Origin of the sequence: Nonomuraea sp. 10N515B (genome assembly GCF_052245915.1) — a bacterium.
GTDB lineage: Bacteria > Actinomycetota > Actinomycetes > Streptosporangiales > Streptosporangiaceae > Nonomuraea.
This window is the reverse complement of sequence record NZ_JBQQBQ010000045.1, coordinates 1-54,450: the sequence shown is the minus strand read 5'-3', so window position 1 is coordinate 54,450 and position 54,450 is coordinate 1. Positions and strand designations below refer to the sequence as shown.

The 54,450-nt window shown below is 69.5% G+C and carries 57 protein-coding genes and 2 pseudogenes (1 of these 59 only partly in view); 28 read left to right on the top strand and 31 right to left on the bottom strand.

The features are described from left to right. Positions 1 to 1,124 carry the 5' portion of an ABC transporter substrate-binding protein gene (locus tag ACTWQA_RS42630; RefSeq protein ID WP_443164574.1) on the bottom strand. 175 nt of this gene lie to the left of the window's left edge, so the window shows 1,124 of its 1,299 coding nt (coding positions 1-1,124); the start codon lies at positions 1,122 to 1,124; its stop codon lies off the left edge, out of view. A gap of 37 nt (positions 1,125 to 1,161) precedes the next feature. Beyond that, positions 1,162 to 2,169, bottom strand: a complete 1,008-nt coding sequence (locus ACTWQA_RS42625; RefSeq protein WP_443164573.1) for a hydroxyacid dehydrogenase — start codon at positions 2,167 to 2,169, stop codon at positions 1,162 to 1,164. 186 nt (positions 2,170 to 2,355) lie between these two features. Between ACTWQA_RS42625 and ACTWQA_RS42620 the strand changes: the two genes are divergently transcribed. Next, positions 2,356 to 4,299, top strand: a complete 1,944-nt coding sequence (locus tag ACTWQA_RS42620) for a DUF2264 domain-containing protein (RefSeq protein WP_443164572.1) — start codon at positions 2,356 to 2,358, stop codon at positions 4,297 to 4,299. A 44-nt stretch (positions 4,300 to 4,343) separates the two neighbouring features. Here the strand turns inward: ACTWQA_RS42620 and ACTWQA_RS42615 are convergent, their stop codons facing one another. Together ACTWQA_RS42615 and ACTWQA_RS42610 are read right to left on the bottom strand one after the other, a co-directional pair. Beyond that, positions 4,344 to 5,465 carry a substrate-binding domain-containing protein gene (locus tag ACTWQA_RS42615; RefSeq protein WP_443164571.1) on the bottom strand — a complete coding sequence of 374 codons (1,122 nt, stop codon included), beginning with the start codon at positions 5,463 to 5,465 and terminating at the stop codon, positions 4,344 to 4,346. Then, positions 5,462 to 7,414: a heparinase II/III domain-containing protein gene (locus tag ACTWQA_RS42610; protein ID WP_443164570.1), complete on the bottom strand. Its 1,953-nt coding sequence runs from the start codon at positions 7,412 to 7,414 to the stop codon at positions 5,462 to 5,464. Before ACTWQA_RS42610 ends, ACTWQA_RS42615 begins: the two co-directional genes overlap by 4 nt. 211 nt (positions 7,415 to 7,625) lie before the next feature. Between ACTWQA_RS42610 and ACTWQA_RS42605 the strand changes: the two genes are divergently transcribed. From ACTWQA_RS42605 to ACTWQA_RS42590, 4 genes are read left to right on the top strand one after another with little or no spacing between them, the layout of a single operon-like run. Further along, positions 7,626 to 7,880 (top strand): dsRBD fold-containing protein, encoded by a 255-nt coding sequence (locus tag ACTWQA_RS42605; protein WP_305919124.1) that lies wholly within the window; start codon positions 7,626 to 7,628, stop codon positions 7,878 to 7,880. 44 nt (positions 7,881 to 7,924) lie between these two features. Further along, positions 7,925 to 8,419 carry a hemerythrin domain-containing protein gene (locus ACTWQA_RS42600; RefSeq protein WP_443164569.1) on the top strand — a complete coding sequence of 165 codons (495 nt, stop codon included), beginning with the start codon at positions 7,925 to 7,927 and terminating at the stop codon, positions 8,417 to 8,419. 7 nt (positions 8,420 to 8,426) lie between these two features. Then, on the top strand, positions 8,427 to 9,365 hold the full coding sequence (locus tag ACTWQA_RS42595; RefSeq protein WP_443164568.1) for a sigma-70 family RNA polymerase sigma factor: 939 nt from the start codon (positions 8,427 to 8,429) through the stop codon (positions 9,363 to 9,365). A 57-nt stretch (positions 9,366 to 9,422) separates the two neighbouring features. Beyond that, entirely contained in the window at positions 9,423 to 10,004 is a 582-nt protein-coding gene (locus tag ACTWQA_RS42590; RefSeq protein WP_443164567.1) for a dihydrofolate reductase family protein, read from the top strand. Positions 10,005 to 10,026: 22 nt separating this feature from the next. Here the strand turns inward: ACTWQA_RS42590 and ACTWQA_RS42585 are convergent, their stop codons facing one another. Then, entirely contained in the window at positions 10,027 to 10,995 is a 969-nt protein-coding gene (locus ACTWQA_RS42585; RefSeq protein WP_443164566.1) for an RNA polymerase subunit sigma-70, read from the bottom strand. Positions 10,996 to 11,240: 245 nt separating this feature from the next. On the opposite strand from ACTWQA_RS42585, the gene ACTWQA_RS42580 reads away from it, so the two are divergent. Continuing rightward, complete coding sequence (locus ACTWQA_RS42580; protein WP_443164565.1) at positions 11,241 to 12,827, top strand: right-handed parallel beta-helix repeat-containing protein; 1,587 nt, start codon at positions 11,241 to 11,243, stop codon at positions 12,825 to 12,827. Between the two features lie 68 nt (positions 12,828 to 12,895). Here ACTWQA_RS42580 and ACTWQA_RS42575 read toward each other — a convergent pair whose 3' ends face one another. The 3 genes from ACTWQA_RS42575 to ACTWQA_RS42565 all read right to left on the bottom strand — a co-directional run bounded on the left by ACTWQA_RS42575 (position 12,896) and on the right by ACTWQA_RS42565 (position 14,722). Next, positions 12,896 to 13,321 carry a dihydrofolate reductase family protein gene (locus ACTWQA_RS42575; RefSeq protein WP_443164599.1) on the bottom strand — a complete coding sequence of 142 codons (426 nt, stop codon included), beginning with the start codon at positions 13,319 to 13,321 and terminating at the stop codon, positions 12,896 to 12,898. A gap of 227 nt (positions 13,322 to 13,548) precedes the next feature. Continuing rightward, complete coding sequence (locus ACTWQA_RS42570) at positions 13,549 to 14,226, bottom strand: anti-sigma factor family protein (RefSeq protein WP_443164564.1); 678 nt, start codon at positions 14,224 to 14,226, stop codon at positions 13,549 to 13,551. Further along, positions 14,219 to 14,722 (bottom strand): RNA polymerase sigma factor, encoded by a 504-nt coding sequence (locus tag ACTWQA_RS42565; RefSeq protein ID WP_443164563.1) that lies wholly within the window; start codon positions 14,720 to 14,722, stop codon positions 14,219 to 14,221. The genes ACTWQA_RS42570 and ACTWQA_RS42565 overlap by 8 nt, the downstream gene beginning before the upstream one ends. A 113-nt stretch (positions 14,723 to 14,835) precedes the next feature. Between ACTWQA_RS42565 and ACTWQA_RS42560 the strand changes: the two genes are divergently transcribed. From ACTWQA_RS42560 to ACTWQA_RS42550, 3 genes are all read left to right on the top strand, one after another. Continuing rightward, a complete protein-coding gene (locus ACTWQA_RS42560) occupies positions 14,836 to 15,249 on the top strand; it encodes a hypothetical protein (protein WP_443164562.1) in 414 nt (137 codons plus the stop codon). Continuing rightward, entirely contained in the window at positions 15,236 to 15,994 is a 759-nt protein-coding gene (locus tag ACTWQA_RS42555; RefSeq protein ID WP_443164561.1) for a zf-HC2 domain-containing protein, read from the top strand. The genes ACTWQA_RS42560 and ACTWQA_RS42555 overlap by 14 nt, the downstream gene beginning before the upstream one ends. 148 nt (positions 15,995 to 16,142) lie before the next feature. Next, the gene (locus ACTWQA_RS42550) at positions 16,143 to 16,736 is read left to right on the top strand and encodes a DUF305 domain-containing protein (protein ID WP_443164560.1); all 594 of its coding nucleotides are present in this window, start codon (positions 16,143 to 16,145) and stop codon (positions 16,734 to 16,736) included. Here the strand turns inward: ACTWQA_RS42550 and arsM are convergent, their stop codons facing one another. Further along, positions 16,737 to 17,510, bottom strand: a complete 774-nt coding sequence (gene arsM, locus ACTWQA_RS42545) for an arsenite methyltransferase (RefSeq protein ID WP_443164559.1) — start codon at positions 17,508 to 17,510, stop codon at positions 16,737 to 16,739. A 117-nt stretch (positions 17,511 to 17,627) separates the two neighbouring features. Here arsM and ACTWQA_RS42540 point away from each other — a divergent pair, with 117 nt between their 5' ends. Beyond that, positions 17,628 to 18,050, top strand: a complete 423-nt coding sequence (locus ACTWQA_RS42540) for an ArsR/SmtB family transcription factor (RefSeq protein ID WP_443164558.1) — start codon at positions 17,628 to 17,630, stop codon at positions 18,048 to 18,050. Further along, entirely contained in the window at positions 18,047 to 18,820 is a 774-nt protein-coding gene (locus ACTWQA_RS42535) for a hypothetical protein (protein ID WP_443164557.1), read from the top strand. The genes ACTWQA_RS42540 and ACTWQA_RS42535 overlap by 4 nt, the downstream gene beginning before the upstream one ends. On the opposite strand, the gene ACTWQA_RS42530 is transcribed toward ACTWQA_RS42535, so the two are convergent. The 4 genes from ACTWQA_RS42530 to ACTWQA_RS42515 form a co-directional block, all read right to left on the bottom strand. Beyond that, the gene (locus ACTWQA_RS42530) at positions 18,781 to 19,386 is read right to left on the bottom strand and encodes a dihydrofolate reductase family protein (RefSeq protein WP_443164556.1); all 606 of its coding nucleotides are present in this window, start codon (positions 19,384 to 19,386) and stop codon (positions 18,781 to 18,783) included. The two genes, ACTWQA_RS42535 and ACTWQA_RS42530, sit on opposite strands and share 40 nt — an antisense overlap. A 136-nt stretch (positions 19,387 to 19,522) precedes the next feature. Beyond that, on the bottom strand, positions 19,523 to 21,952 hold the full coding sequence (locus tag ACTWQA_RS42525; RefSeq protein WP_443164555.1) for an ABC transporter permease: 2,430 nt from the start codon (positions 21,950 to 21,952) through the stop codon (positions 19,523 to 19,525). A gap of 8 nt (positions 21,953 to 21,960) precedes the next feature. Beyond that, positions 21,961 to 22,653: an ABC transporter ATP-binding protein gene (locus ACTWQA_RS42520; protein WP_443164554.1), complete on the bottom strand. Its 693-nt coding sequence runs from the start codon at positions 22,651 to 22,653 to the stop codon at positions 21,961 to 21,963. Between the two features lie 4 nt (positions 22,654 to 22,657). After that, complete coding sequence (locus ACTWQA_RS42515; RefSeq protein ID WP_443164553.1) at positions 22,658 to 22,816, bottom strand: hypothetical protein; 159 nt, start codon at positions 22,814 to 22,816, stop codon at positions 22,658 to 22,660. A gap of 166 nt (positions 22,817 to 22,982) precedes the next feature. On the opposite strand from ACTWQA_RS42515, the gene ACTWQA_RS42510 reads away from it, so the two are divergent. After that, complete coding sequence (locus ACTWQA_RS42510) at positions 22,983 to 24,221, top strand: sensor histidine kinase (protein ID WP_443164552.1); 1,239 nt, start codon at positions 22,983 to 22,985, stop codon at positions 24,219 to 24,221. Continuing rightward, a complete protein-coding gene (locus ACTWQA_RS42505) occupies positions 24,218 to 24,868 on the top strand; it encodes a response regulator (protein ID WP_305919105.1) in 651 nt (216 codons plus the stop codon). The genes ACTWQA_RS42510 and ACTWQA_RS42505 overlap by 4 nt, the downstream gene beginning before the upstream one ends. A gap of 66 nt (positions 24,869 to 24,934) precedes the next feature. Here the strand turns inward: ACTWQA_RS42505 and ACTWQA_RS42500 are convergent, their stop codons facing one another. Next, positions 24,935 to 25,585, bottom strand: coding sequence for a spondin domain-containing protein (locus ACTWQA_RS42500; RefSeq protein ID WP_443164551.1), 651 nt, complete (start codon positions 25,583 to 25,585; stop codon positions 24,935 to 24,937). A gap of 242 nt (positions 25,586 to 25,827) precedes the next feature. On the opposite strand from ACTWQA_RS42500, the gene ACTWQA_RS42495 reads away from it, so the two are divergent. Next, positions 25,828 to 26,055, top strand: coding sequence for a hypothetical protein (locus tag ACTWQA_RS42495; RefSeq protein WP_305919103.1), 228 nt, complete (start codon positions 25,828 to 25,830; stop codon positions 26,053 to 26,055). Positions 26,056 to 26,103: 48 nt separating this feature from the next. Here ACTWQA_RS42495 and ACTWQA_RS42490 read toward each other — a convergent pair whose 3' ends face one another. Next, a complete protein-coding gene (locus ACTWQA_RS42490) occupies positions 26,104 to 27,213 on the bottom strand; it encodes a cation diffusion facilitator family transporter (protein WP_443164550.1) in 1,110 nt (369 codons plus the stop codon). 79 nt (positions 27,214 to 27,292) lie between these two features. Between ACTWQA_RS42490 and ACTWQA_RS42485 the strand changes: the two genes are divergently transcribed. The 4 genes from ACTWQA_RS42485 to ACTWQA_RS42470 all read left to right on the top strand — a co-directional run bounded on the left by ACTWQA_RS42485 (position 27,293) and on the right by ACTWQA_RS42470 (position 30,486). Continuing rightward, positions 27,293 to 27,640 carry an ArsR/SmtB family transcription factor gene (locus ACTWQA_RS42485; protein WP_443164549.1) on the top strand — a complete coding sequence of 116 codons (348 nt, stop codon included), beginning with the start codon at positions 27,293 to 27,295 and terminating at the stop codon, positions 27,638 to 27,640. 296 nt (positions 27,641 to 27,936) lie between these two features. Continuing rightward, entirely contained in the window at positions 27,937 to 28,989 is a 1,053-nt protein-coding gene (locus ACTWQA_RS42480) for an energy-coupling factor ABC transporter permease (RefSeq protein ID WP_443164548.1), read from the top strand. 4 nt (positions 28,990 to 28,993) lie between these two features. Continuing rightward, complete coding sequence (cbiQ, locus tag ACTWQA_RS42475; RefSeq protein WP_443164547.1) at positions 28,994 to 29,752, top strand: cobalt ECF transporter T component CbiQ; 759 nt, start codon at positions 28,994 to 28,996, stop codon at positions 29,750 to 29,752. Continuing rightward, positions 29,746 to 30,486 carry an energy-coupling factor ABC transporter ATP-binding protein gene (locus ACTWQA_RS42470; RefSeq protein WP_443164546.1) on the top strand — a complete coding sequence of 247 codons (741 nt, stop codon included), beginning with the start codon at positions 29,746 to 29,748 and terminating at the stop codon, positions 30,484 to 30,486. Before cbiQ ends, ACTWQA_RS42470 begins: the two co-directional genes overlap by 7 nt. A gap of 108 nt (positions 30,487 to 30,594) precedes the next feature. Here the strand turns inward: ACTWQA_RS42470 and hisG are convergent, their stop codons facing one another. Beyond that, positions 30,595 to 31,440, bottom strand: a complete 846-nt coding sequence (hisG, locus tag ACTWQA_RS42465) for an ATP phosphoribosyltransferase (protein WP_443164545.1) — start codon at positions 31,438 to 31,440, stop codon at positions 30,595 to 30,597. A gap of 357 nt (positions 31,441 to 31,797) precedes the next feature. Here hisG and ACTWQA_RS42460 point away from each other — a divergent pair, with 357 nt between their 5' ends. Genes ACTWQA_RS42460 through ACTWQA_RS42440 form a run of 5 tightly spaced genes read left to right on the top strand, consistent with a single transcriptional unit; the run spans position 31,798 to position 35,277 of the window. Continuing rightward, positions 31,798 to 32,283 carry a Chromate resistance protein ChrB gene (locus ACTWQA_RS42460; RefSeq protein WP_443164544.1) on the top strand — a complete coding sequence of 162 codons (486 nt, stop codon included), beginning with the start codon at positions 31,798 to 31,800 and terminating at the stop codon, positions 32,281 to 32,283. Further along, on the top strand, positions 32,280 to 32,711 hold the full coding sequence (locus ACTWQA_RS42455; protein WP_443164543.1) for a chromate resistance protein ChrB domain-containing protein: 432 nt from the start codon (positions 32,280 to 32,282) through the stop codon (positions 32,709 to 32,711). Before ACTWQA_RS42460 ends, ACTWQA_RS42455 begins: the two co-directional genes overlap by 4 nt. Further along, positions 32,708 to 33,925 (top strand): MFS transporter, encoded by a 1,218-nt coding sequence (locus ACTWQA_RS42450; protein ID WP_443164542.1) that lies wholly within the window; start codon positions 32,708 to 32,710, stop codon positions 33,923 to 33,925. The genes ACTWQA_RS42455 and ACTWQA_RS42450 overlap by 4 nt, the downstream gene beginning before the upstream one ends. Continuing rightward, complete coding sequence (locus tag ACTWQA_RS42445; RefSeq protein ID WP_443164541.1) at positions 33,922 to 34,251, top strand: chromate transporter; 330 nt, start codon at positions 33,922 to 33,924, stop codon at positions 34,249 to 34,251. Before ACTWQA_RS42450 ends, ACTWQA_RS42445 begins: the two co-directional genes overlap by 4 nt. Positions 34,252 to 34,263: 12 nt before the next feature. Next, a complete protein-coding gene (locus tag ACTWQA_RS42440; protein ID WP_443164540.1) occupies positions 34,264 to 35,277 on the top strand; it encodes a chromate transporter in 1,014 nt (337 codons plus the stop codon). Positions 35,278 to 35,533: 256 nt separating this feature from the next. Here ACTWQA_RS42440 and ACTWQA_RS42435 read toward each other — a convergent pair whose 3' ends face one another. The 5 genes from ACTWQA_RS42435 to ACTWQA_RS42415 form a co-directional block, all read right to left on the bottom strand. Continuing rightward, positions 35,534 to 36,004, bottom strand: coding sequence for a hypothetical protein (locus ACTWQA_RS42435; protein ID WP_443164539.1), 471 nt, complete (start codon positions 36,002 to 36,004; stop codon positions 35,534 to 35,536). A gap of 111 nt (positions 36,005 to 36,115) precedes the next feature. Further along, the gene (locus tag ACTWQA_RS42430; protein ID WP_443164538.1) at positions 36,116 to 37,078 is read right to left on the bottom strand and encodes a DUF1259 domain-containing protein; all 963 of its coding nucleotides are present in this window, start codon (positions 37,076 to 37,078) and stop codon (positions 36,116 to 36,118) included. A 327-nt stretch (positions 37,079 to 37,405) separates the two neighbouring features. Continuing rightward, on the bottom strand, positions 37,406 to 38,317 hold the full coding sequence (locus ACTWQA_RS42425; protein ID WP_443164537.1) for a M56 family metallopeptidase: 912 nt from the start codon (positions 38,315 to 38,317) through the stop codon (positions 37,406 to 37,408). After that, positions 38,314 to 38,679 carry a BlaI/MecI/CopY family transcriptional regulator gene (locus ACTWQA_RS42420; RefSeq protein ID WP_443164536.1) on the bottom strand — a complete coding sequence of 122 codons (366 nt, stop codon included), beginning with the start codon at positions 38,677 to 38,679 and terminating at the stop codon, positions 38,314 to 38,316. The genes ACTWQA_RS42425 and ACTWQA_RS42420 overlap by 4 nt, the downstream gene beginning before the upstream one ends. Continuing rightward, positions 38,676 to 39,845, bottom strand: coding sequence for an MFS transporter (locus ACTWQA_RS42415; RefSeq protein WP_443164535.1), 1,170 nt, complete (start codon positions 39,843 to 39,845; stop codon positions 38,676 to 38,678). Before ACTWQA_RS42415 ends, ACTWQA_RS42420 begins: the two co-directional genes overlap by 4 nt. 101 nt (positions 39,846 to 39,946) lie before the next feature. Here ACTWQA_RS42415 and ccsB point away from each other — a divergent pair. After that, positions 39,947 to 40,849 (top strand): annotated as a pseudogene (ccsB, locus tag ACTWQA_RS42410) (c-type cytochrome biogenesis protein CcsB). On the opposite strand, the gene ACTWQA_RS42405 reads toward ccsB, so the two are convergent. The 4 genes and pseudogenes from ACTWQA_RS42405 to ACTWQA_RS42390 form a co-directional block, all read right to left on the bottom strand. After that, positions 40,834 to 41,163, bottom strand: a complete 330-nt coding sequence (locus ACTWQA_RS42405; RefSeq protein ID WP_443164600.1) for a hypothetical protein — start codon at positions 41,161 to 41,163, stop codon at positions 40,834 to 40,836. The pseudogene ccsB and the gene ACTWQA_RS42405 overlap by 16 nt on opposite strands. Before the next feature lie 29 nt (positions 41,164 to 41,192). After that, positions 41,193 to 41,762, bottom strand: a pseudogene (locus ACTWQA_RS42400) (MFS transporter); the annotation flags it as partial. Positions 41,763 to 41,920: 158 nt separating this feature from the next. After that, entirely contained in the window at positions 41,921 to 43,162 is a 1,242-nt protein-coding gene (locus ACTWQA_RS42395) for an MDR family MFS transporter (protein ID WP_443164534.1), read from the bottom strand. After that, positions 43,162 to 44,199 (bottom strand): PLP-dependent cysteine synthase family protein, encoded by a 1,038-nt coding sequence (locus tag ACTWQA_RS42390; RefSeq protein ID WP_443164533.1) that lies wholly within the window; start codon positions 44,197 to 44,199, stop codon positions 43,162 to 43,164. Before ACTWQA_RS42390 ends, ACTWQA_RS42395 begins: the two co-directional genes overlap by 1 nt. A gap of 52 nt (positions 44,200 to 44,251) precedes the next feature. Between ACTWQA_RS42390 and ACTWQA_RS42385 the strand changes: the two genes are divergently transcribed. The 4 genes from ACTWQA_RS42385 (at position 44,252) to ACTWQA_RS42370 (ending at position 48,543) form a co-directional block, all read left to right on the top strand. Next, positions 44,252 to 44,635, top strand: coding sequence for a hypothetical protein (locus ACTWQA_RS42385; protein ID WP_443164532.1), 384 nt, complete (start codon positions 44,252 to 44,254; stop codon positions 44,633 to 44,635). Between the two features lie 577 nt (positions 44,636 to 45,212). After that, positions 45,213 to 45,890 (top strand): ABC transporter ATP-binding protein, encoded by a 678-nt coding sequence (locus ACTWQA_RS42380; RefSeq protein ID WP_443164531.1) that lies wholly within the window; start codon positions 45,213 to 45,215, stop codon positions 45,888 to 45,890. After that, a complete protein-coding gene (locus ACTWQA_RS42375) occupies positions 45,883 to 48,192 on the top strand; it encodes an FtsX-like permease family protein (RefSeq protein WP_443164530.1) in 2,310 nt (769 codons plus the stop codon). Before ACTWQA_RS42380 ends, ACTWQA_RS42375 begins: the two co-directional genes overlap by 8 nt. 207 nt (positions 48,193 to 48,399) lie before the next feature. Then, entirely contained in the window at positions 48,400 to 48,543 is a 144-nt protein-coding gene (locus ACTWQA_RS42370; RefSeq protein WP_443164529.1) for a hypothetical protein, read from the top strand. A 173-nt stretch (positions 48,544 to 48,716) separates the two neighbouring features. Here ACTWQA_RS42370 and ACTWQA_RS42365 read toward each other — a convergent pair whose 3' ends face one another. From ACTWQA_RS42365 to ACTWQA_RS42340, 6 genes are all read right to left on the bottom strand, one after another. Continuing rightward, positions 48,717 to 49,127 carry a hypothetical protein gene (locus ACTWQA_RS42365; RefSeq protein WP_443164528.1) on the bottom strand — a complete coding sequence of 137 codons (411 nt, stop codon included), beginning with the start codon at positions 49,125 to 49,127 and terminating at the stop codon, positions 48,717 to 48,719. Then, positions 49,124 to 49,444, bottom strand: a complete 321-nt coding sequence (locus ACTWQA_RS42360) for a hypothetical protein (RefSeq protein WP_443164527.1) — start codon at positions 49,442 to 49,444, stop codon at positions 49,124 to 49,126. The genes ACTWQA_RS42365 and ACTWQA_RS42360 overlap by 4 nt, the downstream gene beginning before the upstream one ends. Before the next feature lie 309 nt (positions 49,445 to 49,753). Next, a complete protein-coding gene (locus ACTWQA_RS42355) occupies positions 49,754 to 51,616 on the bottom strand; it encodes a PA domain-containing protein (protein ID WP_443164526.1) in 1,863 nt (620 codons plus the stop codon). 152 nt (positions 51,617 to 51,768) lie between these two features. Then, the gene (locus tag ACTWQA_RS42350; protein WP_443164525.1) at positions 51,769 to 52,686 is read right to left on the bottom strand and encodes a M56 family metallopeptidase; all 918 of its coding nucleotides are present in this window, start codon (positions 52,684 to 52,686) and stop codon (positions 51,769 to 51,771) included. Then, positions 52,662 to 53,072, bottom strand: coding sequence for a BlaI/MecI/CopY family transcriptional regulator (locus tag ACTWQA_RS42345; protein ID WP_443164524.1), 411 nt, complete (start codon positions 53,070 to 53,072; stop codon positions 52,662 to 52,664). Before ACTWQA_RS42345 ends, ACTWQA_RS42350 begins: the two co-directional genes overlap by 25 nt. 196 nt (positions 53,073 to 53,268) lie before the next feature. Further along, complete coding sequence (locus ACTWQA_RS42340; RefSeq protein ID WP_305919068.1) at positions 53,269 to 54,213, bottom strand: C40 family peptidase; 945 nt, start codon at positions 54,211 to 54,213, stop codon at positions 53,269 to 53,271. Positions 54,214 to 54,450 lie beyond the last annotated feature (237 nt).

Genomic DNA, 54,450 nt, shown 5'->3' with positions numbered 1-54,450 from the left:
GACACCTCGTCGGTGGGCATGCCGTCGAGCGCGAAGTAGGCGCTGGTGATCTCGGGGCTCTGCAGCGCCGGCACCACGCCCACCTTGCTGATCGCCTCGGCGCCCGCCTTGCCCGCGGCGAACTGCACGAACTTCTTGGCCGCGTCAGCGTGCTCGGCCTTCTTGTTGACGGCGAAGGCGGTCGGCGAGCCGAAGGTCGTCACCCCCGAGCCGCCCGGGCGCTGCGGCATCGGTGCCAGCGCCCACTCGACGTCGGTCTTGCCGTTCTTCTTGGCGTCCATGAGGGCGGCGATGTACCAGGTGCCCATGGGCAGCATGGCCGTGGCCCCGGTCTCGAACAGCGTCTTGTAGTCCGACTTCTGCGCGGTCGCGGTGCCGAAGTCGAGGGTCGAGCCGGACTTCTGCACCCCGAGTGCCACGTTGTACTGGTCGGTGAAGAAGGAGTATTCGCCGCTGAGCTGGTCGCCGCCCGTCTGGGCCGCGGAGATGGCCTGCACCACCGACCGCCAGGTGTGGTGGTAGGTGCCGTAGACCTTCTTGCCGCCCTCGTCCTTGGTGAGCTGCTGCGCGAGCTTGGCGTACTCGTCCCAGGTCAGGGTCTCGGGAGCCTTGACACCGGCCTTGTCGAAGTACGTCTTGTTGTAATAGAGCAGCCAGAAGTCCTGCCGGTACGGCAGCGCGAAGTACTTCTCACCGACGTTGAACGCGTCCAGGCCCGCCAGATTCGCGGCGTCGCCCGACTTGGCCAGGTCGGTGAGCTCCTGGAGCTGCCCGCGGCTGGAGTAACGCGAGTAGTCGGTGACGTTCTTCATCGTGATCACGTCGGTCTTGTCGCCACCGGCGAGCATCGTGGTGACCTTCTCGGCGTAGTCGTCGGCGAGGATGTCCACCGGCTTGATCTTGATGCCGGGGTTCGCCGCCTCGAAGGCGTCGAAGAGCGCCTTGAACTCGGGGGTCTTGGCCATGTTCCACACCGTGACGCTCAGCGTGACGTTTCCGTCGCCGCCGCTCGCCGGCTCCGACGATCCGCCGCAGGCGGTGAGCGCAAGCGAGAGCGCGGCCGCGGCGCTCAGGGTCTTCACGAGGGGGTGGCGCACCCTTGCTGGCGTGTTCGAAGCGGTCATTGCTCCGGTCTCCTTTCTCTTGAGCCGGTCTCAGGGCTCAGGCGCTCACCATGAAGTCGTCGGGGGTCACGGCCGCGCGGGGCGGCTGACCGGACAGGTAGCGTTCGAGCTCATCGAGCGCGCTCTCACTCATCCGCCGGGTCTCCGATCCCAGAGATCCGGCGATGTGGGGGGTGATCATGACATTGGGCAGGTCGTACAGCAGTGAGGTGGCGGGCAGGGGCTCGGGGTCGGTGACGTCGAGGATCGCGTCGAGCCGGCCTTGGGCGCACTCCCGCTCCAGGGCCGCGGTGTCCAGGACGGCGCCGCGTGCGGTGTTGATGATGGTGGTCCCGTCACGCAGCAGGGCGAGTTCGGGCGCCCCGATGAGGTGCTGGGTGGACGGCAGCTCCGGGACGTGCAGCGTGAGCACGTCACAACGCGGCAGCAACTCGGGCAGCGGCAGCAGCCGGGCGCCCAGCGCGCTCACCGCGGCCGGGTCGGCATAGGGATCGGCGACGAGGACGTCCACCTCCAGACTGCGGAGCCGGTCGACGACCCGGCGCCCCACCCGGGAGAAGCCGACGACGCCGATCGTGCGCCCGCGGTTGGTCAGCTCCCCGCGTCCGGCGGAGAAGGACCAGTCCGCGCGCAGCCGGCGGGCGTCCTGGGCGAGGAACGGAGCCTTCTTCCCGGCGAAGATGACCGCCGCCAGGGTGAACTCTGCCACCGGGATCGCGTTCTCGTCGGCGGCATTGGTGACGAGGATCCCGCGCCGCCACACCTCGTCGGTGACGAACGTGCGAACCGTGCCCGCGCAGTGAAAGATCGCCCGCAGCCGTGGCGCGTCGGCCAGCCGCTCGGTTGTCAGCGGCGGACAGCCCCACGAAGTCACCAGCACCTCGACGTCGCGCAACCGGCGGCGCACGGAGGGTGCGTCGAGGTCCGCGGTCACGATCGGATCGCCCACCTCGACCAGGTCGTGCAACCGGCGAAGCTGCGGCTCGTGGAACTGCACGCTGAACTTCGCAGGGTCCATGACCAGCAGGGCAGGGGGTCGTCTCACCGGTGTCCTTCCGGGCAAGCGCTTACCAGTGCCGCTGATCATGTCTGATCATTACAATCACGTCAATACCTCGTTAATCAGAACGATCACGTTATCTGATCGATATTGATCGGTCTCGTACCAAAGAGCGGTCGGCATGGTACGAAACGGAGACGTTAACGTGTGCGATCACGGCCAGGAGGATCCATGCTCATGCTGCGGGAGTTCGACGACCTGCGGCTCTCGCCCCAGACCGGATGGACCAGGAACCACTGGGCGGCACTCGCCGACCATCTCCTCCTGTCCGCCCGGCGGTACGCCTCGGCGTCCCATGCCCGGATCTCCTTCCCCGGCCCGCCGGGTGGCTACGGGCCCGACGTCGACGCGCTGGAAGGCTTCGCGCGCACATTCCTGGCGGCCGGGTTCCGAGTCGCGGGCGAAGGCGGGCGTGATCCGCTCGGCCTGATGGAGTGGTACGCGCAGGGCCTGGCCACCGGCACGGATCCCCGCTCACCCGAGCGCTGGGTGCGTCTCGACGAGCACGGCCAGGCGAAGGTCGAGGCCGCGTCGCTCGCCCTGGTGCTCCACCTGACGAGGCCGTGGTTGTGGGACCGGCTCGACCCGATCGTGCAGGAGCAGGTCGTCGACTACCTCGCGCCCGCGATCGGCTCGGACTACCCGCCGATCAACTGGATCTGGTTCCAGATCGTGGTCGAGCAGTTCCTCGCCTCCGTCGGCGGCCCCTTCGAGCGCAAGGACATCGAGGAAGGGCTCGCGTTCACCGACGGCTTCGCCAGGGAGGACGGCTGGTACGCCGACGGTGCCGAGCGCGCCTACGACCACTACGCCGGATGGGCGCTGCAGTTCTACCCGCTGATGTGGAGCGAGATGGCGGCCGGGGACCCGGCGGCGGATTCACGGCGACCGCTCTACCTGGAGCGGCTCGAACGCTACCTGCACGACGCCGTCCACCTCGTCGGCGCGGACGGATCCCCGCTGGTCCAGGGACGCAGCCTGACCTACCGGTTCGCCGCCGCCACCCAGTTCTGGACCGGCGCCCGGGCGGGGATCGCCACGCCGGGCCCCGGGTTGCTGCGCCGCGCCGCCTCCGGCATCGCCCGCCACTTCACCGAACGCGGGGCGCCGGACGAGGACGGAGTCCTGACCCTGGGCTGGCACGGAGCCTGGCCCCCGATCGCCCAGTCCTACTCCGGGCCCGGCTCGCCGTACTGGGCTGCCAAGGGCTTCTTCGGCCTGTCCCTGCCCGCCGACCATCCGGTGTGGACGGCCGTGGAGGAGCCGCTGCCGATCGAGTCCGGCGACTACCAGCGAGTCGTCCGCGCGCCGGGCTGGTTGGTCAGCGGCACCCGGGGCGACGGGGTCGTACGGGTGATCAACCACGGCACCGACCACTCCCACCCGGGGACGCACCTGACCGACTCGCCCCTGTACGCGCGGCTGGGCTATTCGACCGCCACCTCGCCGGTGCTCGCAGGTGAGCACGCCGCCGACCCCTTCGACCAGGCGGTCGTGCTCCTGGACGAGGACGGGCGGCCGAGCCACCGCACGGGATTCGAGACACTCCTCCTCGACCGCCTCCCCTCGGGAACGGCGATCGGGGCCTCACGCTGGCAGGCCCACTGGGTCACCCCGGAGGGCGACGCTCGCGGGGACCACGGTTACGGGCGGCCAGGGACGGTACGCCTCGGGCCGTGGCTGGAGCTGCTCTCCGCCGTGCGCGGGCCCTGGGAGCTGCGCCTGGTCCGGGTGCGGGCCACCGGGGCGGAGCCCGGCCGGCTGCGCGTCGGCGGATGGCCGCTCCCCGCCGCCCACCCCGTCCAGGGCGACCTCCCCGCCGTGTCGAACGGCACCATGCACGCGCGCGTCATGGCGGGACCCGGGCTGGACCTGTGCGGCGTGCTCTCCGCCCAGGACTCCTCGCCGCTCGCACCGTGGACGCTCGTGCCCTGGTGCGCCACCACCGCGCCGGCGCGGCCGGACACCTGGTACGACGTGGCGGTGTTCCTCGGCGGTCAGGAGCCGGACCGGTCGCCGGTCCTGTCCTGGGACGGCCCGGCGCTCGCCCGCGTGACCTGGCCGGACGGGACGGACGACCTCCTGGACACGTCCGTCGCGCCCAGCGGACCGTGAACGCTACGACCCCGAGGACGAGCGCACGATCAGGCGTGGCATGCTCATGACGCCGAGGACGAGCGCACGATCAGGCGTGGCTCGATGACCATGCGGTGGGTGGGGCGCTCCGGGTCGGTCAGGCGCTCGGCGAGCAGCCCGAAGGCTGCCCGCCCGATGGCCGTCTTGGGCGGGCGGACAGCGGTCAACGGCGGGTCGCACAACTCGGCCACCTCGTCGTCGTAGGCCACGATGGCGAGATCGCCGGGCACGCGGATGCCACGCTCCTGGCACCGTTCGACCAGGTCGATCGCCTCCGGGTCCGAGTGGACGAGCAGCGCCGTCGTCCCGGAGGCGACGCATCGGTCGATCAGGCTCTCCAGCGCCCTGGGCCACTCGGGATCCGACTGGTCGACCGTGCTGATGTCCAGCGAGTCGTCCCGTGGAAGGCCGAACTCCTCGCATGCCTGCTGCCAGCCGCGCCGCACGTGCGGGCTCGTCGGGCTCTGCACGGTGGTGATCAGTCCGATCCGCCGGTGACCGAGCTCGACCAGATGCCGCACGGCCATGCCGGCCCCCAGCGCGTGATCGCTGACCACCGACTCCATCGCCTCCTGATAGGGGCCGGAGGCGGCGGTGCGCTCGATGAGCACCATGGGCATGTCGGCGTCCTGCAGCCAGCGCACCAGCTCCGCCCCTTCGTCGCCGGTCGTGGTGGGCGCGACCAGGAGGCCGTCCACGCCCACCGCCTCCACCAGCCGGGAGAGGTGGCGGCGCTCGTCGGTGGCCCGGTAGCTGGCGCCACGCAGGACGACCCGCACGCCGGCCGCCGCGGCTGCCTCCCGGACGCCGCGGATCACGTCGGGCCAGTAATAGTTCAGCGACGGCACCACCATGCCGATCGTGACCTGCGGTGCCTCCGCGTCGGATGCCGGCGACTCCTCCGTCTCGGCGACGCCGGCGAGCGTCTCGGCCACCGGCCCGTTGTGGAGCACGGCGCCGCCGCGTACCCGGCGGATGAGCCCCTGGGACGAGAGCAGCGCGATGTCGCGCCGGATCGTGATGGCCGAGACGTCCAGCTCGGTCGCCAGCTCGCTGACGCGCACCACGCCGCGCCGGCGCAGCAACTCCACCATCTGGGCGCGGCGCTCGTCCGGCAGCGCACCCGGCGAATCGGACACGGTCATTCCCCCACCCCCACGCGGACCTCGAAAGCGCCCCGCGCCGTGCCGGGCAGGTGCAGCTCCAGCCTGGTCAGCCGCTCGCCCCACACCTCGCAGAGCAGGGGGTCCTCCAGCATGCGGACGGTGAGCACGGCCGCCGCGACCTCAGGGTCCCACGCGACGCTCACCGCCCGCGCGCCGCCCGGCGGCCGGACGACGACCTGCCCGGCGGACGGCTGCTCCACCTGCCCGTTCAGCAGGAAATGCAGCACGCTCGGGTCGCCGTCCCCGGTGAAGCTCCAGGAGTCCCCGATCGTCACGCGTGACGCGCGCCGATCGAGCGACGCCGTCCGCCACCACCGCTCGAGCTCGGGTACGGGGTAGGCGGCGGCCAGGTCCAGCCGCACCTCGAACCGGCCGGGCTCGTCCACCACCTGCACGTCGCGGGCCCGGAACCCAGACCCCTGCCCCTGCGCCGCGCCCCGCACCTCGGGAACGTTGTGCCAGGTGCTCTGCATCGTCCAGATCGCATAACGGTCCGGCCCGAACGTCTGCGCCGTGTACGTCGGCCGCCCCGCGTCGACCACCACGGGAACGCCGTCCACGGCGACGACCACGGACCCGACGTCGTTGTGGTTGTGGTGCTCCCCGTTGTGCCCGCCCTTGACCGCGAGCGCGAGACCGCGCGCCGTCCCGCCCGCCGTACGCGCGAGGCCGACCTGCGTCCTCGGCAGCCAGACCCCGGCCACGAGAGGCGGCTCGCCGCGCTCGGCGTGCTGCCACGCGTCATCGGCCAGCTCGCAGAGCGCCCGCCCGAGCTCGGCGGAGGCGCGGATCCCCGGCGTGCGCTGCGACTCCGCGTGCCGGCGGGCGTCCACTTCGCCGAGCCCGCGAGCCCAGCGGTGCAGCACCTGCCACGGCTGGTCGGCCGGCGGCCGAGCCCGCGCGTCGGCGAGGTTCAGATACCACGGCCCGCCCAGATGCATGCGGTGCGGGAACCGGACCGTCTCCCGCACGACCGGGACGTCCGCCGCGTCGAGCCGCCCCGACGTGGCGTGCTCCAGGAGGTCGAGTGCCTCGAGCGCCCGGCATGCCCCGTTCCACCAGTATTCATAACCCTCATCGACGGAGCCGTCGGCCGGCAGCGCCGCGAGGTAACGATCGAGGCCCGCCACCGCCCAGGCGACCTGGCCGGCCCGCTCCCGCCCCGGCTCGGCCAGGCGCAGCGCGGCGACGAGCACGTTGCCGCAGATCCACGGGCACCAGTTGTGCACATCGCCGTCCAGGCCCAGCCAGTGCCAGTCGCGCCGCTGGACGAACGGGTCGAGCACCCGCACGCGCACCTCTGCCCGCACGCGTTCCCGCAGCCCGGGATAGCGCTCCGCCAGCCGGTCGCCGAGAGCCTGGTCGGCCCACGCCAGCTGGGCGGCGACGTCGGCGGCGCCGAGGTCGAGGCAGGGTGTCGCCACATCGGGCAGGACCGTGCCGCGGGGCCGGCAGGTGTCCTCGTGCGCCGGCCAGCACCACGAGCTCTGCTCACACAACTGGACGATCCCGTCGGCGGCCTCGTCCAGCCACGTCTGCTCGCCGCCCGCCTCGCCGCTCGCGGCCATGAGCACCGCTCGGGTCAGCCGGTCCTGGCGCTCGAACACCTGGCTCTCGTAGCGGGTGCGGTTGCCGTCACGGAAGTAGCGCGCGTACTGCGAGGCCAGCGGTTGCGGCCAGGGTGTGCCCAGCTCTGCCTTCGCCCGCTCCCGTACGGCGGCCAGCGCGCCGGACCTGCGGACCTGATCCCAGGCGGCGTCCCCCGCAGATGGGACCGGCAGCGCCGCCTCAGCCGGCAGCAGGCTGCGGACCAGGGCCTCCGGCGACATCGCGGCCCCCCAGACGGCACGCAGGGGACCTACCGCCCCGTCTTCCGCCGGTCCGCTCCCCGTCCGCCAGCCCGCGGAGCCGGTTGCAGTGTTCGTCATGGTCCTCCTCGCGACGCCCCCATAGTAGCGATCGAAAGTGATCGAAGTTGAATCAAATTACGCTTTCCTGGGCCTATTGATCGGAACGCCGCAAGCACCCGCTCGCGAGCGGCGTTCGGCGGGCGCCGCGCTGCCCGGCTACCTCAGCGAGCCGCGTTTGCCCACATGACCTGGGGTAGCGCGACAGTGAGGTACCAGTGAGGTGAGACCCATGGCCGACAGACAATGGTCCATTCAGATCGACATCGCCGAGACCGGCGATCTTGCCACCGCGTACGTCACTTTGACCAGCCCAGCCGACGTGCGGTTGACCGGGTGCGGCGAAGCTCACCGCAATCCGGCTGACCCGCCCGCGCCGCAGATCGGTGAAGAACTGGCCGTCGGCCGCGCACTGATCGATCTGACCGGCAAACTGCTGGGCGTGGCGACCAAGGACGTCCGCGAGAACGTCCGGTCGGCGACCTGACGTCCCTGATCCGCGACTTTGATCTCGGTCGAAGGAGCCCGCCGATGAGCGAACAACAGGATGTGATCGCGGTCCTGGTCGCCGACCACCGCGAGGTCGAGGAGCTGTTCAGCCGGCTGGAGCATATGGTCGGCCGGATCGATGAGAAGGCCGAGACCCTGGCGGAGCAGGTGGTCATCGAACTGGTGCGCCACTCGGTGGCGGAGGAGGCGTACCTATACCCGGCGGTGCGCGAACACGTCCCGGGCGGCGACGCGCTGGCGGATGCTGAGATCGCCGAGCACGTCGCCGCCGAGCGGACGATGAAGCAGCTGGAAGGGCTGGAGTCGTCCGACACGGCATTCTGGCCGACGCTGGAGCGGCTGATGGGCCAGATCCGCCACCACGTGCGGGAGCAGGAGAACGACCTGTTCCCGCGGCTGCGGCAGGCCTGTTCCGAGGCCCAGCTCCTGGAACTGGGCGGCCAGGTGACGAGAGCCAAGAAGATGGCGTCGCTCGGCCCGCAGTCGGGAGCCGCGCGGAACAGGGATGCACCATGATGGGCTCATGGAATTCGAGCCTTACCGGGGCGAACTGGTGGCCTACTGCTATCGGATGCTGGGTTCGTTTCACGAGGCCGAGGACCTGGTGCAGGAGACGATGCTGCGCGCGTGGAAGGCCCGCGACCGGTACGACCACACGCGTGCCTCCGTACGGACCTGGCTGTACCGGATCGCGACCAACGCGTGCCTGACCGCGTTGGAGGGGCGTGCGCGGCGGCCGTTGCCGTCCGGGCTGGGAGCGCCGAGTGACGACCCCGGGGCGCCGCTGACGCCGGCGCTCGACATCCCGTGGCTACAGCCGTTCCCCGACGCGCGGTTCGACGTGGGGGCGCGCGCCGACCTGCGGCTGGCGCTGGTGGCGGCGATGCAGGTCCTGCCGCCGCGGCAGCGTGCCGTGCTCGTGCTCCGCGAGGTGCTGGAGTTCAGCGCCGCAGAGGTCGCCACGCAGCTGGAGACCACGGTCACGGCCGTCAACAGCGCTCTGCAGCGAGCCCGCGCCGCCCTCGCGGACGCCGCCGACGTCGGCGAGGTCGCCGAGCCGGACGATCCCGAGGTGCGCGCGGTGATCCAGCAGTACATGCGGGCCTTCGAAGCGGCCGACGTCCCCGGGCTCGTGCGGCTCCTCACCGACGATGCGATCATGGAGATGCCGCCGGTGCCGCTGTGGTATCGGGGCAGCCGCGACTACGGCCTGTTCATGGACCGCGTGTTCGAGATGTGGGGCCCGGGCTGGGCCATGCGCCGGCTCACCGCCAACGGGCAGCCCACGCTCGCCGCGTACGCGCCGGAGCCCGGCGGCGGGCAGCGGCTGCACACGCTCCAGGTCTTGACGGTCACCGGTGGCCGGGTCGCGCACAACGTCGTGTTCGCCGATCCACGCGTGTTCCAGGCGTTCGACCTGCCCGAGCGAATTTCTTCCGAGGAGTTTCGCAAGGCGCGATGAGCCGGGCCGATGCCGCCGGTACGTACGGGTGAGCATCGAGCGAAAGGGACACCCATCGTGAGCGTCATCGTCATTGAGTTCATCACCCTGGACGGGATCGTGTCCGACCCTGACGGGTCCGGAGGCACGCCGACCGGCGGCTGGGCGTTCCGGCACGGTCCCGAGGCCGTCGCCGGGGACAAGTTCCGGCTGGGCCGCACCCTGGACGAGGGGGTCATGCTGCTGGGGCGCACGACCTGGCAGGTGTTCTCCCGGATCTGGCCGGGGCGCGACGACCCGTTCTCGGCGCGGATGAACGCCGTGCCGAAGCTGGTCGCCTCCCGTACGCTGACCGACCCGTCGGCGTGGGTGAACTCCCAGGTCATCGACGGAGACCTCATCGACACCGTGAAGCGCGAGCAGCGCGATGTGATCATCACCGGCAGCCTGAGCGTCGTGCGCGCGCTGATGGCCGCGGACCTGATCGATGAGTATCGGCTCCTGACCTTCCCCACGATCCTCGGCGCCGGCGACCGGCTCTTTCCTGCCGAAGGCCCGGCCGCGCACCTGGAGTGCCGCTCCGCAGAGCAGTCCGGCGCCGCCGTCCTCGCGTGGTACGGCCGGCCACCTCACCCTGGAGGAGACGCCGGCCGCGCATGAGGCGTAAGGCGGGCCGGGTGGCTCACCGGAGGAGCGCAGACTCCTTCGGCAGGCCGAACCATTCGAACAGAGCCTGGTCGGGGAACCCGGTGATCTCGGCGATGCCCGCCGGGGTCGTGGTGAGGACCATGATGCCGTAGCCCTGGCACGTATCGGTGGCGTCGGGCAGATAGGCGGCCAGCGCCGGCTGCCCGTTCGCGGCGGTCGCGACCAGGCGGATGCGATCCAGCCGGCCTTCCGCCGGGGTGGTCGCGAAGAACCGGCAGACGGCGTCCCGGCCGACGATCTCGACCGACTCGGGCGGCATGCGCAAGATCGCGTCCTCGCGTAAGAGCGCCGCCAGCGCGTCGAGGTCGAGGCGCCGCCAGGAGGCGATGAACCGTTCGGCGAGCTCCTGGTCGTAGGCCTCCAACGTCGGCTGTCGCGGCGGATCGGCCGAGCGCAGGGTGGCCCGCGCCCGTTGCAACGCGCTGTTGATCGCCGGCACGCTGGAATCGAGGAACTCGGCCACCTCCGCGGAGCTCCAGCACAACACCTCGCGCAGGATGAGCACCGCGCGCTGGGTGGCGGGCAGCAGTTGCAGGGCGGCGACGAACGCCAGTCGCACGCTTTCGCGCAGCTCGACCGCGTCGGCGGGGTCGACGCGGTCGAGCAGCCGGTCGGGGTAGGGCTGCAGGTGCGAGACCTCCGCCAAGGTCGCCGGTCTGCGCCCGCGCGCGGCGATGGCCTTCAGACAGGTGGTGGTGGCGATGCGGTGGAGCCAGTGCAGCAGGGGTGCCCGCTCCTGGTAGCCGCCCAGAGAGCGCCATGCGCGCAGCAGCGTCTCCTGCAGCGCCTCCTCGGCTTCCTCCAGCGAGCCGAGCATGCGGTAGCAGTGCAGATGCAGGCTCTGCCGGTGGGGCGTGACCAGGTCGGCGAAGGCGCCGGAATCGCCCGCCTGAGCCGCGGCGAGGAGCGTCGGCGCGGTCTGTTTCGTCTCGGTGGCAGCCACGCCCTCACGGTAGCCGCGCTCTGCGACAAAAACCGGCCGATCGCCGATGAGTTCGGCGCCGGCCATGAAACTTTCACCGCGCGCTTGCAACTCGAGCAGGTGCTGGGCAGGCGGCTTGACCTGGCCGGATGACGAGCCGGTAGGTCGCGCCGCCCTTGAGGGCTTCTCGCCGTCGACCCCCTGTGCTTCACTCCTCCCACGCATTCGGAAAGCGCTTACCGTACGTCGGTGACCCTTGGAGAGGGATGATGAGACTGAGATCGTTCATCGCATGCGCCGCCCTGGCAGCCGGCGCGTTCGTGGCATTACCCGCTGCCACGGCGGCGGCGGCGACCACCCGCTATGAGGCGGAGACCGCCCCCGCGACGTGTGACGGCACCATCGACTCCAATCACTCCGGCTACTCGGGGACCGGTTTCTGCAACGCCGGCAACGCTGTGGGCGCGGCGGCGCAGTTCACGGTGAACGCGCCGGCCGCGGGCGCCGCGACGGTGGCGGTCCGCTTTGCCAACGGGACCACGACGAGCCGGCCCGCTACCTTGATGGTCGACGGTTCGACCGTGCAGTCGGTGTCGTTCGAGGGGACCGGCGCGTGGTCGACGTGGGTCACGAACACGTTGAGCGTTTCGGTGAGCTCCGGGAGCAACACGATCCGGTTCAGCCCGACGGCTTCCGGCGGCCTGCCGAACATCGATTTCATCGACGTCACCACCGATGGCACGACACCGCCGGGCACGGCGCTCTACGTCGCGACCAACGGCAACGACAGCAACGCCGGCACCCTGGCCCAACCGCTGCGGACGATCCAGCGCGCGGTCGACCTCGCGCAGCCCGGGCACACGATCCTCCTCCGCGGCGGCACGTACGCGCCGAGCACCAACATCCAGCTGCTGAAGAACGGCACCGCGAGCGCCCCCATCACGATGACCACCTACAACGGGGAGCGCGTCGTCATCGACGGCGAGAACATGCCGCACACCCCGGCCCCGGTCGATGGCAGCATCCCCCGCCCGGAGCGCGGCGCGATCCACATCGAGGGCGATTACTGGCGGCTGATCGGCCTGGAGATCATCAACGGCCCGTACGCCGTGTTCGGCCTCGACACCAACAACAATGTCTTCGAACGTCTCATCACACGGGACAACTACGAAAGCGGCCTGCACCTCCAGGGCGCGTCCAGCAACAACCAGATCATCAACCTGGACGCGTACGGCAACCGCGATCCCCGCAACAACGGGGAGAGCGCCGATGGCCTGGCCATCAAGGAGGGCTCCGGCACCGGCAACGTGGTGCGCGGCGCCAGGTTGTGGAACAACTCCGACGACGGCCTGGACTTCTGGGAGTTCCTGTCCCCGGTGACGGTGGAGAACAGCATCGCCTACGGCAACGGCTTCAACCGCTGGAACCTGCCCGACTACACCGGTGACGGCAACGGGTTCAAGCTCGGCGGGGGAGACGAGGATCTGCCGGCGGCACACGTGGTCCGCAACAGCATGGCATGGGACAACGCCACCGGTGGTTTCATCGACAATGCCAACCCGGGCCAGATGGTGATCGACCACTGCACCGCCTGGGACAACCCCGGCACCGGCTTCGACTTCGCCGACGCCGACGCGACGCTGACCAAGAACCTCGCCGTCGCCAACGGCGTCAACGTGTCACTGGGCGCCAACTCCAGCGGCACCGGCAACTCGTGGAACCTCGGCGGCAGCTGGTCGTTCGCCGGCACCGACCCGAGCATCATCACGGGGCCGCGCAACGCCGACGGCTCGATCCGCACCTCCACCTTCCTACGCCCCGCCAACGGCGCCGACGTCGGAGCCCGGCTCTGACAACCGCCCTCGCGTCCGTGGCCTCGGAAGCGGAAGACTCATCGGCCGGGGCCTCGGCAGCGGAAGACTCATCGGCCGGCCCGCTGGAAAATCGTGATCGGGATGCCCTCGCCGACCGTCTTCGACTCGGTCAGCTTCCATGTCGTCTTGTCGGTGGTCTCCCCGAGCAGGCGCCTGCCGGTGCCGAGGATGACCGGGAAGGTCATCAGGTGGATCTCGTCGACGAGGTCGTTCTCGATCAGCTCCTGCACGAGCCGGATGCTGCCGGGGATCTGGATCTCGCCGTCCACCTGCTCCTTCAGCTTGGTCACCTCCCCGACCACGTCGCCCGCGATCACGTGGGTGTTGGACCACTGGGGGTCGGTCAGGGTGCTCGAGACCACGTACTTGGGCATGCTGTTGTACTTGTCGGCCAAGGGACCTGTGTACTTCGGCCAGGCCTCGGCGAAGCTCTCATAGGTCCTGCGGCCGATCAGCAGCACCTCGGCCGCCAGCGCCTCGTCCAGCTTGAACTGGTCGCCGTCCGCGCCGCGGTCGAAGGCGAAGCTCCAGTTCCGGTGCTTGAAGTCCTCACCGCCGGGGCCTCCACCACGCCGTCGAGCGAGATGAACTCGGTGACTACGATCCTGCCCACCGCCAACCTCCTCGTTGCCTTTCCTTGCGGGATGAGATCGGGCTTCAGCGAATCACACCCCGGTAGATCCCGTCTCGCAAGTGACTCTCATCGCGCGAAGACGGCGATGACATCGGGCGAGCCGGCTTTCCGCAGCACGACCCGGTCGATCTCCGCGATGGGCGTCGCCACGGTGGTGCCCCACGAAGCCCGCCCGCCGGAGACCGTGACCTGGCCGAGGTCGCTCCAGGCGCCGTCCCTGCCGGCCAGCGTGGCCTGATAGGAGCCGGAGTCTCCGGCCGCCTCGACGGTGAGGAAGATCCAGCTCGGCGACCCTTGATAGGCGAACGCGTGGCCCACTCGCCGCTGGCCGGCATAGAGCACGGCGGCGGTGAGGTAGCGCCCGTCGGCGATGGCGAGCGTCTCGCGGTAGCTCTCCGCTAGCCGGCGGTCAGGCCCGGTGGCCACCCACACGGCCCCGCCCACCAGCGCGGCGACGATCGCCGCCGTGAGCAGGTGCATCCCGATGGGCCGCCATCGACGGCGCGGGCGTCCCCCGCTGATGCGGGCGAGCACGGCGGACTCGAAGGCGGTGGGCGGCTCCTCCGCGGGGGCCAGCGTGGTGAGCGCGTCCACCACCTGGGTGGCCTGCTCCAGCTCCCTGCGACAGGCGGCGCAGCCCGACAGATGGCGCAGCACGTCGGCGCGCTCGTCGCCGGCGAGGGCGCCGGCGGCGAGTTCCGGGATCGCCTCGCGGATCCCTTCGCATTCCGGCCGCTCAGTCATCGTTCACCTCCAACTGTTCACGGAGCTTGGCCAGCCCTCTGCGCAGGCGAGTCTTGGCGGTGCCCAGCGGTATGCTCTCGACCTGCGCCACCTCCTTGCTGGTCAGTCCGTAGAACACGGTGAGGGCGATGGCCCTGGCCTGCTCCCGTGACAGCATGCGCAGCGCCCGGCGGACGAACTCCTCATCACGCGGCGCGTCTTCGGTGCGCTCCGCGGACTGCAGCCGCGTGAGCAGCGCCTGCGGATCGACCGGCAGCTCGCGCCGGAGCCGCAGCGCGTCGATGGCGAGATTGCGCGTGATCGTGAGCAGCCAGGTCGGTACGGCACCACGCCTGGCATCGTAGGCAGCCGCGTGCCGCCATGCTCGCACGAAGGTCTCCTGCGCGACCTCCTCCGCCAACGCCGCCTCTCCCACGATGGTTCTGGCAAGGCCGAACACCCTGGCCTGATAGCGACGTACGAGCGTGGTGGCGGCCTGCGTGTCGCCCGACGCCATCCCGGCCAGGAGCGATTCATCCGAAAGTGCCCACAGTCGGTACTACGGTAAGGATCACCATTCTGGCTTCACCGAGGTGAATCCCGGGGCGGGCCGCCACCCGTACAACCGGCATGAGAAAAATCCTTCTCGCTCTCGCCGCGAGCATGTTGCTCGCGGGGTGCAGCACGGCCGGCGCGACAGGCGCCGACGGCTCCCCGACCGTGACCATCACCGGCCCGGCGAACAACGCCGACGTCGCCGGGACGTTCTCCCTGGAGTTCACCACCAGCGTGGAGATCGGCCCACCGGAATCCGGCAAGCACCATGTCCACGTGTTCACCGACGGGCACACCGATGACTACACCGTCGTCACGGCCTCGCCGTTCCAGATCGCCGGGCTGCCGCCGGGCGAGCACACGGTGGGGGTCACTCTCCAGAACGCCGACCATTCGCCTGCGGGCGCCTCGGCCGAGCTCACGGTGAACGTGACAGGGGGCGGCCAGGCTCCCTCGCCGACGCAGAGCTCCGGCAATGACTACTACTGAGCGCTATGACCGCAGGACCAGATGGTTCCATGCGGGCGTCTACCTGACGACGCTTGGGCTGCTCGGCACCGGCTGGTGGCTGCTGGCGGGCAGGGAGGGCGACCCCAGCCCGCTCGCGTGGCTCACCAGGCTGCCGGACACCGTCCTGCACACCTGGCTCGGCTGGGCGCTCGCGGTGCTCGTCCTGGTGGCGGTCGCGTTCGGGCGCCGCGCCATCCGGACGTTCGTCACCGAATCGGTGCGCTTCCGCAGGGGTGATCTGGAATGGTTCGTACGCTGGCCCGCAGCGCTCTTCACCGGCCGGTTCGGTCACCACGAGGGGCACTTCGATCCCGGCCAGCGGGTCCTCAACCTCGCGCTGGCCGGAACCCTGCTGGCCCTGCTCACCAGCGGTGCGGGCATGAGCCTGTTGCACGGAGGACCGGTGTTCGCGGTGCTGGTCAGGATCCATGTCTGGACGACGTACCTGGCGACGCTGCTGATCGCCGGACACGTGCTGGTCGCGGCGGGGCTGCTGCCGGGGTACCGGGGTGTCTGGCGCGCCATGCACCTGGGCGGCCGTCTCGATCGGACGGTGGCCTTCCGGCTCTGGCCGGGATGGTCCGTGCGGCACGACCCGACCGCGCTCGGCGCGTACGTCCTGGACCTTCTCGGACCGGTTGAGATGGCTGCCGTGCGAGCGCATCTGAGGGAGTGCGCGGACTGCCGGGCCGAGGCGGCCCAGCTCCGCAAGACCGTCCTTTAGTAAGCTGATGGACCTGCTCACACCTGCCATGTCTCTCGGTGTACGCACATAGGCCGATGCTCACGGACGGGCTCCGAGGCTGTCCGCGATCAGGCCGGCAGTCCCGACACGACCGAGAGACCAAGCAACCATGCATATCAACCGCACCATGTCCGTCATCGTTGCCGCAGGGGCGCTCGCCCTGCTCACCGCCTGCGGCGGCACGAGCGACTCGATGGCCGGACACCAGAAGGTGGGCAGCAGCGCCCCTGCCGCCACCACCACAGGCGCTTCGCCTTCGGCTGCCTTCAACGACGCGGACGTCACGTTTGCGCGGATGATGATCCCGCATCACGAGCAGGCGGTCGACATGGCCGACCTGGCCGCGACGCGGGCGAGCGACCCGGAGATCAAGGAGCTCGCGGCCAAGATCAAGGCGGAGCAGGATCCGGAGATCCGGACCATGCGGGGCTGGCTGACCGAGTGGGGCAAACCCGAGTCCGACCCTGAAGGGCACATGGGGCACGGCATGCCGGGCATGATGTCCGCGCAGGACATGAAGAAGCTCGAGGCGGCCAAGGGCAAGCGATTCGACAAGCTGTTCGCCGAGCAGATGATCGCCCATCACAAGGGCGCGATCGAGATGGCCCGCACTGAGCAGGCCGACGGCTCCAACCCGCAGGTCAAGGAGCTGGCCAAGACGATCGAGACCACGCAGCAGGCCGAGGTGGAGCAGCTGCGGAAGATCCTCGACCGGCTCTGATCAATCGGTCGCCGGGACGCCCTGGCCGGTCTCGGCGGGCTTGACGGCGCGGACGATGGCTGAGTGCATGCCGTCGGCGACCTGGTGGGTGGAGGTGATGGTGATGCCGGTGAACCCGGCTGCCCGCAGCCCGGCCAGGTATTCGGCGAACGACAGGGCGCCGGCGATGCAGCCGGCGTAGTCGCCGCGCTCGGCCCGCTGGGCTGGGGCGAGGGCGTCGTCGGCGACGACGTCGGAGACGCCGAGGCGGCCGCCGGGCACCAGCACCCGGAAGGTCTCGGCGAACACCGCGTCCTTGTCCACCGACAGGTTGATGACGCAGTTGGAGATGACCACATCCACGCTGGCGGCCGGCAGCGGGATGGACTCGATCGTGCCCTTGAGGAACTCCACGTTCGCCGCGCCCGCCCTGGCGGCGTTCGCGCGTGCCAGGGCGAGCATCTCCTCGGTCATGTCCAGCCCATACGCCTTACCGGCCGGGCCTACCCGGCGGGCGGACAGCAGCACGTCGATGCCGCCGCCCGAGCCCAGATCCAGTACTCGCTCGCCCTCGCGCAACTCGGCGACCGCCGTGGGGTTGCCGCAGCCCAGTGAGGCCGCCACCGCCTCGGCGGGCAGGCCCTCTCGCTCGTCGGCGGCGTACAAGGCCGCGCCGAAGCCCTCCTCGATCTCCTGCGGACCGCAACAGGCGGCTCCGCCGGCCGTGACCGCCGTCGCGGCCGCCGCGTACCGCTCCCGTACCTGCTCGCGTAGTTGGACGGACTGCTCGCTCATCACAGGCTCCTTGTATCGATGTCTATCGAATCAAGCATCCGCTCTGATTGGAGACATGTCAATATAGAAGTCTGTCGAATCAGAAGCCAGACCGATCGCGCTGCTTGCTATCGCTGTATGGCGATTGATAGTGATGATGTCGGCCCCTGCGTCGGCGCCGACATCGCCGCCGGCATTCTCCCGGCGGCCGCGCTGTTCCACTCCCTGGCCGATCAGAACCGGCTGCGCATCGTGCAACGGCTGGCCCGCGGCGAAGCCCGCGTGGTGGACCTCGTCGCCGAGCTGGGCCTGGCCCAGTCGACCATCTCCAAGCACCTGGCCTGCCTGCGCGACTGCCACCTGGTCGACTACCGCGCCGAGGGCCGCCAGTCCTTCTACTCCCTCACCAGGCCCGAGCTGATGGACCTGCTCGCCTCGGCCGAGCAACTGCTGGCCGCCACCGGCCACGCGGTCACGCTCTGCCCGGCCCCGGGCGCCGCCCGCCCGATCGGCGTCACCGGCGACCACCGCGGGCAGCCGGCGGGGGAGGCGGTCGCATGACCGCGGTCAACCTGCCCGGCCTGGGCCCGTCCCCGGCACGGCGCGCGCTGCTGCAGCGCCGCGTCCGGCTGCTGGTGGCCGCCACCATCACCTACAACGTGATCGAAGCCGCGGTGGCCATCACCGCCGGCACGATCGCCTCTTCGGCCGCCCTCATCGGCTTCGGCCTCGACTCGATCGTCGAGGTCGCCTCCGCCGCCGCGGTGGCCTGGCAGTTCTCCACCGCCGACCACGAGAAGCGGGAACGGGCGGCGCTGCGCGTCATCGCCATCTCCTTCTTCGCGCTGGCCGCGTACGTCAGCTTCGACGCCGTCCGAGCGCTGCTCGGCGTCGGTGAAGCCGAGCACTCCACGGCGGGCCTGATCCTGGCCGCCCTGTCGCTGGTCGTCATGCCGTTCCTGTCGCAGGCGCAGCGCCGCGCCGGCCGCGAACTCGGCTCCGCCTCCGCCGTCGCCGACTCCAAGCAGACTCTGCTGTGCACCTACCTGTCCGGTGTGTGCTCCTCGTCGGGCTGGCGCTCAACAGCCTGTTCGGCTGGTCCTGGGCCGATCCGATCGCCGCCCTGGTCATCGCCGCCATCGCGGTCAAGGAAGGCCGAGAGGCCTGGCGGGGGGACGCCTGCTGCGCCGTTCCGGCCGCCGCCGCCTCCGGCAGCACTGCCCACGACGGGTGCTGCTCGCCTACCCGCGAGGCCGAATAATCGAAAGGCCCTCGGCAAGAACTCGCGCAGCTACTCGCCCTGGGACAGGTGGGCCTTGGCGTCGTCGTAGGAAACGTCGCCGGCCGCCTTGGCAGGCCGGTAGACCAGGTACAGCACACCGGTCGTGAACGTCTCGGACTTGATCAGCTCCAGAGGGATGGGGTCGTCGCCCTCGTCGAACAGGCGCTCGCCCTTGCGGACGGCGATCGGATGCACCAGCAGGTGCAGTTCGTCCAGCAGCCCAGCGGTCAGCAACTGGCGGACCACCGAGACCGAGCCGCTCATGGCGATGCGGCCGCCCTGCTCGCTCTTCAACGCGGTCACGGCCTCCACCAGGTCGCCCTGGAGCAGCTCGGAGTTCCGCCAGGTGAACTCCAGAGGCTGGCGCGACACGACGATCTTCCGTGCGTCGCCGAGCGTCTTCGCGAAGCCGGCGTCCTCGCCGCCCTCGGCCTCCCGCTCCGGCCATGCTCCGGCGAAGCTGTCATAGGTCTTGCGTCCCAGGAGCAGGGTGTCGGCCATCTGCTCCGTCACGGCGGCGCCCATCTCGTCGTTGAAGTAGGGGAAATGCCAGTCCTGCGGGTCCTCGATGACCCCGTCGAGTGAGATGAACAGGTTTGCGGCGATCGTCCTCATGCTGGTCCTCCAAGGAAGGGGCTGGGCCGTCCGGCCCGGCCGATCTGATGTGCTTATAGCCTCGCGGGACCTGCTTACGGATCGCTTAAGGTCTCCCTCTGGTCAGGTTCCGACGGTTCCTTGGGGATCGGCGTTGTCATCCTGTGTAGGCGAGGGCCTCTCGTACCGTGATGCGGGAGGCCCGGGTCGCCGCCGCGTCGGTGGCCAGCGCGGCGCCGAGGATCACCAGCACGAGCCAGACGGCGACCGCGAGACCGGAGATCCGGTACGGCAGCGGCGCGTTGTTGAAGAGGTTGCCCAGCCCGGCGCCGAGGACCGCGGTGAGCCCGAGCGTCGGCAGGATCGCCAGCACGCAACTGGTGAGCGCGAGGAAGACGCCTTCGGCGACCACGACGCGGCGGACGGCTCTGGGCCGTGCTCCGATGGCGTGCATGACGCCGAACTCCCGGATCCGATCGAGGACGTTGGTGCTCATCGTGGAGGCCAGGCCGATGCCGCCGAGCACTCCGAGCGGCACGGCGATCCCCAGCAGCACCAGGAGCACAGGGCCCAGGTGCCCTGCCGAGGCGGCCTCGGTCCTGCTGATCGACGCCGCGGATTCCACCGTGACGCCGGCGCCCGCGAGTGCCGTACGGGCGGAGGCGGCGACCGCGTCGCGCGTGGGCTCGTCGTGGCTGCCGGTGATGACGCGGACCTGGTTGACCCGCTGCGGCTGCCCGGTGGCGGCGGCGAGCCCCTCGGCCGTGGTGTAGACGCCGCCACCGGCTCCCTCGCGTTCCTCGACGATGCCGGCCAGGCGCCAGGTGGTGGGCTTGCCCTCGATGAACAGCAGGACGTTGTCGCCGGCCCCGAGGCCGGGGACGGTCTTGGCACGGACGCTCTGGTTGAGCACCACCGCGCCGGTCTCACCCGGATTCAGCCAGCGTCCCTCCAACAGCCGCGGCGCCGGGCGGCCGGCGATCAGCGTGTTCAACGCGATGCTGCCGTGACCCTGGTCGGGATAGGTACGGGTGACGGGTAGCCGCCCTTGGGCGGCGATGCCGACCTGGACCCGTTGCCACGTCTCCACCCTGGTCACGGCGGGCACGCGCCCGACCGCGCCGGCGACGGTGTCCGCCTCGGTGAGGCCGGCCAGTTTCACCTCGACATCCCAGTAGCGCAGCGCCTGCTTCTCCTCCTCGACCGCCTGCGTGCCGGAAGTCAGGGACATCCCGGCAACGAACACCGAGCCCGCCCCGGCCAGGAGACCGACGCAGAGCCAGAACCGGGCCGGCCGCCTGACGGTGTTGCGCAGCGCCATCAGCAGGCCGCGGTCGAGACGGCGCAGGCGGCTCAACCGGGCCAGGACACCGGTTGCCGCGCTCGCCTTGGCTGCGAGCCCGTGATGGTCGATGGCCGCGCGTACGGTGATGCGACTGGCTTTGACCAGCGGCACCAGAGCCATCAGCGGTGGGAGGCCGAGGCCGACGGCGAGCATGATCGCGTAGCTCCACCAAGGAGCGGCCAGGCTGACCGGCTGGACGCCGAGCATCTCGAGCAGGCCCTTGAGCCGGTCCTGGCCAAGGAAAACGGCGGGCCCGAACGCCAGCAGCGTGGCCGCCGCGGCCACCGACAACGTCATCGCCGCGTAGAGCCGGGCGATCCGGCCGGCCCCCGCGCCGATCGCCTTCATGATGCCGATCTGCGGGATCTGCTGGGTGAAAAGGTTGTTGAGCATGTTCGCCACCAGGACCGTGGACAGCAGCAGCGCGGCGGCGCCGCCGGCCAGCAGCGACAACAGCAGCACGTCGGCCTGCCACTGGTGCGGGTGCGCGTACGGCTCGGGAACCTGGATCTCGCTGATCGCCAGGCCGTGTTCGCGCTGCAGCCATGTGCTGACCGCGCCCGCCACGGCGACCACCGCATCGCGGTCCCGGCTCGGCTCCGTCGTGCCGGGATCGGCGACTTGGATCTTCAACTGGTCGAGTCCGGGCGTGGACAGCGATGCGGTGGACAGGTAGGCGTGCCCCCTTTGTTCCTGGGGTGAGGGGGCGAGGCTGGGGTCATACACCGTTCCCGCCACGCGCAGCCGTACGGGATCGCCGCTCGGGGTCGTGACGGTCATCGTGTCGCCGACCGCTACGCCCAGCAGGCCGAGGGAATCCTGTCCGATGAGGATCTCGCCGGGCGGCGGTGGCCAGCTGCCTGCCTGCCCCACGTCGAACTTGACCATCCGCATCGGGTCGTCGGGCGCGGCCACGAAGACCTGCAGCGCGACGTCCAGCTTGCTGCCGTTGACCTCGATCCCGCCGTCGAACTGGGCGCGCGCCGTGGCCTCGAGCACCCCCGGCCGCTCGCGTGCCTGGGCCGCGATCGCCGCCATCCGCTGGGGGTCGAGATCACGGTCGAGAACGATCGTCGCCGAGGCGGGCTCGGTGCTCATGTACGCACCGCTGGTCTCCCTTCCAATGGCCGACCACGCATTGAGCACGCCCCCGAACACCGTCAGGCTGACCGCGATCGCGATCACCATCAGCACGAACCGCGGCCAGGCCGCGCGCAGATCCCGGCGCAGCTTGACCGTCATCAGCCCACTCATTTCCTGACCCCCTCGTCACTGACGACGCGGCCGTCCACGAGCGTGATCTCGCGGCCCACGATCGAGCGGATGTCGCGTTCGTGCGTGACCACGACGATGGTCCGACCTTCGCCGTTCAGGTCGGCGAACAGCTTCAGCACGGCATCCGCGGTGGCGGAGTCGAGGTTGCCCGTCGGCTCGTCCGCGAGCAGCAGCGGCGGATCGTTGGCCAGGGCCCGGGCGATCGCCGCACGCTGCTGCTGTCCGCCCGACAACGTGGCGGGCAGCTTGTCGGCCTGGTCGCCGATGCCGACCTGCTTGAGCAACCGCACGGCCCGATCCCGCCGCTCACCGATCGGGATCTTCCCGGCGAAGTCCATCGGCAGCATCACGTTCTCCGCGACGGTCAGTGTCGGCAGCAGCTGGAAGAACTGGAAGACCAGCCCCACATTGGCGCCCCGCCAGGCGGCCAGCCCGGACTCCGACAGCGCGCCGAGATCTGCGCCTGCTGCCTGGACCGTCCCCGAGGTGGGGCGGTCGATGCCGGCCAGCAGGTTGAGCAGCGTCGTCTTGCCGCTGCCCGACCGCCCCACGATCGCGACGAACTCGCCCGCCCCGATCTCCAGGTCGAGATGGTCGACGGCGACGACCTCGCCCGCGCTCAACGGGTATGTCTTGAGCACGTCGCTGAGGTGAATCACGCGTTCCATGGCCTCAGACCCCCTCGTACGAGAGGCCGGGCGCGCCGTGGCGCATGGGCGTGTGCCCACCGCCACCGACACCCAGCAGCATCACGGCGATGAGCAGCACGATCACGATGGCCGCGACGAGCGCCAGCACCTTCACCCACCGCGGCCTACCGGACTCGCTCATGTGGGCGTCCTCACGTTGTCCTGTGTCACGTGTCGTCAAGCTACGGATCATCCAGAACGCGCGAAACGCCCCGCGAGAGGAACTCGTCCGTCCCCATCGCGTCCACACGGATCCCCCCGTAGGGCGACGACCGGCCACCGGCGCAGGCGTTACGCTCGCAGGGCCTATGCCATTGACAACCACCGCCCGCAGCCTTTTCGTGACCCGGCCGAGCTCGCGAACGATCCTCGACGCGGCCATCACGGCCGTCGTCCTGGCCGCCTCGCTGGCCAGGCTCAGCCACGGCGGCGCCGCTCGCCTCGATGCGCATGACCTCGACCTGGTCGGCGCCGTGCTCGCGACGTTCTCGGCGCTGCCGCTTCTCCTCTGGCGGCGCTTCACCCTCGGCGTCTTCCTGGCGACCGCGGCGGCGAGCGTGGCGATGGCCGGCATCGGCTACCCGGACCAGCCGATAGGAGGTCCCGCGGCCGCGATACTCGGCCCCGCCGCCGTGACGCTCGGCCCCACGGTGGCGCTCTACCTGTTTGCCGCGAGCCGCGATCGTGCGGCGCCCTGGACCATGCACACCACCGGCATCGTCGTGGGCGTCTTCGCGGCGTACATGAGCGCGGCCGCCGTCGCGCAGGCCGGCTTCCCTTCGCTCGAGCTCCTCCACACCGGCCTCGCCTGGGCCGTCGCGTGGTTCGCCGGCGAGCGGACCCGCCTGCGGCGCGAGCAGATGGCCGCCCTCGAACAGCGCGCCCTGCTCACCGCCCAGCAGGCCGAACGCGACCGGCAGCTCGCCGTCGCAGAAGAACGCGCCAGGATCGCCCGCGACCTGCACGATGCGGCCGGCCACGCGATCAGCCTGATCGCCGTCCGGGCCGGCGCCGCCCGGCTGCGGCACCACCAGGACCCGGATCGTTCGCTCCGCGCCCTGGAGACGATCGAAGAGCTCGCCCGGCAGACAGCGGCGGAGATCGATCAGGTCGTCGGCACGCTCCGCGAGCCCACCCCGGCGAACGGCGCCGTGGAGGTGCCACCAGGACTCGCCTCGCTCGACACGTTGATCGCCCGCCACACCGCGACCGGACTCGAGGTCATGCTCACATCCGCGGGCCGATCCCGGCCCCTCGCCGCCACCGCTGATCGAACCGTCTACCGGATCCTTCAGGAAGCCCTGACCAACGCCGCCCGTCACGGAACCGGCAGTGCTACGGTCGAGATCATGTTCAGGGAGGCGACGGTCGAGCTCACCGTCACCAACCCGGTGCGCGCCGGCGGCACACCCCGATCCGGCGGAGGACATGGACTGATCGGCATGCTCGAGCGCGCCCGCCTGCTCGGCGGCAGCCTCGACACCGAGCAGGCGGGCGGCACGTTCCGGCTCCACGCCTCGCTTCCCGACAGGGGTCACCACGCGTGACGCGGGTGCTGATCGCAGACGACGACGACCTGATGCGTGCCGGGCTCGCCGAGCTTCTCACCGCCGATCCCGCCATCGAGATCGTCGGCCAGGCGTCGACCGGACGGGAAGCCGTCGACCGGACCCGCAGACTTGCGCCCGACGTCGTCCTGATGGACGTACGCATGCCCGACATGGACGGCATCGCCGCCACCCGCGAGCTGTCCAGGATCGCCCCTGACACGAAGGTGCTGATCCTCACGACCTTCGAACAGGACGACTACATCTTCGGCGCCCTGCGGGCCGGCGCCTCCGGTTTCCTGCTCAAACGCACCCGGCCCGAGGACCTGATCGCCGCCGTGCACACCGTCGCCGCCGGCGACTCACTGCTGTCCCCGTCGGTCACCCGTCGCGTGATCGACCGCATGGCCCGCCAGCCGGTTCCCGACCTCAGCGATCAGGCCAAGCTCGAGGGGCTGACACCACGCGAGCGCGAGGTCCTCGGGCTCATTTCGCGTGGCCTGTCCAATCGGGAGATCGCCGCCGCACTCCTCGTCGAGGAGTCGACGATCAGGACGCACGTCAAGCGCATCCTGATGAAACTCGGCCTCCGCGACCGCATCCAGGCCGTGATCTTCGCCTACGAGACCGGCCTCAACCGGCCGTAGACAACGAACGCAACGGCTGTCTCCGGTGTGGCACGGCCGGAGTTTCCTCGGGTGGCGCCTGGATCGTCAACTCGCGAAGGTCAGCTTGGCGACCGGGCCGGTCCAGCCGTAGGTCTCGCGGTCCAGGTCGCCACAGGCCATGATCCCCTTGTGCTTGCTGATCGGCCTCCTCTCGGGCGCACGCACCATCGGGTTGCCGCAGCAGGGACCGGGGATGGTGGCCTTGGTCTCGAGGTTCTTCTCGCTGCCCGCGTCGTAGGCCATGGTCCGGATCGAGCCCGGCCCAGGCCGCAACGCGTCCACGCCGGTGAAGCCGTCGTTGGTGTTGACGAGCATACTGACGACGCTGATTCGGTCGCCTGGCCGTACCTTGACCTGGAACGTCGCACTCTGGCCCGGCGCGATCGGAGCGCTGGCCGCGGCGAACGCGTCACGCACGCCTTGCCGCTTGGAGATCTCCTTGATCAGCGTCGGCGCGTCGCCGTCCTCGGCCACCGCGGCGACGCCACGGCTGGCGAACCGGCCGAGTTGCCAGACATGGACGCTGGGCGAGTGGACGACCACCACGGGCGGTGACAGCGGCTGGGATCCGGGCGGCGTCAGATTTTGGATCTTCACCGTCCACGTCGTCATGGGTTTCGCCTGTGCGGCGGCAGGCAGGGCGACCATACCGGCGCAGAGGGCGGTCAGGCCTGCGAACAGTTGGACAGGGCGCATCACGTGTGCTCCTTCGGGTGGATGTGACGCACAGGACGTTATGGCCATATCCGCCTTCAAGATCTTACGCATGGCTTACCTGGTGATTACGGGCCATTACGGCACGTGCCGCGTCACAGCCGCCGGCCTGCCGACTCGCCGACCCGCCGACTCGCCGGCTCGAGACACGGGCGCCGGCGGTGAAGGCCAAGAGTTCGGACTGGCCGCCGACGTAGGCTGGCTGTCGACGGAAAGGCGGGGCTATGGAGACCGGTCGCTGCTACGCATGCAAGCGGGAGTTCGACTACGACCCCGCGGAGGTGACGACGTTCCTGGTGGATCTGGCAACCGGGCTCCCGCCGGGCTTCACCGTCCTGGGGACGATGCGTCCGGCCACCCCGGAGGCCGTGGCTCGGTCGGTGGACCTGCCGGTGTGCCCGGACTGCGTGGCCAAGGCCGAGAAGGGCCTGCCGTTCGGCCCAAGCGTGTGACGCTCCGCGCGGGCCGGTAGTCGACTACGGAGGTCGAGGTGAGGTGATCTACCGGTGGATGACCAGGGCGGCGTGGTGGTCGGTGCCGTCGGGCCCGTCGGGGTCGGCGTGCACGGTGGCGGCTTGCAGCCGCGGGAGGTCGTGGATGAGCCGGTGCTCGGCCTCCACTGCTACGGCGTGCGCCTCGACCAGGGAGAGTTTATGGCTCACCACGATGTCGACCTCGGCGCGGAGGGAGTGGCCGATCCAGCGCATGCGCAGGGAGCCGACGCGGCGCACGCCGGTGGTTTCGGCGACGATCTGCTCGGCCTTGCTGATCAGCGCGGGGTCGACGGCGTCCATCAGCCGGTGGTAGACCTCGCGGGCGGCGTCACGCAGTACGTAGAGGATGGCAATGGTGATGAGCAGGCCGATGATCGGGTCGGCGTACGGCCAGCCGGCCCATACTCCGGCTGCTCCGAGCAGCACGGCCAGTGACGTGAAGCCGTCGGTGCGGGCGTGCAGGCCGTCGGCGACCAGCGCCGCGGAGCCGATCTCGCGGCCGACCTTGATCCGGTAGCGGGCCACCAGCTCGTTGCCGAGGAAGCCGATGACTCCTGCGGCGGCGACCCAGCCGAGCGCCTCCACGTCTTGTGGGTTGATCAGGCGCTTGACGGCCTCGTATCCGGCCAGGCCCGCCGAGGCGGCGATGATCAGCACGATGATGATGCCGGCCAGGTCCTCGGCTCTGCCGTACCCGTAGGTGAACCGGCGCGAAGCCATGCGGCGGCCCACCGTGAAGGCGATCGCCAGGGGCACGGCGGTCAGGGCGTCGGCGAAGTTGTGCAGGGTGTCACCGAGCAGGGCCACCGATCCCGACCTCGCGAAGATCACGACCTGGGCGAGAGCGGTGACGGTGAGGACGGCGAAGGAGATCGCCAGGGTGCGCATGCCGCGGCGGCTGGTCTCCAATGCGTGATCGGTCCGGGCTGCCGCGTCGTGACTGTGTGGCGTCACCACATGACGCAGCCGTTCCCCTAGGGTGCGGCTGGGGGATCCGTGGTCATGCTCGTCGTGGCCATGTCCGTGACCATGTCCATGGCTGTGGTCGTGGTCCTGCTCGCGGGAGGGTCCTGGGCGGCTGGGCACGCTCATCTGCTGCTCCTCGTCCTGTCTCATGGAGCGCGGGTGACAGTACGGATATCCCCTTCAATATGTATTCGTATGCGCACGCAAGCACATGTTAGGTGCGTCGACCATGCAGCAGCACAATGGCGGCCAATCGACCGGCGCCCCACCGACCGACGCTCAGGTGGAGGTGGCGGTCGCGGCCTTCCGGATGCTCTCCGACGCCACCAGGCTGCGCCTGCTGTGGGCCCTGGCTCACGGTGAGCACGACGTGGGCAACCTCGTCACAGCGGTGGGAGCGGCCCGGCCCGCCGTGTCCCAGCATCTGGCCAAGCTCCGGCTGGCTGGGCTGGTGGCCTGTCGCCGGGAGGGGCGGCGGGTTCTCTACCGTGCCCGCGACGCCCACATTCGAGCCTTGATCGCCGAGGCGGTTCATCATGCCGATCACGAGGTGTCGAGGATCCCGCGGCACGAGTGATCCGGCCGGGCTCAGACGCATCGGCCGGAGAGCGCCGTGTCGATCATCAAAGACACTCTCAAGCCGGGACTCGGATTCCGTGTGGTCCGCGGGGAAACGGGGCTGCGGCCGTCGCCTGGATGACATATTCGCGAGTGCGTACATCTTTACGGGTCAGCCCGGCAAGGCGCTGACCCGCCCGCAGTTCCGGTGATCACTGCCCCCCGGGTGAGCTCGGCCCGAAACCAGCGCTGCTACGGCGGCGACGAGTGAGCGCGGCGAAGCCAGGCGCTTGGGAAGCAATCCCGGAGGATCTCGTGCACGTACCCGACGGCTTCTTCACCGTCCCGATGTCCCTTGCCGCGGGCGTCGTGGCCGCCAGCGGCGTCGCCTATTGCCTGCGTAAGGCGAGAGACGAACTGGACGACCGGATGGCTCCGCTGGCCGGGCTGGTGGCCGCCTTCGTCTTCGCCGTCCAGATGCTGAACTTTCCCGTCGGCGCCGGGACAAGCGGCCACCTGATCGGAGGAGCTCTGGCCGCGATCCTCGTCGGACCTTATACGGGAGTCCTGTGCATCGCTGTGGTGGTCACGGTGCAGGCCTTGTTCTTCGCCGACGGAGGACTGACGGCCCTGGGCATCAACATCTGCCTGATGGGGCTGGTGACCGTCCTCACGGGATACGGGATCTTCCGCGCGGTCGGCAAGCTGGCGCCGCGCAACCGTACCGGCGTGGTCGTGGCGTCCTTCGCCGGCGCCATGGTGTCGGTCCCGATGTCCGCCTTGGCCTTCACGGGACTGTATGCCATCGGCGGGACCTCCTCGATCGATCCCGTCACGGTCGCCGCGGCCATGGGCGGCGTCCACGTGGTCATCGGCCTGGGCGAAGGCGCGATCACCGCGTTGACCGTCAGTACCGTGCTGGCCGTACGGCCCGACCTGGTCTATGGGGCGCGCAGCCTGGTCAGGCCCGCGATGCTGCGCACCGCCTCCGGTGAGATGGTTCCTGTTCGGCCTGCGGAGGGAAGCCATCGCGCGGCTCCGCGGCTTCGGCCGTTTCTCCTCGGCGGGGTCGCCGCCGCCGTCGTGCTCGCGGGACTGGTGAGCTTCTACGCCTCGGCGAATCCTGACGGTCTCGAACGGGTGGCAACCGACCTCGGGTTCCTGTCCCAAGCGCAAGATCATCCGCTGGACAACTCGGCGTTCGCCGACTACAGCGTCAAAGGCGTCGATGACGAACGGTTGTCCACAGGACTGGCCGGCGCACTGGGAGTGGCGATCTCACTGGGGGTGGGCGCCGGCGTGACCTGGGCGCTGCGACGCAGAGCGCGCCGCCGGTCAGCCGCCGAGCCACTGACGCCGGAATCGTGAACCCATGGCCGCCGGACACAGCCACCACCTGTACGTCCACGCCGACACGCCCGTCCACCGGCTCCCACCGCAGTGCAAGCTCCTGTCACTGATCGCGTTCATCATGATCGTCGTGGCCACCGATCGGGAACGGTTCTGGGCGTTCGCCCTCTACCTCTTGCTGCTCGGCGCGGTGGCCGTGGCGGCTCGCATCCCCCTGAAGCTCCTGCTGCGGCGGATGGTCGTCGAGGTGCCGTTCGTGATCTTCGCGGTCGCGCTGCCGTTCCTGTCCCAGGGGGAGCGCATGACCGTCTTCGGCGTGTCGATGAGCGCCGATGGGTTGCTCGCCGCGTGGAACATCGTGGCCAAGGCGACCCTCGGAGTGATCGGGAGCATCCTGCTGGCGGCCACCACCGAGCCGAGGACCCTGCTGCTCGGCGCCCAGCGGCTGCGGCTTCCGCAGTTGCTGGTGCAGATCGCCTCGTTCATGCTGCGCTACGTCGAGGTGATCCTCGACGAGATGCGCCGGATGCGCATAGCGCGGGAGTCCCGCGCGTTCGTGGCACGCGACATCCGGCACCTGCCCGTCGTGGCCCGCTCGGCGGGAGCCCTGTTCATCCGCTCCTACGAGCGAGGCGAACGCGTGCACCTGGCCATGCTCAGCCGCGGCTACACCGGAACCATGCCCATCATCCACGACGTGCGCGGCTCCATCTCGCAGTGGGCGCTGGCCGCCACCCTGCCCGCCGCCGCGATCACGATACTCATCGGAGGACTGTGGTGAACTCGCTGCTGGTCGAAGGGCTGATGCACGCCTACCCCGACGGCACCCAGGCCCTGTTCGGCGTGGACCTGTCGATCGACCGGGGAGAACGGGTCGCGCTGCTCGGGCCCAACGGCGCGGGCAAGACCACACTGGTCATGCACCTCAACGGCATTCTCACGCCCAGCCTGGGGACGGTCTCCGTCGGCGGGCTGCCCGTGGCCCGCGACAACCTGAAGGAGATCCGGCGCCGGGTCGGCCTGGTCTTCCAGGATCCTGACGACCAGCTGTTCATGCCGACGGTCCGCGAGGACGTCGCCTTCGGCCCCGCCAACCTCGGCATCCGGGGCGACGAGCTGGAAGGGCGGATCCGCGGGGCACTGGAGCGAGTCGGAATGCTCAACATGATCGACCGGCCACCGCACCATCTGTCCGGCGGTCAGCGCCGCCGGGTCGCCGTCGCGACCGTGCTGGCCATGGAACCCGAGATCCTGGTGCTCGACGAGCCCTCCTCGAACCTGGACCCGGCCGCGCGCCGGGAACTGGCCGACATCCTGCGCGGGCTCGACGTCACCATCCTCATGGTCACCCACGACCTGCCGTACGCCCTCGAACTGTGCGAGCGGTCCCTCATCCTGTCCGGCGGGACCATCGTCGCGGACGGCCCGACAACCACGATCCTCGCCGACTCCGAGCTCCTGGGCCGGAACCGGCTGGAGCTCCCTTACGGCTTCTCGGTCGAAATGCCCACGTGAGGTGCGATCCCGGACGGCCAGGGAGCCGCCCCCGGCACATCTGATCTGTCGCGGCCCCCTGAAACAAGTGCCCTGGTTACGGTCAGCACACTGGGCCGGTGATCGGTTTCAGAGGCGGCAAGCGTAGATGCCGGTGACCAGGATGGCGCGTGCGCCGACCTCCCACAGCCGGTCCATGATCTGCTGGTGGCCCTCCCGCGGGACCATGACGCGAACCGCCACCCAGCCGTCCCTGCGCAGCTCCGACACCGTGGGCGCTTCCATACCGGACGTGATCGCGATCGCGTCCTCGACACGCTCCCGTGCGATGTCGTACTCCATGGTCACGAAGTCACGCGCGACCAGGACACCGTTGAGCCGCCCGAAGAGCTGCCGTAGCCCGTTCTCCACAGGTGCCCCGAGCCGCTTGATCAGCACGGCCTCCGACCGCATGACCGGGTCACCGAAGACCTCCAGCCCGACCTCGCGAAGACGGGCCGCACTCTCGACGACGTCGGCCACCGCGTCGGCGACGTCCAACCGGATCGCGGTCTCCACTGAACCGTCCAGCTTGATGATGCGGGCATCGACCCCGATGTCGGCCAGGTGCTTCTCGACCACCCCTGCATATGCGGTGGCCACGCGAAGGCCCATCAGGTCCTCTGTGGCGCGGCAGCCGCCCGGCGGGGCGGCGAAGTACAGGGCTGAACGACCGAAACCGAGCCCCATGATCTCCTCAGCCCGTGCCCCGGAGTCGACCAGCATGTCCCGACCGATGATCCCGGCATCCAGCATGCCCTCACCGACATAGACGGCGATGTCCCGAGGGCGCAGGAAGAACAGCTCGCAGGCATTGTCGGGATCGACGACGATGAGTTCCTTGCTGTTCTTCCGCTGGCGGTATCCAGCCTCCGCCAGCATCACGTGGGCGCTGTCAGCCAGCTCGCCCTTGTTGGGGACACCGAGTCGCAGCATGGCTCACGCCCTTCTCTGGGCGGCGTCTGCCAGAGCAGCCGGTTGCTCTTGCGACCGGCCGGCATCCGAACCGTTATCACGTGCGTACATGCATACATTTGTCCCGTCGGCAGGTCATCGTCCGCAAGCCGGGAGCCCGTGTCTGACCGAAGGCACTCCTGTCCTTTGCCATCCCAGGAGCAAGCCCAGCACGCCGTGGCGGATCAACTTATGCTCCGACCTGCGACACCGCCGTCACACGGTCGATGTCGACACACATCGACTAATGCATTGCTGGTCGAGGTCGGAGCCGGAGCAGGACAGAGGGTTTGCATGCAACATTGGTTACAGTAACAATGGTTACAATAGGAGGTGGCCATGAGGGGCGTGACTGGCCAGTGGGTGCTGCTGGCATACCGGATTCCCCGGCAGCCTTCGACGTTGCGGATAACGATCTGGCGCAAGCTCGACCGGCTCGGGGTGGCGCGGCTGGGTGACGGGCTGGTCGCGCTGCCGGCTGACGCCCGTACCCGCGAGCAGTTGGAGTGGATCGCCGAGGAGATCGGCGAGATGGGCGGCAGCTCGACGCTCTGGCTGGCGGCCCCGGGTAGCCAGGCTCAGGAACAAGCGACCGCGGCGGAGATGCGGCAGGCCAGGGCGGCCGAGTATCGGGCGGTGATCGCGCAAGTGGAGGCGGCAGCACATGCTCGGCCGGGGGAGCGTGCGCGGGCCGTCAAGCGGCTGCAGGCCGAACTGCGCCGGATCGGGCGCCGCGACTACTTCCCGCCGCCCGAGCGTGAGGAGGCTCGTCTCGCGGTGCGAGCACTGGCTCAGGAGGTCGTCGTCAAGGAGGAGAGCCGGTGAAGTGGGCGACGCGTAGCGGGGTGCATATCGATCGGGCGGCGTGTGCCTGGCTGATCCGCCGCCATGTCGATGCTGACGCCGAGTTCGTCTTCGTCGACGATCCCGCCAAGGTGCCCGAGGACGCGACGCCGTTCGACATGCGAGGGGTAGAGCTGTCCCATCACGGCGGCGACTGTACGTTCGAGACGATCCTGCACCGGTATGAGGTGGCCGATCCAGCGCTGTGGAAGATCGCCGAGATCGTCCACGAGGCTGACATCGACGACGAACACTTCGACGCGCCGGAGGCTCCCGGTCTGGATGCCATCTTGCGTGGGCTGTCGATGATCTGCGACGACTCGCGCGTGCTGGAGATCACTGGGCCGGTTTTCGACGGACTGTACGAGTTCTACCGGCGCGGCCTGTTGCTGGGGCGCGAACCGGCATGAACGACGGAGGCAGGGATGCCGCGCGCACCGTGCGCATCCTGCTGAGCGCCCAAGCCATGCGCGGCCTGGGATATGGGGTTGCCGCTGTTCAGCTGGGCGCGATCTTGCGACTCGGCGGCCTGTCCCCATCGCAGGTGGGATTGCTTCTCGCGGCCATCGTCGGAGGGAGCCTCGCGGCCAGCCTCGTCCTGGCCTGGGGCGATCACGTCGGCCGCCGTCGTTGCTACGCGGTCCTGTACGGCGCGCTCGTCTGTTGCGGGATCGTCATCGCGGCCGGGGCACCCTTCTGGCTGCTGGCCGTAGTGGCCATGACCGGGGCGCTGTCGGTCGAGGTGATGGAGTCCGGGCCGTTCACCACCCTGGAACAGGTCATGCTGGCCGGCACCGGCCGCCCGCAGCGGCAGATCGTCAAGGGCTTCGGACCTTACAACGCCGTCGCGGCGCTCGCGGGCACGGCCGGTGCGCTGCTGGGCGCTCTGCCCGCCGACCGGCGGCTACTCGGAGGAGCGCTGATCGTGGCCGGCGTCTCAGGCGGACTCCTGGCCGTACGGCTGCCCGCCACCGTGGAGGCGCCGGCGCGCCGCTCTCACGAGAAGACGCCCGCCCGATCGAGGGGAGTGGTGACGCGGCTGTCCGCCCTGTTCGCGGTGGACAGCCTCGCCGGAGGGTTCGTGGTCCAGGCCTACATCGGCTACTGGCTGGCCGTGCGCTTCGACGCCACCACCCAGGCGATCGGGATCACCTTCGCAGCAGTCGGCGTGCTGCAGACCGCATCCCTGCTCGCCGCGCCCCTGGTAGCGGCCCGTGTCGGTCTGCTGCGCACGATGGTGTTCACCCACATCCCGTCCAACGTGCTGCTCGCCGCCGTCCCGTTCGCCCCCGCCCTGCCCGGGGCGATCGCGCTGCTGCTGGCCCGCGCCTGCCTGTCGCAGATGGACGTGCCCACGCGGCAGGCGTACGTGATGGCGCTGGTGCCGGAGCAGGAGCGGACCGCCGCCGCAGCGGTCACCAACACCGCCCGCTACGTCACTCGTCCCGCCGGGCCTGCCCTGGCCGGGCTGGCGCAGAGACTCGGGCTCGCCTGGCCATTCCTGCTGGCGGGCACGGCCAAGATCGGTTACGACCTGGCTCTCTGGCGGCTGTTCCGGCCGGTCCGGCTGCCGGCGGAGCGACATGACGACACCATTTCCCCTGAACCTAGGAGGACGACGTGACCACGCAGGCACCGGCAGATGTGATCCCGTTCCGGGAGGCCGTACGCGCCTGGTTCCTGATCTCGTTGCAGACCTTCGGCGGCCCGGCCGGGCAGATCGCCGTCATGCAGCGCACCCTCGTGGAGGAGAAACGCTGGATCGGCCAGCAACGCTTCAACCACGCGCTCAACTACTGCATGCTGCTGCCCGGCCCTGAGGCGCAGCAGTTGGCCATTTACGTGGGCTGGCTGCTGAACGGCACCCGCGGGGGACTCGTGGCCGGCACCCTGTTCGTGCTGCCCGGCATGCTCGCGCTGCTGGCTCTATCGGCCGTGTATGTGCTGTAGCAGGACACCACCGTGGTGACCGCCCTGTTCGCCGGAATCGCCCCGGCGGTGCTCGCCATTGTCTCCCAGGCCGTGATCCGGGTCGCTAAGCGCTCCCTGACGCATCCGTTGTTTGTCGCTGTGGCGGTCGCCGCCTTCCTCGCGATCGCCCTGTTCGGCGCGCCGTTCCCCATCGTGATCGCGGTGGCGGCGCTCATCGGCTGGACGGTGCACAAACTCGCCCCGCACGTCCTCAAGAAAGGCAACGGGCACGGCGGCGACGGCGGGCCGGCGCCGCTGATCCCCGACGACGCACTGCACCACGTCCAACCCAGTTGGCGCTCTGCGGGCAAGACCCTCGCAGTGGGGCTGGTCGCCTGGTGGCTGCCCGTGGCCGCGGTCGCGCTGCTGCTCGGCACCGACAGCGTCTTCACCACCCAGGGCTTGTTCTTCTCCGGCACCGCCCTGGTCACCTTTGGCGGCGCCTACGCCGTGCTCGCCTTCGTCGCCCAGCGCGCCGTGGAAACCTACGCCTGGCTCACCCCCGGCGAGATGGTCCGAGGTCTGGCCCTGGCCGAGACCACCCCCGGCCCGCTCATCATGGTGGTGCAGTTCGTCGCCTTCCTCGGGGCCTACCGCGACCCCGGCGCTCTGACCCCGTGGGCCGGCGCGCTGCTCGGCGCCCTGCTGACCACCTGGGTCACCTTCGTGCCCTGCTTCCTGTTCATCTTCCTCGGCGCCCCTCACGTCGAACGGCTGCGCCACAACACCGCCATCAGCGCCGCGCTGACGGGCATCACCGCCGCCGTCGTCGGGGTGATCGCCAACCTGGCGCTGTACTTCGCCGAGCACACCCTGTTCGCCCGCACCTTCACCTGGGCCTGGGGGCCGTTCAGCATCCAGTTCCCCGAACTGAGCACAGTCAGCCCCATCGCCCTGGCGATCACCGTGGCCGCGCTCGCCATGACGTTCGTCCTGAAATGGCCGATGCTGCGCATCCTCGGCATCTGTGCTTTGCTGGGCCTGGGTACCGTCCTGCTGCAGTAAACCATCAACAGGCCGGCCGGCGGTCAGGCGCCAGCCTCGGCCAGGAGCCGATGAACGCTCACGGCTGAAGGGGGTCGGTCCTTTGTTCTTGCCGGTGGGAGTGACACGCTTGCGGGCAATCTCGGGCACACCTACAGCGCGCGCATAGGCGATCATGTCGGCGTCAGGCACCTTGGACGGCCCGCCATGGCAAGCCGTGCTCGCGGGCAGCGGCCTGGCTTCGAACAACTGTAGCCCTGCTGCAGCAGGTCGGACGTCAGCGGAGCGGTTCGAGCGTCACGTCATCGAAGCACGTCTGGGAGTCGGCCTTGGTCCACAAACCGGCCCTGCCCGCGGGAAAGGTGGCGTCGATGGCCTGGGAGATAGCTCGACCGTCCAGGAACACCTGGAGGCGGTCGCCGCGGGTCTCCGGGCGCAGGTCATGCCACCTCCCCTGCTGCACTCTTGCGGCACCGCCGCCCAGGGTGCGGCGCACGCCCCCGCTGTAGCGGTAGAGGTTGACGTTGCCCTCCAGGGCGTTGGAGCGGCCGATGAGGTAGTTGTCGGCATTCTGCACGCGCAGTAGCAGTCCGGCGGCCTGATCGGTGCTGCCGGAGATTGCCTTGACCTTGGCGGAGACGGCGACATCCTGGTACACCTGCGGCCCGAGCGCGAGCGCGGGATAGCCGGCGGTGCTCGTCTGGCACAGCGCGTGGCCTCCGCTGGGGGCGCCGGGTTCGGCGCGCACCTGCCAGGTGCCGCTGTAGACTGGGGCGGCCCCACAGCTGGGTGAAGAACACCGCTGCAGCCACCCCGAGCAGGGCGAGGACGGTCAGCAGCCACCACCAGCGCCGCCGTCTCATGCAGGTTTCACGGCACTGGCGTCGACTGCCGCGCGTAGCGCCCGCGCGAGGCGGATGGCGTTGGCGTTGGCCCAAAAGTGCATGTAGAACAGGCGCGGCTCGTCGTCCAGGGCGTGCTGGTGCAACTCGACGATGTCGATGCCGCCGGCCCGCAGCGCCTGGATGACCTTCTGCACCTCGCCGGCGGTCATGACCAAGTCGCCGTTGATTGCGGCCTTGCCGCCGCCGGTCGGCTGAAAGTTCAGCGCGGTATTCACCCCCATCGCCGCGCTGATCACCCGGCCGTGAGAGGCGATCGTCTCTTTGCGGGCGAAGGAGAACTTGTAGATGCCGCCGTCGTTGCTGCCCTTAGCACTCAGCGCCGCCTCAAGTGCCGAGGTGTCCAGATCGATGGGCGGCGGCGAGGACGGCGCCGCCGGCGCCGGGGTGGCGGTCTGATCCAGCGCGGAGCGGACAGCACGGGCGATGGCCACCGGGTCACGGCCGATCGCGTGCAGGTGGCTCCACCACAGCTCCGGCTCATGGGCCAGCAGATGCTTGTGCACTGCGGTCTGCGCGATGCCGTGCCGCTGCAGCGCGTCGGTCACCTTGGGCAGTTCCGGCTCGGTGACTACCAGGTCACCCATCACCATGGTGGAGCCGTCGGCGTATCGGGCGAAGGCGGCATAGGAGCCGAGCGCGAACCCCGGCTTGATGCGCACGCCATGCGAGGTGACCCCCAGATCCGTGCGGGAGAAGCCCACCCGGTATACGGTGCCGTCGGCCGACAGTTTGCCGGGGCGGCCCAACGCGCGTGCGACCGCCCGCCAGTCGGCCTCGGTGGTCTTGACCATGTCGATCGGCTGGGCCTGCTGGTCCTGATCCTGGCGCTCGCCGTGTACCGGAGCCGGCTCCTCCGCCTGGCTCATCGTCGTGGTGCCGCAGCCGGCCACAAGGCCGCACGCCGCCAGAGCTGCCACAGCCAGCCGTCGTGCGCCTGAGATCGCTGTCATCACACCTCCCGGTACAAATGAGCCTTCTCTTCCGTGGTAGCGGGCGGGGATGAATCTCGGATGAAGCCATGCCGGGCACGATGACAGCGAAGACCCCTTCATGGGCGCTTCATGAACACAGGGCGGGGCTGAAGGCTGATGCGGAACCTGGTGGTGGAGGACGAGCCGAAGATGCGCCACCAACCGCACCGAAGGCGGTGCAGACGTGTGGCTCACCCTGCCACAGCACCATGTCTCATCAGCAGCGCAAGATGAGGACTGCTTCAGTGTAATGAGAACTATCCGGAAGTCCTATTACACGGGGAGTAGGAACAGGCTGAGCGGGGTGCTCGCCACAGTCAGGGCGACCGCCAGGAACAGGACGCGTACCGGCCACGACGTGCGGGACGGAACGGTCAGGCGGGTGATGCGGGCGTCGAGGTCGTGATCGGCTCCGCCGAGCGTGCCGGGCGGGGAGGCGATGCGGTCGCAGGCGCGGAAACGATGGAGCGCGGCGGCCAGAGTCACTCGGTCGTGCTCACGAGCTGCGCGGTCGTCGGCGCGCATCTCGACCAGGAGCGCGACCGCGTCCAGCATCGCGCGCACCTGGCGGCTGGCGGGGAAGGCGCGGTGGAGGGCAGCGAACGGAAGGATCACCAGGTCGTGGCGCTCGCGGGCATGCGCGCGCTCGTGCGCCAGCACCGCGCGTAGCTCCTGATCGGTGAGCAGGTCCAGGCTGCCGGTGCTGACGATGATCGCGGCCTTGCGCCCTGGCACGCAGTACGCGGCCACCGTAGGGTGCGTCACCACCAGGGCTTCCTGGAGATCGGGGTGGGGATGCGCGATCAAGCCGAGCAGCGACCGCTGCCGGCGACGCAAGGCCGCGACGGAACACGCGCTCCGGGCGAAGGCGACCGCGATCCAGGCGATCAGCGCGACGCCGCAGGCCGTGAGGAGAAGATGGAAGGCGGTGACCCCGGTCGGTGGGTCGCCGCGTGCCAGGTCGCGCGTGAAGCTGACGGCCGCGGGGACGATGCCGAGCCGGTACGGGGCCAGGCCGATCGCGAGCGCCGTGCCGACCACCGACAGGACCAGGGTCAGGCCGATGGCCTGCCAGATCAGCAGCGAGGTGCGGGGTGTCTTCCACGTGCGCCGCGAGTGCGACATGGCAGCCATGGACAGGAGGGCCGCCAGAAAGGTGAGGACATGGTGGGCGGCATAGGTCACGACGGCTCCTGACCGTGGGGGAGCGCCTGGCGCAGCGCTTCGGCTTCTTCCGGGCTGACCGATCGGGCGAAGTGGCCGAGCGCTGCCAGCCGGTCGCCGGTCTCGCTGAGCGCCGAGAGCATCAGCTCGGCGACGTACGCCTCCCTCCCGGCCGCGGGACGGTAGCGCCAGGTGCGGCGGTCGTCGTCGCGTTCACGGCGGATGAAGTCCTTGCGGACAAGCCGGTTCATGACCGTCATCACCGTGGTGTAGGCAAGATTTCTGTCGCTGAGCCGGTTGACGACCTCGCGCACGGTCAGCCAGTCGTCGGTGCTCCACAGCACTTCCATGATCGAGCGTTCTAGCTCGCCGAGGCTGTTCACGCCTCCTCCTTTGGTCCTGCGGGCTCCAGAGCGGGTACGGCCAGCACGGCAGCGACCGCCAGCGCCGCCGTTGCTGCCCCGGCCAGGTACGGTAGCGCCGTCCCGAGGTCGAACAGTAACCCAGCGGCGGCCGGTCCGACGATCCGGGCGGCAGCGCCCGCGGACTGCCCTGTGCCCAGCCGCGCCCCGCGCTGCTCCGGCGGTCCTGCTGCCACCAGGAGGCTGGAGACCGTCGGGGTGAGCAACCCATGTCCGGCAGCCAGCACGCAGACCGCGGCCAGGCACTGCCACCAGGTCGTTGCTGCCGGGATCGCCACCATACAGACGGCCATCGTTACCGCGCCGATCGCCGCGACCCGCGCGTCACCCCAGCGGCGGGCCAGTCGGCTCACCAGTCCTGCCTGTACAGCGGCCATCGCCAGCCCGGCCGTCGCGAGTGCCAGGCCGATCGAGGTGGCGTCCCAGCCGTAGCGATCATGGCCGAGGAACGCCAGCGTGGTCTCCATCCCGACGAAGGCGGCCATCGCGAGGAAGCCGGTCCCGGCCAGCAGTGCCACCGGCCGGCGCAGTCGGCGGTCCGGGGTGGGCGTCTGTCGTCGGTCCCCCGCCGTCCTCGGACGGCGCGGCTCGGGCAGCCATGCGAGGGCGGCGCCGAGGTTCACCGCCGCCAGTCCCGCCGCCGCGTACGCGCACGCGGCGAACCCCAGCGGCGCGAGCGCGCCGCCGAGCGCCGGCCCGATCACGAACGCCATCCCGATGGCGGCCCCCATCTGCGCCATTGCCCTGGTACGGCGCTCCTCAGGGACCGCATCGGCCAGGTACGCCTGTGCCACCGAGATGCTCCCGCCGAACGCCCCAGCCAGCACCCGGCAGGCCAGCAGCCATGCGAGGGAGGTGGCCAGGCCGGTGAGCGCCATGGACAGGACCGACCCGGCCAGGGCCAGCAGCACCAGGGGCCGCCGGCCGTACCGGTCGGACAACCTGCCCAGCACAGGCGCGGCGATGAGCTGCGCCACCGAGTAGGCGCTCATCAACGCCCCGAACCACACTCCGGTGGCCCCGAGGTCGGCGGCGTAGAACGGCAGCGCTGGCAGGATCAGCGTGAAGCCGAGCAGGTCCACGAACACCGTGGCCGAGATGATCGCCTGCGCCGAACGCCGCATCATGTCCCTTTCTCCTGGGCGGGGGCGGATGAGCCACCGCTACTACGGCGTGTAATGCTACAGCGTGTAGTAGGAGGTCCTTCAGAAAGGTGGGACAAACACCGATGAACGAGCTCATGGCCTCACTGAGCGACATTGCCGTGTTCATGGCACTGATCGGGTACGTCGTGGCATTACTCGCCTTCGCCGCCGAACAAGCCCTCGTCCGCCATCGCACCCCGGCACCTGAGCTGGTCACGGCTGGCGGACCTGCGCAAGCGGCCGTCTCGGTACCACCCGCCTCCGAGCCCGTGACCTCTCGCTTCGCGCCACGATGGCTGCTCGGCACCACCGCCGTGCACGCCCTCGCCGTCACGCTTCGCGGCCTGGCCGCCGGCGCAATGCCCCTGAGCAACATGTACGAGTTCGTCGCGGCCACGGCACTGGCCGTGTCCCTCTCCTACGCCGTCCTAGCCCACCTACGTCCCGAGGCGCGCCCGCTAGGCCTGTACGTGGCAGGCGGGCTGGCGGCAGCGCTCGGCTGGGCGATCACCAGCCTCTACACCGAGGCCGGCCCCCTCATCCCGGCACTCAAGTCCGGCTGGCTGGCCATCCATGTGACGGCCGCAGTGGCGGCCAGCGGCGCGTTCACTTTGGGTGCCATCGCCTCTGCCCTGTTCCTGCGCGCCCACGCACGTGGCACCGTCCACGGCCTGCGTCCCGGCCAGCTGGACAAGCTGGCTCGTCGGCTGCACACGTTCGCGTTCCCGGTTTGGACGTTCGCCGTCATCGCGGGCGCGATCTGAGCCGACAGCGCCTGGGGCCGCTACTGGGGATGGGACCCCAAGGAGGTGTGGGCGTTCATTACCTGGGTGGTCTATGCGGCCTACCTGCACGCGCGCGCCACCCGCGGCTGGAGCCCGCGCCGGGTCGCGCTCATCGCCGTCACCGCCTACGCATGCCTGCTGTTCAACCTGATCGGCGTGAATCTACTGCTGAACTCGCTGCACTCTTACGCCGGACTATGACCACGCAGCACCAGCGGCACCACGAGGAAGGCGAGACCGGCGGTGAGGAACGCGGCCGTGCCGAAACCGCCGGCCACCGCTCCCACCAGCGCGACCACGCCCGGTACCGCCGGCTGCGCGATACCCCACGACGACCCCTGGACGGCGAACCAGCGCGGCCGCTCCGACTCGGGCGCCACATCCGCGACCATGGCCTGCCAGCGGCCGAGCAGAATCCCGTTGGCGGCCGTCCAGGCCAGATAGGCGGCAATGGTGGCGGGAACGCCACAGGGGACAGCAGTGCGGCGCCGGTGAGCGCGATCCCGGGCAGCCACGCCGGGGCGCCGCGATGCAGCAGCACCAAGGGGATGAACATGATCACCGCGAGGTAGCCGACGGCGAACGCAGTGCTGGCGGCGGTGAGGCGCAGCAGCCGCGCCGGAGGTCGCCAGCGCCGTCCGCCCTCGTCTGCGGGCATACTCTTGCCGATGTCGCGCGGCAGGAACGCGAGTGCCACACCGCAGGCCGCCAGGCAGGTGAGCGCGTCGACCACCATCAGCCACCGCACTCCGAACGGCAGCAAGGCCGAGGCGATCAAACCAGCGATCGCGCCCGCCGCCACCAGCGCGCTGCCCAGCAGCGCGTACAGCCGCTGGCGCTGCTCTCCTACGGCCACCTGCGCCACCAGCTCCTGGGACGCCGGCTCGTAAATCTCAAAAGCCAGGCCCACCAGGGCGACCGTGACCAGGATCTGCGCCGGTGTCCGTGCGGCCGACAGGGCCACAAGCGACAGCCCCGTCGCCGCCAGCCCGACCGCGACCACCACCCGCGGCGACAGCCGATCCAACAACAGCGCCCCACCCCATCGCGAGATCAGCGCCGCGACACCGAAGACGGCAAGCGCGACAGGAGCCAGCTCGGGACCCGCGAACACCGCGAGGAAGGCCAGCGCGTACGCACCCAGCTGGTTGAGGATCCGCACCCACAACAGCGCCTTGGCCGATCTCGGCACGCTTTGCTCCCATCGTCGACGTGGACACCTCAGGGTGCCATGTGTCGGGGGCTTGCACCTGACGCGACGGCCGAGGTCATCTACTCCCTTTCCCGTGAGGGCACGATCGTGCTGCCACGTGGGCGCGGCCGGGTGGTGTTCCAGGACTGCCTCTGGAAGATCTCGCGGTCCAGCAGCCGGACTGCCAGCGCGCCCACCGCTCCCGTGAAGGCGAGCGCGCTCCAGGCCCAGACTGGCCCGTGGTCGAGCAGCCGGCCCACTGCCAAGTTCCCCGCGGCCACGCCGATGCCGGCGACCGTGTTGTAGAAGCCGTAGTAGGTGGCCACCCGATGCCCGCCCGACAGGGCCACGACGGTGTCCATCTCGAACGGGTAGGCGAGCACCGTCCCCAGCGTGAGCAGCACCGTGCAGACCAGCACGGCCCCGATGGGTGGCGGCGCGCCCGCAATCCCATACGGGATCAGTGGCACGAAAGCAAGGGCCATCAGCATGAGCCCGCGCGCGATGGCCTCTGAGGCCGTCCATCGCTCGCGCGCCCATTCGGTGAGGCGCAGCTGCCCCAGCAGGGCTACGAGCGCCGAGACGACGAACAGCACGCTGACCGCCTCGTTGTCGCCCAACTCCAGCGGCAATGCCAGATAGATCTGGAACGACAGCACGTACGAACCGACCATGGCCAGCGCGAACATCACGAACGGCCGGTTCGTCACCACGCCGCGCCAGTCCGCCAGTACGCCGCCGCTTTCTGGTGTCTCGTTGCGGCACGGCGGCAAGGCGGACAGCTGTACCAAGGTGAGGACGGCGAAGAGGGCCGCTGCCACCGTGCAGACCAGCCGGAAGTCGACCGCGAGCAGTGCCACGCCGATCAGCGGGCCGAGCAAGATCCCTGACTGGTAGAAGACGTTGAACAGGGCGAACGCCTCTACTCTGCGCTCGCCCGCGCCGTGCGCCACGTAGGCGCGCACCGCCGGATTGAACAAGGCCCCGGCGAACCCGGTCATGGCCGAGGCGACGAGCAGAGCGGGCAACGCGTCCACGAACCCCAGCAGGCCGAATCCCGCAGTGCGCAGCAGGCAACCGGCGATGATGACGGGCCGGTAGCCAAGGCGGTCGGCGAGCGTCCCACCCAACAGGAACAGGCCCTGCTGGCTGAGATTGCGCATCCCCAGCACCAGCCCCACAGCCCAGGCGGCCAGGTGCAGTCCGCCGGACAGGTGGCCGGCGAGATAGGGCATTAGCATGTAGAAGCCGACGTTGATGGCGAACTGGTTGACCATGAGCAACTGGACGCTGCGGTCGAAGGAGCGCAAGCGGCGCCACATCAGCACATCACCATGCGAGTCCACTGGGTGACCTCGGCCTCGCCGGGGTGCTTGATCTCGTCCGGTTCGTCGGCCGGTGGCCGGTCGAGCAGACCGTGCTCGACGCAGTAGGCGTCGTCGAAGACGGTCGTGTAGTAGCGGGCGGGGCCGTCTGGGAAGATCGCGGCTATGCGGGTGCCGGGTGGCCGGGTTCTGGCGTACCAGGAGGCCACGACGGTGACCGCCCCGACGCTCCATCCGCCGCTGGCGTAGTGGGTTTGGGCGAGGGTGCGGCTGGCCCACACCGCCTCGTGCGGAGCGACCCAGTGCACCTCGTCGAAGGCCTCGTGGGCGACGTTGCGTGGATGGATGCTGCTGCCCAGTCCGCGCATCAAGCGGGGCCGCGCGGGTTGGCCGAAGATCGTGGAGCCTACCGAATCCACCCCGGCCAGGTGCAGCGCCGGTTGATGGAGACGGAGGCGCCTGGCCACCCCGGCCGAGTGCCCGCCGGTGCCGACGCTGCACACCAGCACGTCGACCCGGCCAAGCTGTGCGAGCAGTTCGTCGGCCAGGCTCGCGTAGGCCTCGACGTTGTCCGGGTTGTTGTACTGGTCCGGACAGTAGGCGCCGGGGTCGTCCGTCAGCAGGCGGGCCACCCGGTCCAGGCGGGCCTGCTGCCAGCCGCCCAATGGGTGGGGATCGGCGACGGTCTCGACGCGGACGCCGTACGAGACGAGCAGGGTTTCGATGATCGCTTCCATGCCGGGGTCGGTGACCACGGTGACCGGATGGCCGTACGCGATGCCGGCCAGTGCGAGCCCGAGGCCGAACGTTCCGGATGTGGACTCGACGATCGCCGCGCCGGGAGCGAGCTCGCCGCGAGCCCTGGCCTGTTCCACGATGTACAAGGCGGCCCGGTCCTTGAGCCCGCCGGGATTGGCGCCTTCAAGTTTGGCCCAGAAGCCGTGGCCGCGGGGGGCGAAAGGCTCCCCGATCCAGCAAAGAGGTGTGTGCCCCACCAGGTGAGCCATGGTGAGATCGGTGACGGATGAAGACATGGTGAATGCTCATTTCGGCGCATGCTGCGCAGGTCGCTGACTGCAGAGGACGGTGACGTACACGTCCTCTTCAGCAGCGGCACACCTCGAGGGTCCGGGTGAGCGTGGCACGCCCGCGGTGGTCACGCGGCGGCGCACGGCCTGTCGGGATAGGAGCGAGATCCCGCTCGGCATCTCTGTGCTGGACCGCCACGGCAGCCCACTGGCTTTGACGATGTGGGGCGCCGCTCAAGACGGAGGCCACCAACAGATGGGAATGCGCCTCCTCGTCGTGATCTTCATGTTCGGCTTCGCCGTGGCTCAGCTCCATGAGCAGGTCCGCGCCCATATGGTCAGAGAACTGGACGGCGTGAGACCACAGGTGCGCAACCGTGAGCAGTCCGAGCAGCACAACAAGCCACGCGTACTTGCGCGGCCGAGGTGGATGCTGGAATGACTGTCCGAACATGATTCATTACACACAGTAACAGCGGTATTTCGGGCACGCTCCTGCGGCCCCCTTGTTCCTTCCATGCGCGCGGCTGCAGGATGGCCAGGTGAAGCCTTGGGCGAAGAGTGCTGGGATGGCGCTGTTCTACGTGCTCGCCGTCGTGACGCTCATTTGGGCGCTTAGCGTGTTGGTGGATCAACTGTGAGGGCGAGCTAGCGCTGGCCGCCGTCGTGGCGGCGCAGGCCGTAACCGGATCATCGTGCAGGACATCGGCCGCTCGACCTTCTACGCGCACTACACCGACAAGGACGACCTGCTGCTCAGCAACCTGGAGGAGCCCGGCGACGGCGTTCGAGGAGCACGTGGAGCGCCACTTCGCCAGCCGTGCCGAGCCGAATCCGGTGCTGGCCGCTTTTCAGCATGCCGACCGGCAGCGCGACCTGTACAAGGCCGCCTACGGAATCTGAACACTTTCGCCGATCTGTGCACTACCGCACTGAACTGCGGTTTCGTCGATTGACCCAGCATCTCCATACCGAACATCGTGTTCTGTAATTGACTCAATGTTCCGATAGGAGGCTCGGTGCCCGTCATCGACGTACGCGAGGTCATCAAGACCTACGACACCCCGCAGGGACCGTTCACCGCGCTCCGCCGCGTCTCGCTGAGGACTGATCCTGGCGAGTTCCTGGCCGTGGTCGGCCGGTCCGGCAGCGGTAAGTCCACCCTGATCAACATGATCACCGGGATCGACCGGCCGACCAGCGGCGAGGTGCACGTCGCCGGGGCCGCCGTGCACGAGTTGGACCAGCAGGCGCTGGCCGTCTGGCGTGGGCGCAACGTCGGTGTGGTGTTCCAGTTCTTCCAGCTGTTGCCCACGCTGACCGTCGCCGAGAACGTCATGTTGCCCATGGACTTCTGCGACACCTACCCGCGTGCCGAGCGCCGCCCCAGGGCGCTGGCGTTGCTGGAGTGGGTCGGCATCGCCGAGCAGGCCGACAAGCTGCCCGCCGCGCTGTCCGGCGGTCAGCAGCAGCGGGCGGCCATCGCCCGCGCGCTGGCCAACGACCCGCCGCTGCTGGTGGCCGACGAGCCGACCGGCAACCTGGACTCGGCGACCGCGATCGAGGTGCTGGAGCTGTTCGCGGCCATCGCTGCCGGGGGCACCACCGTGGTCATGGTCACGCACGGCAGCGAGGCGGCCTCCTACATCACCTCGACTGTGGAGCTGGCCGACGGGACGGTGAGGGCGCATGTCTAGGCCGCGCTGGCGCAAGCTCCGCCGCGACATGGCGCTGGCCTGGGGGCGTACGGCCATGATGGTCGTGGCCATCGCGGCCGGGGTGACCGGGATCGGCGCGGTGCTCAGCGCGAACGCGATCGCCTCCAGGGAGATCTCCCGCAACTACCTCGGCACCGCGCCGGCCGCGGCCACCCTGGAGCTGGACCGGGTGGACGCCGCGCTCGTCGAGCAGGTGCGCGCCCACCCCGGCATCGCCGACGCCCAAGGCAGGGCGACCGTCACCGCCCGGATGCGGATCGGGCCGGATGAGTGGCGAGGGCTGATGCTGTTCGTGGTCCCCGACTTCGACCACCTGCGCATCGCCACCTTCACCCGCGAGTCCGGCGCCTGGCCCCCGCCCTCCGGCACGATGCTCATCGAACGATCCGCCCGCGACATGGTGCCGTCCGGCCCGGTCGAGGTACGCCTGCCCGGCGGCGAAAGCCGCACCATCATCGTCTCGGGCACCGTGCACGATCCCGGGCTGGCTCCCGCCTGGCAGGAGCGCGCGGGTTACGGCTACATCACCCCGCAGACGCTCGCCACGCTGGGCGGTGGCCCGCTCGATGAGTTGAAGATCCGCACTCAGGCCACCACCCAGGACGGCATTACACGGACGAGCCGCGACCTGGCGGCCTGGCTGCGCGCCCAAGGGCATCAGGTGCACGAGGTCCAGGTGCCGCCCCCGGACAGGCACCCGCACGAGTCCCAGATGCAGGCACTCATGCTGATGCTGCTCATCTTCGCCGTGCTCGGCCTCGTCCTGGCCGCGATCCTGGTGGCCACCGTGATCGGCGGCATGCTGGTCCAGCAGATCCGCCAGATCGGGGTGATGAAGGCCGTCGGCGCCCGCACCGGCCAGATCGCCGGCCTGTACGCCGTCCAGGTGCTGCTGCTCGGCCTGGCCGCCGCCGCGGTCGGCGTCCCGGCCGGCACACTGGCCGGACGCGCCTACGCCGACGTCATCGCCGACCTGCTCAACCTCAACCTGCACAGCCGGGCCGTCCCGCTGTGGGTGTACGCCACCCAGCTGGCGGCGGCCGTACTGGCTCCGCTCCTGGTGGCGGCCGTGCCCATCCGCCGGGCCGCCCGCATCACCGTCCGCGAGGCGATCAGCGACTACGGCGTACGCCCGGAAACCGTCTCGGCCCGGCTGACCGGCCTCAGCCGCACCCTGCTCCTGGCTCTGCGCAACGCCTTCCGCCGCCGCGCACGGCTCGCACTCACCCTCGGCCTGCTCTCAGCAGGCGGCGCGCTGTTCCTGTCCGGCCTTAACGTGGCCGCCGCGTGGCAACGCACCGTCGACGACGGCATGGCCGCCCGCCACTACGACATGGAGGTACGGCTCGCCGCCCCCGACCCATCCCTGGTCGAGCGCATCCGCACCACCCCGGGCGTCTCCCGCGTGGAGACCTGGGGCCGCGCTCCCACCACCGCCGGAGATGTGGTCTCGACCTACCCCGACGGCGGCCACGGCAGCTTCAGCCTGCGCGGAGTGCCGGACGACTCGACCCTCCTCGACCTGCCCGTCACCTCGGGCCGATGGCTGCGCCCCGGCGACACGAACGCGGTCGTGCTGAACTCCATGGCCGCCAACCCGCTCCCCGACGCCAAGCCCGGCGACACGCTCACCCTCAAGCTCGACGGCCGCGCCGGCACGTGGCGCGTGGTCGGCACCGTACGCGAGATCGGCTCCCCGGCCACCGCCTACCTCACCAAGACGGCCTTCGAACAACACGCCGGACCCGCCCGTGACCTGCGCATCGCCACCTCCGACACCGCGGCTGTGCAGCGCGTGCTCCGCGACGCTCGCATCGAGAGTGCCACCCTGGTCACCACCGAGCTGCGCGAGGCCGTCGACGGCCACATCTTCGTGCTGATCGGCGCGCTGATCGCCCTCGCCGTCCTGATGGCGATCGTCGGCGTGCTCGGCCTGACCGCCGCCACCGGCACCAGCGTGGTGGAACGCACCCGTGAGTTCGCCGTCATGCAGGCCATCGGCGCCACTCCGCGCACGGTCCTCAAGGTCGTGCTCGGCGAAACCGTCTTCATAGGCCTGCTCAGCTGGCTGACCGCCACCCTGCTCGCGCTCCCGCTGAGCTGGGCCATCGGCAATCTGCTCGGCGACCTGGCCTTCCGCACCTCACTGCCGCTCACCATCTCGCCCTTGGCCCTCGCCCTCTGGGCCTTGGCCGCGATCGCCGGCTCGGCCCTGGCCGGCGCGGCCCCAGCCCGACGAGCGGCCCGCCTGACCATCCGCCAAGCCCTCGCCTACGTCTAAAGGGATCCCCGATGCGCAAGACACTGCTCATCCTGCTCGTGGTCGCCGTGGCGATCATCGGCCTCGTCGTGGCCGCTCAGCAACTGGACTTCACCGGCCTGATCCGGCAAATGCACGGCGGATGACGCGACGTCATGCCCGCGGCGCCGAGATGAGCATGGAGACGACCCTCCGCAGATCCTCATCCGGATCCGCACTGGGTGGAGGTTGCGACGTGAACAGGTGATGCGCGGTGGCAACGAGCGCAAGAGCCAGCGCCCCGGTGTCGGTGCCGGGGCCCAGCCTTCCCTGTTCCTGCTCGGCGGCGAGGTGAAGGCGTACATGCACACGTCCGGACGGCGACGACCGTGACTCGCGTCAGGCGCAGTGTCGACCGCCAGAGAACACAGCGACATCATGCGACCTGAAGTCGGCCACGGTCGGCCGGTTCGCCCAGGGCGTGGTCAGGTCAGCTGGGCGAGGTCGTGGCGGGCCACTCGGTGGCCGAGGCCGCCGAAAGGCGCAGATGATCAGTCCGAACTCGATCAGCGCATCAGCGTGGGCAGGTGGAAGTCGCCTTCCCGGCGGTAGGCCTCGGCGAAGGCATAGCGTCCGTGATGACCGATGCCGTGGTAGATGTGCACTGCCTTGTCCAGGGCGCGGTGAACGGCCCGTCCGCGTTCGAGGTCGCTGCTCAACCCAGCGAAGCCGGGCACCAGAGCTTCGAGGTCGGCAGGGGTGAGTTGTTCGGTCCAGTGCCGGCCGGAGAACTCCATCTGCGATTCCAAGAGATCCATGGCGGCCACCTTCTGCTCCCAGTGCGGGGCGATGTCGATCACGCAGTTGGGGCGCGATGGGGTCATGTAGTAGATGGTCGGCACGGGATGCGGCTCCAGGCCGTCGTCGTCGGCGAAGTCGCGGGAAGCCAGCCCCAGGGCCTCGAGGATGAGCGTCATGGCCGGTCGCCGGTCGGGATCGAGATCGGCCAAGGAGTGCTCGGGGTCCTGATCGTCGGGCGGACCGTGCGGATCGCGCGGACCAGGGCGCGCTTGTGCTCCTCGTCCACGGCCACGTACCCGTTGCGGAAGCCCAGGAAGCCGACCTCGACGCCGAGCACGTCCGCCGCCTTGCTCACATCGGCGCGCATGCGCTCGCGGCACAGCATGAGGGTGGCGAACGACTGGCCGCCCGCGGCGACATTGGCCGCCAGGGCTCCTCCGCACTCCACCAACTCCATCCCGTAAACACCAATAAGCAGCATACGCTCGGACATTTATCTACATTCCTCCATCTGGCATATAGGCGCCTATCTCTGGAGTTAAGCCCAACTTTCATGGCACGCGCAAAAGTGCGTAATCAATCCTGATAAATCGGAAAAGGAGTCATCTGCGCGTCGTGCACTGTTGCGCAGGCCATGCAAGAGCGTCGACCTCGAAGAAGGGCTCTGGACGCAGGTGCGGGACGTCACCAACGCTCACACAGGTTTTGCCGCGTCGGAAATACAGGGCTGAATAGGGTCGGCAGAGATGGCGATGCCGCCCCGGCTGATCGCCGGAGCGGCATCGGCTTCACTCGTCAGTGGTCAGTTGCCGGTGTAGCGGAAAATGTAGAGGCCGTGGTCACGGTCGCTGGCGGCGACGTACTCCTGGCCGTTGTGCTCGAATACCTGCACACCCCAGAAGTTGTTGCCACCCTCGTCGATGAAGTGGCCGACTTCCTGGATCTTGCCGTTCACGATCCGTGTCACCCGGAAGCCCGCTGAGTAGTAGGAGAAGTAGGCGAGGTCGGGCTGCTTGGCGGACGTCGCCACCTCGTGCACCGACAGATCGCCCTTTCCGGTCGCGTACGCGGGGTCGTGCGCCTCGGGCACCGCGTACGTGTCGAGTTCGGCCATGGTCTTGCGGTCGTACAGGTGCACGTAGCCCCAGCCGTCGAAGTACGACGAGAAGGTCAGCGTGTCACCCGCCGTCCCCAGGGGCACCGGCAGCCGCTCCGGGCCGGTGCCGGCGAGGCAGGCGGCGTTGTCGTACGGCTGGTTGAAGATCGCGAAGCCCTGGCTGCGCGGCGCCACTCCGAAGGCCGGGATGTCACCTTCGACGCTCATGCCGAGGGAGCCGTCACAACCATCGGTGCCGGTGCGGTTGAAGATGAGGACGGCGTCGTAGCCGCCGGCCTTGATGACGTTGCCGACCTTCTCCGAGAAGGTGCAGAGGCCCCGCTCGACCACGGCGATGTCGACGACGTTCGGGTCCCCGACAGGAACGGCGGGATCGTCGGGCGGGTTGCAGGCGCGTCCCACGAACTTGCTCACGCCGGTCAGCGTCTGCCCGGGCTCCAGTTTCTTGGTGCCGTCGCCCTGGCCGGCGTTGATCTCCGTGCCGTCCGTGACGTTTGAGGCTTTCAGCGCGAACGGCGAGAAGTCTTCGTCGGCGGCCAGGACGTACTTGTTGTCGAGGGTGAACTCGGCCTGGTGGCCGTTGCCCTCAGGCCTGACCGTCAGTCCGCTCTCGAGCGCCTCGGTGTCGGGGTCGGCGAAGGTGCTGTCCGCCAGCAGGGAGATGCTCAGCGGGTCGGTGACGTCGATCTGGACGTAGCCGCCGTCCCAGTACGACAGCAGCATGACCTGCTTGCCGTCGATCTCCTTCACCACCATGTCGTGCAGGAAGACCTCATCGAGGCCCCGCTGGGTGATGCCGGGGAATTTCTCGTCGAGGTCGTACTCCGCGATGACCTTGGGCTTCTTCGGGTTGGTGATGTCGAGAATGTCGACATCTGGGCCTTCCTCGTTGTCCACGATGACGGCGTAGGCCTTGTTGCCCGCGTCCCAGGCGAAGACACTGTGGATCTCGTTCGCGTCCTTCTTGCCGGCGCCCGCGACGGTCTCGTCGCCGATGCCCACTGCGAGCGGGGTGGGATGGGCGGGGTCGGTGACGTCGTAAACGTTCAGCCCGCCGACTCCGGCGTGGCCCTTGCAGACCTCGTTGTTCGTGACCAGGATGTCGCCGTTGAAGGCAGGCGTGTCGATGCTCAGTGCCTGCACGCCTTCACCGGGCGCGCTGCCCTGCTTCGCGACGATGAACGCGACTTCCTTGGGCTGTACGGGGTTCTTGATGTCGACGACGTGCACGCCGTTGTACTTGCACGTGGCGCCGCCCCAGGCGGCCAGATACGCGTACCCCTTGAAGACGCCGACGTCCGCGATCTTCTCCGGCTCGACGTTCTTCAGCGCGAGCTTGCTGATGAGCTCGACGTTGGCACTCGATGCGGGCAGGTGGCCGTGGTCGCCGCCGTGCTGGTGGTGGTTGTGTGTGATCTTCGCGTTGTCGATCGCACCGTCGCTGCTTGTCGCACCGTCGTGCGCGAACGCGGACGGTGCCAGTGATGCCAGTGTTGCGGCTGCAGCGATGGCTGCGGCTACCGCTAAGCGGCCGGCCTTGTGCCTCATAGGGGATATTCCTCCGTAGTGGTGGCAGAGGATGGCAATACGGGGAACATAAGGGCCGATACCGGTAGTCCGGAAGGGGTTCTCCTACATTTCGTAGGAGACTTACAGCTACAGGCGGGAAGTGTCCGGTTTTGGTGTTAAATGCGAACTTATCAACACGAAAGCTGTAATCCCACCGCAACAACGACGAGGGCGAAGGGCGGGGAGAGCGCCAGCGCGATCGCGGCTCCCGCGCTGAGCCTGCCTGGCGACTCTTCCGATTCGAGACGGGCGATCCGCTGATCCAGCAACTGCCGGGACTCGCCAGTGGCGGCCAGGCCGCCCGGCGGGCCGGAGCCGAGTTCGAGCCGGCGGAGCGCGCCGATCACCGGGGCGCGGCCGTAGCGGTGTGCGGCCGCATCGTCGGCCACCATCTCCACCAGCCGGGACAGCTCGCTCCGGGCGTGCCGGATGGTCGCCGACCACGGCAGCGCCGCCTGGACCGCGTCGACCAGTGCGAGCAGGAGGTGGTGCCTACGCCGTAGGTGGGTGCGTTCGTGCTCCAGGACCGCACTCAGCTGGTCGGCGTCCAGCCGCTCCAAGGCGCCGGTGGTCATCACGATCGGCCGGGAACGTCGCGGCAGGCAGTAGACGACCGGTGCGGGATGTTCAATCAGGCAGACGTCGTCCGGGTCGTCCGGATACCTCGCGACCAGCCGTACCATGTCGTGGTGCCGTCGCCGCTCGATGGTCGTGCGGCGCACGCGAGCCGCGCCGACGTACAGCGCCCGCAACAGCACCCCGCCGGACACGAGGGCGAGCGCCATCGTGGTCAGTTCTCCGCTGTGCGTGTGTCCCGGCAGGCAGGAACGAAGGTGCTCGACCCAGGAGTGCACCGGCCCGGGCGGCCAGGCGAGCACGGAGCCCATCAGCGCCAAGAGCACGACGACCACACTCGCCACGACACCCGCCCACACCACCACGGCGAGGGCGGCATGGCGGCGCAGCCACCCCGCGCGTGTGACCATCGGGCCGGCGAGGTGGGTCGTCAGAAAGGCGAGGACGATCAGTCCCGCGATGTTTCCTGCCATGGCCCCTCACTCCGCGTCGGGCCGCTCGCGCCCCGGTCGGCCAGCGCGTCGAGGAGCCTCTGGGCGTCCTGCGAGTCGACGCTCTCGGCGAATCTGGCCAGGACGGGACCGCGATCCGGAAGGTCCGACAGCGCGTCCAGCATCACGGCGACGACATGCTCCTCGCGCGACCGCATGGGCGCGTAGGCGATCGCTGTGCCGACCCGGCTGCGCGTGACCAGAGCTTTGCGAGCGAGCCGATCGGCGACCGTCTGAACCGTCGTGTACGCGAGTGGCCGTTCCCGTCCATGATTGACCTGCTCCAGAACGTCGCGGATCAGCAGCGGCCGGCTCGCCGCCCACAAGCACTCCATGACCGCCTGCTCCAGCGGCCCGAACTCCCCCATCCGGCGTCTCCACTTCTCCGGAGCTTGCCACCATGGCATGTGGCTACAACCCGCAAACCGTATCGAACCCACCTCAAGCCCCCAAACGGTTCCCCGGGGTGCTGGCAGTCATAGGGACGCGCGGGGCCAACCAGCCCCGACGCCGACCTACGCCGGCGACCGGCGTCGTAGGTCGGTCATATGGTCGCCCGCGCTGTCATGGGCGGACTGCGCCGAGTAGGCGGTTGCGCCAGTAGTCGTCGAGGTCGACCACCTTGATGATGTCTCCGGTTTGTGGCGCGTGGACCATTTTGCCGTTGCCGGCGTACATGCCCATGTGTCCCAGCCCTTTGCTGAACAGCAGATCCCCGGGCTCCAGCTTGTCCAGGGGGACGCGACGGTCGGCGCCCCAGCTCCACTGGGTCCAGGTGGTGCGGGGGAGCTCGACTCCGGCCTTGCGCCAGGCGGCTTGGGTGAGGCCGGAGCAGTCGTAGGATTCGGGACCCGTGCCGCCGTACCGGTAGGGCTTGCCGACCTGGGCGAAGGCGAACTCGAGTGCCAGGCGGGTGTTGCCGGAGGCGGGGCCGGTGTATTCGATGCCCGGGCTGTTGGGGTCGCCGGCTTGGAAGGCGCCCAGCCTGCGCAGGAGCTTGGTCTGTTCGGCGACCATCTTGTCGACCTTGGCCTTCTCGTCGCCTGCCTTGGCGCGCGCGGTTTCGGCCTCTGCCAGAGTCTTCTGGGCCTCTTGGCGCCGTTCGCGCAGTTCCTTGGTCGTCGCGTCGAAGGCCTGCACCTTTTCCGCTCTGTCCTGGGAGATCTGCTGGAGGGTGGCTATCCCGGCGAGGATCTGCTCGGGGCTGCCCTGGGCGACGAACCGCTGCCAGCCCGTCGAAGGGCCGATCTGGTAGTCGTTGACCGCCACCGTGACGACGTCCCTGCGCAGGGCGTCGGCTCGCGCGCCCGTGCGGCGGAATTCGGCGTTGACGGCGTCGTACTTCTTCTTGGCCTTCTTGTAGGTCTCCGTGGCCTGGTTGTAGCGCTCGACGAGCTGGTCGGCCTGCTCGTTGAGCTTGACCAGCTTGGCCCTGGCCTTGGCGGGAGACGGGTCCGCTTGAGCGTTCGAGGTCAGTGCGATCAAGGCCAGCGCTGCGGTCAATGCCAATCGCCCAAGCCTGGTCAGCACTACGACGCCTCCTCGTAAGTCTCCCAATCTGGGGCGAAATGCTACAGAAGTGCGAGGGGTGATTGGCCTCAACCGCGGCAATTCGCAGGCCAATGCCTACTACTTGCGATAGCACCGGCCCGGTCCTGCCCTACGGCGAGGCGGATAACGGCTGACCGGCAGCACGATGGTCGGCGGCGGGGCCCCAATTCCGGGAAAGAACGGAAACCGGGGAAA

Excerpts from the sequence above, each read along its gene's own strand:
- ACTWQA_RS42490 (WP_443164550.1), bottom strand. The coding sequence starts at position 27,213 with ATGAGACAGGACGAGGAGCAGCAGATGAGCGTGCCCAGCCGCCCAGGA.
- ACTWQA_RS42375 (WP_443164530.1), top strand. The coding sequence starts at position 45,883 with ATGTCTAGGCCGCGCTGGCGCAAGCTCCGCCGCGACATGGCGCTGGCC.
- ACTWQA_RS42610 (WP_443164570.1), bottom strand. The coding sequence starts at position 7,414 with ATGACGAACACTGCAACCGGCTCCGCGGGCTGGCGGACGGGGAGCGGA.
- ACTWQA_RS42525 (WP_443164555.1), bottom strand. The coding sequence starts at position 21,952 with ATGACGGTCAAGCTGCGCCGGGATCTGCGCGCGGCCTGGCCGCGGTTC.
- ACTWQA_RS42450 (WP_443164542.1), top strand. The coding sequence starts at position 32,708 with ATGAACGACGGAGGCAGGGATGCCGCGCGCACCGTGCGCATCCTGCTG.
- ACTWQA_RS42365 (WP_443164528.1), bottom strand. The coding sequence starts at position 49,127 with ATGACGCTCATCCTCGAGGCCCTGGGGCTGGCTTCCCGCGACTTCGCC.
- ACTWQA_RS42500 (WP_443164551.1), bottom strand. The coding sequence starts at position 25,585 with ATGCGCCCTGTCCAACTGTTCGCAGGCCTGACCGCCCTCTGCGCCGGT.
- ACTWQA_RS42415 (WP_443164535.1), bottom strand. The coding sequence starts at position 39,845 with ATGATGCGGCGTTCGGCGCAGGCGATCATCTCGGCCACGGTGTTCGTG.
- ACTWQA_RS42485 (WP_443164549.1), top strand. The coding sequence starts at position 27,293 with ATGCAGCAGCACAATGGCGGCCAATCGACCGGCGCCCCACCGACCGAC.
- ACTWQA_RS42605 (WP_305919124.1), top strand. The coding sequence starts at position 7,626 with ATGGCCGACAGACAATGGTCCATTCAGATCGACATCGCCGAGACCGGC.
- ACTWQA_RS42620 (WP_443164572.1), top strand. The coding sequence starts at position 2,356 with ATGCTCATGCTGCGGGAGTTCGACGACCTGCGGCTCTCGCCCCAGACC.
- ACTWQA_RS42390 (WP_443164533.1), bottom strand. The coding sequence starts at position 44,199 with ATGTCTTCATCCGTCACCGATCTCACCATGGCTCACCTGGTGGGGCAC.
- ACTWQA_RS42600 (WP_443164569.1), top strand. The coding sequence starts at position 7,925 with ATGAGCGAACAACAGGATGTGATCGCGGTCCTGGTCGCCGACCACCGC.
- ACTWQA_RS42520 (WP_443164554.1), bottom strand. The coding sequence starts at position 22,653 with ATGGAACGCGTGATTCACCTCAGCGACGTGCTCAAGACATACCCGTTG.
- ACTWQA_RS42355 (WP_443164526.1), bottom strand. The coding sequence starts at position 51,616 with ATGAGGCACAAGGCCGGCCGCTTAGCGGTAGCCGCAGCCATCGCTGCA.
- ACTWQA_RS42345 (WP_443164524.1), bottom strand. The coding sequence starts at position 53,072 with ATGGGGGAGTTCGGGCCGCTGGAGCAGGCGGTCATGGAGTGCTTGTGG.
- ACTWQA_RS42555 (WP_443164561.1), top strand. The coding sequence starts at position 15,236 with ATGACTACTACTGAGCGCTATGACCGCAGGACCAGATGGTTCCATGCG.
- arsM (WP_443164559.1), bottom strand. The coding sequence starts at position 17,510 with ATGAGCGAGCAGTCCGTCCAACTACGCGAGCAGGTACGGGAGCGGTAC.
- ACTWQA_RS42360 (WP_443164527.1), bottom strand. The coding sequence starts at position 49,444 with ATGTCCGAGCGTATGCTGCTTATTGGTGTTTACGGGATGGAGTTGGTG.
- ACTWQA_RS42570 (WP_443164564.1), bottom strand. The coding sequence starts at position 14,226 with ATGACTGAGCGGCCGGAATGCGAAGGGATCCGCGAGGCGATCCCGGAA.
- ACTWQA_RS42580 (WP_443164565.1), top strand. The coding sequence starts at position 11,241 with ATGATGAGACTGAGATCGTTCATCGCATGCGCCGCCCTGGCAGCCGGC.
- ACTWQA_RS42460 (WP_443164544.1), top strand. The coding sequence starts at position 31,798 with ATGAGGGGCGTGACTGGCCAGTGGGTGCTGCTGGCATACCGGATTCCC.
- ACTWQA_RS42510 (WP_443164552.1), top strand. The coding sequence starts at position 22,983 with ATGCCATTGACAACCACCGCCCGCAGCCTTTTCGTGACCCGGCCGAGC.
- ACTWQA_RS42535 (WP_443164557.1), top strand. The coding sequence starts at position 18,047 with ATGACCGCGGTCAACCTGCCCGGCCTGGGCCCGTCCCCGGCACGGCGC.
- ACTWQA_RS42565 (WP_443164563.1), bottom strand. The coding sequence starts at position 14,722 with ATGGCGTCGGGCGACACGCAGGCCGCCACCACGCTCGTACGTCGCTAT.
- ACTWQA_RS42550 (WP_443164560.1), top strand. The coding sequence starts at position 16,143 with ATGTCCGTCATCGTTGCCGCAGGGGCGCTCGCCCTGCTCACCGCCTGC.
- ACTWQA_RS42595 (WP_443164568.1), top strand. The coding sequence starts at position 8,427 with ATGGAATTCGAGCCTTACCGGGGCGAACTGGTGGCCTACTGCTATCGG.
- hisG (WP_443164545.1), bottom strand. The coding sequence starts at position 31,440 with ATGCTGCGACTCGGTGTCCCCAACAAGGGCGAGCTGGCTGACAGCGCC.
- ACTWQA_RS42495 (WP_305919103.1), top strand. The coding sequence starts at position 25,828 with ATGGAGACCGGTCGCTGCTACGCATGCAAGCGGGAGTTCGACTACGAC.
- ACTWQA_RS42615 (WP_443164571.1), bottom strand. The coding sequence starts at position 5,465 with ATGACCGTGTCCGATTCGCCGGGTGCGCTGCCGGACGAGCGCCGCGCC.
- ACTWQA_RS42540 (WP_443164558.1), top strand. The coding sequence starts at position 17,628 with ATGGCGATTGATAGTGATGATGTCGGCCCCTGCGTCGGCGCCGACATC.
- ACTWQA_RS42515 (WP_443164553.1), bottom strand. The coding sequence starts at position 22,816 with ATGAGCGAGTCCGGTAGGCCGCGGTGGGTGAAGGTGCTGGCGCTCGTC.
- ACTWQA_RS42530 (WP_443164556.1), bottom strand. The coding sequence starts at position 19,386 with ATGAGGACGATCGCCGCAAACCTGTTCATCTCACTCGACGGGGTCATC.
- ACTWQA_RS42395 (WP_443164534.1), bottom strand. The coding sequence starts at position 43,162 with ATGTGGCGCCGCTTGCGCTCCTTCGACCGCAGCGTCCAGTTGCTCATG.
- ACTWQA_RS42350 (WP_443164525.1), bottom strand. The coding sequence starts at position 52,686 with ATGGCAGGAAACATCGCGGGACTGATCGTCCTCGCCTTTCTGACGACC.
- ACTWQA_RS42560 (WP_443164562.1), top strand. The coding sequence starts at position 14,836 with ATGAGAAAAATCCTTCTCGCTCTCGCCGCGAGCATGTTGCTCGCGGGG.
- cbiQ (WP_443164547.1), top strand. The coding sequence starts at position 28,994 with ATGGCCGCCGGACACAGCCACCACCTGTACGTCCACGCCGACACGCCC.